This window comes from Chryseobacterium sp. FW101-FHT12H09 (assembly GCF_058790395.1).
In genome coordinates this window covers 57,672-115,342 of the sequence record NZ_JBYTCP010000003.1, presented here as the reverse complement: position 1 = coordinate 115,342, position 57,671 = coordinate 57,672, and the positions used below count along the sequence as shown (strand labels likewise).

57 protein-coding genes (1 of these 57 only partly in view) are annotated in these 57,671 nt (G+C 35.5%); 20 read left to right on the top strand and 37 right to left on the bottom strand.

Annotation, left to right across the window (positions count from 1 at the left end):
• From AC3WRL_RS11225 to AC3WRL_RS11205, 5 genes are all read right to left on the bottom strand, one after another.
• A protein-coding gene (locus tag AC3WRL_RS11225) for a DMT family transporter (RefSeq protein WP_261512346.1) crosses the window boundary here: on the bottom strand, positions 1–446 show its 5' portion. It extends 421 nt beyond the left edge of the window; only the first 446 of its 867 coding nucleotides appear in the window; it begins with the start codon at positions 444–446; its stop codon lies off the left edge, out of view.
• A gap of 204 nt (positions 447–650) precedes the next feature.
• Entirely contained in the window at positions 651–1,046 is a 396-nt protein-coding gene (locus tag AC3WRL_RS11220) for a VOC family protein (protein WP_214824639.1), read from the bottom strand.
• Between the two features lie 215 nt (positions 1,047–1,261).
• Entirely contained in the window at positions 1,262–1,678 is a 417-nt protein-coding gene (locus AC3WRL_RS11215) for an EamA family transporter (protein WP_261513170.1), read from the bottom strand.
• A gap of 23 nt (positions 1,679–1,701) precedes the next feature.
• On the bottom strand, positions 1,702–2,280 hold the full coding sequence (locus tag AC3WRL_RS11210; protein ID WP_214824641.1) for an HD domain-containing protein: 579 nt from the start codon (positions 2,278–2,280) through the stop codon (positions 1,702–1,704).
• Between the two features lie 231 nt (positions 2,281–2,511).
• Positions 2,512–3,117, bottom strand: coding sequence for a dual specificity protein phosphatase family protein (locus AC3WRL_RS11205; RefSeq protein ID WP_492330318.1), 606 nt, complete (start codon positions 3,115–3,117; stop codon positions 2,512–2,514).
• 203 nt (positions 3,118–3,320) lie between these two features.
• On the opposite strand from AC3WRL_RS11205, the gene AC3WRL_RS11200 reads away from it, so the two are divergent.
• On the top strand, positions 3,321–3,791 hold the full coding sequence (locus AC3WRL_RS11200) for a DoxX family protein (RefSeq protein WP_492330317.1): 471 nt from the start codon (positions 3,321–3,323) through the stop codon (positions 3,789–3,791).
• 13 nt (positions 3,792–3,804) lie between these two features.
• On the opposite strand, the gene AC3WRL_RS11195 is transcribed toward AC3WRL_RS11200, so the two are convergent.
• Together AC3WRL_RS11195 and AC3WRL_RS11190 are read right to left on the bottom strand one after the other, a co-directional pair.
• Positions 3,805–4,521, bottom strand: a complete 717-nt coding sequence (locus tag AC3WRL_RS11195) for a hypothetical protein (protein WP_492330316.1) — start codon at positions 4,519–4,521, stop codon at positions 3,805–3,807.
• Positions 4,522–4,691: 170 nt separating this feature from the next.
• On the bottom strand, positions 4,692–5,183 hold the full coding sequence (locus AC3WRL_RS11190; RefSeq protein WP_492330315.1) for a cupin domain-containing protein: 492 nt from the start codon (positions 5,181–5,183) through the stop codon (positions 4,692–4,694).
• A gap of 181 nt (positions 5,184–5,364) precedes the next feature.
• Here AC3WRL_RS11190 and AC3WRL_RS11185 point away from each other — a divergent pair, with 181 nt between their 5' ends.
• Positions 5,365–6,162, top strand: coding sequence for a T9SS type A sorting domain-containing protein (locus AC3WRL_RS11185; protein ID WP_214824653.1), 798 nt, complete (start codon positions 5,365–5,367; stop codon positions 6,160–6,162).
• Positions 6,163–6,399: 237 nt separating this feature from the next.
• Here the strand turns inward: AC3WRL_RS11185 and AC3WRL_RS11180 are convergent, their stop codons facing one another.
• Entirely contained in the window at positions 6,400–7,161 is a 762-nt protein-coding gene (locus AC3WRL_RS11180; RefSeq protein ID WP_492330314.1) for a response regulator transcription factor, read from the bottom strand.
• Positions 7,162–7,304: 143 nt separating this feature from the next.
• On the opposite strand from AC3WRL_RS11180, the gene AC3WRL_RS11175 reads away from it, so the two are divergent.
• Positions 7,305–7,997: a DUF3667 domain-containing protein gene (locus AC3WRL_RS11175; protein WP_492330313.1), complete on the top strand. Its 693-nt coding sequence runs from the start codon at positions 7,305–7,307 to the stop codon at positions 7,995–7,997.
• Between the two features lie 355 nt (positions 7,998–8,352).
• Here AC3WRL_RS11175 and AC3WRL_RS11170 read toward each other — a convergent pair whose 3' ends face one another.
• Positions 8,353–8,619, bottom strand: coding sequence for a bacteriocin-like protein (locus AC3WRL_RS11170; protein WP_214824657.1), 267 nt, complete (start codon positions 8,617–8,619; stop codon positions 8,353–8,355).
• A 308-nt stretch (positions 8,620–8,927) separates the two neighbouring features.
• Between AC3WRL_RS11170 and AC3WRL_RS11165 the strand changes: the two genes are divergently transcribed.
• The 4 genes from AC3WRL_RS11165 to AC3WRL_RS11150 all read left to right on the top strand — a co-directional run bounded on the left by AC3WRL_RS11165 (position 8,928) and on the right by AC3WRL_RS11150 (position 11,856).
• The gene (locus tag AC3WRL_RS11165) at positions 8,928–9,497 is read left to right on the top strand and encodes a TetR/AcrR family transcriptional regulator (protein WP_492330312.1); all 570 of its coding nucleotides are present in this window, start codon (positions 8,928–8,930) and stop codon (positions 9,495–9,497) included.
• Positions 9,498–9,502: 5 nt separating this feature from the next.
• A complete protein-coding gene (locus tag AC3WRL_RS11160; RefSeq protein ID WP_492330311.1) occupies positions 9,503–10,411 on the top strand; it encodes an alpha/beta fold hydrolase in 909 nt (302 codons plus the stop codon).
• A gap of 157 nt (positions 10,412–10,568) precedes the next feature.
• Positions 10,569–11,120: a TetR/AcrR family transcriptional regulator gene (locus AC3WRL_RS11155; protein ID WP_492330310.1), complete on the top strand. Its 552-nt coding sequence runs from the start codon at positions 10,569–10,571 to the stop codon at positions 11,118–11,120.
• 4 nt (positions 11,121–11,124) lie between these two features.
• Positions 11,125–11,856: an alpha/beta hydrolase gene (locus AC3WRL_RS11150; RefSeq protein ID WP_261512330.1), complete on the top strand. Its 732-nt coding sequence runs from the start codon at positions 11,125–11,127 to the stop codon at positions 11,854–11,856.
• A gap of 83 nt (positions 11,857–11,939) precedes the next feature.
• On the opposite strand, the gene AC3WRL_RS11145 is transcribed toward AC3WRL_RS11150, so the two are convergent.
• From AC3WRL_RS11145 to AC3WRL_RS11125, 5 genes are all read right to left on the bottom strand, one after another.
• Positions 11,940–12,473: a GNAT family N-acetyltransferase gene (locus tag AC3WRL_RS11145; RefSeq protein ID WP_492330309.1), complete on the bottom strand. Its 534-nt coding sequence runs from the start codon at positions 12,471–12,473 to the stop codon at positions 11,940–11,942.
• Between the two features lie 65 nt (positions 12,474–12,538).
• Positions 12,539–13,288: a transporter substrate-binding domain-containing protein gene (locus AC3WRL_RS11140; protein ID WP_492330308.1), complete on the bottom strand. Its 750-nt coding sequence runs from the start codon at positions 13,286–13,288 to the stop codon at positions 12,539–12,541.
• 183 nt (positions 13,289–13,471) lie between these two features.
• On the bottom strand, positions 13,472–14,896 hold the full coding sequence (locus tag AC3WRL_RS11135) for an aminotransferase-like domain-containing protein (RefSeq protein ID WP_492330307.1): 1,425 nt from the start codon (positions 14,894–14,896) through the stop codon (positions 13,472–13,474).
• A 154-nt stretch (positions 14,897–15,050) separates the two neighbouring features.
• Positions 15,051–15,716: a metal-dependent hydrolase gene (locus AC3WRL_RS11130; protein ID WP_492330306.1), complete on the bottom strand. Its 666-nt coding sequence runs from the start codon at positions 15,714–15,716 to the stop codon at positions 15,051–15,053.
• Between the two features lie 239 nt (positions 15,717–15,955).
• Positions 15,956–17,281, bottom strand: coding sequence for a phosphatidylserine decarboxylase family protein (locus tag AC3WRL_RS11125; protein ID WP_492330305.1), 1,326 nt, complete (start codon positions 17,279–17,281; stop codon positions 15,956–15,958).
• Positions 17,282–17,543: 262 nt separating this feature from the next.
• On the opposite strand from AC3WRL_RS11125, the gene AC3WRL_RS11120 reads away from it, so the two are divergent.
• Positions 17,544–18,017, top strand: coding sequence for a hypothetical protein (locus AC3WRL_RS11120; protein WP_492330304.1), 474 nt, complete (start codon positions 17,544–17,546; stop codon positions 18,015–18,017).
• 28 nt (positions 18,018–18,045) lie between these two features.
• Here AC3WRL_RS11120 and AC3WRL_RS11115 read toward each other — a convergent pair whose 3' ends face one another.
• A complete protein-coding gene (locus AC3WRL_RS11115) occupies positions 18,046–18,408 on the bottom strand; it encodes a winged helix-turn-helix transcriptional regulator (RefSeq protein WP_261512325.1) in 363 nt (120 codons plus the stop codon).
• A gap of 109 nt (positions 18,409–18,517) precedes the next feature.
• On the opposite strand from AC3WRL_RS11115, the gene AC3WRL_RS11110 reads away from it, so the two are divergent.
• Entirely contained in the window at positions 18,518–19,690 is a 1,173-nt protein-coding gene (locus AC3WRL_RS11110) for an MFS transporter (protein WP_492330303.1), read from the top strand.
• 58 nt (positions 19,691–19,748) lie between these two features.
• Here the strand turns inward: AC3WRL_RS11110 and AC3WRL_RS11105 are convergent, their stop codons facing one another.
• Complete coding sequence (locus tag AC3WRL_RS11105) at positions 19,749–19,883, bottom strand: bacteriocin-like protein (protein ID WP_261512322.1); 135 nt, start codon at positions 19,881–19,883, stop codon at positions 19,749–19,751.
• An 89-nt stretch (positions 19,884–19,972) separates the two neighbouring features.
• A complete protein-coding gene (locus AC3WRL_RS11100; protein ID WP_261512321.1) occupies positions 19,973–20,473 on the bottom strand; it encodes a hypothetical protein in 501 nt (166 codons plus the stop codon).
• A 256-nt stretch (positions 20,474–20,729) separates the two neighbouring features.
• Here AC3WRL_RS11100 and AC3WRL_RS11095 point away from each other — a divergent pair, with 256 nt between their 5' ends.
• Positions 20,730–21,659, top strand: coding sequence for an NAD-dependent epimerase/dehydratase family protein (locus AC3WRL_RS11095; protein ID WP_492330302.1), 930 nt, complete (start codon positions 20,730–20,732; stop codon positions 21,657–21,659).
• A gap of 45 nt (positions 21,660–21,704) precedes the next feature.
• On the top strand, positions 21,705–22,613 hold the full coding sequence (locus AC3WRL_RS11090) for a helix-turn-helix domain-containing protein (RefSeq protein ID WP_492330301.1): 909 nt from the start codon (positions 21,705–21,707) through the stop codon (positions 22,611–22,613).
• 20 nt (positions 22,614–22,633) lie between these two features.
• On the opposite strand, the gene AC3WRL_RS11085 is transcribed toward AC3WRL_RS11090, so the two are convergent.
• Positions 22,634–23,419 carry a hypothetical protein gene (locus tag AC3WRL_RS11085; RefSeq protein WP_492330300.1) on the bottom strand — a complete coding sequence of 262 codons (786 nt, stop codon included), beginning with the start codon at positions 23,417–23,419 and terminating at the stop codon, positions 22,634–22,636.
• Between the two features lie 751 nt (positions 23,420–24,170).
• On the opposite strand from AC3WRL_RS11085, the gene AC3WRL_RS11080 reads away from it, so the two are divergent.
• Positions 24,171–24,668, top strand: coding sequence for a DoxX family protein (locus AC3WRL_RS11080; protein WP_492330299.1), 498 nt, complete (start codon positions 24,171–24,173; stop codon positions 24,666–24,668).
• Between the two features lie 82 nt (positions 24,669–24,750).
• A complete protein-coding gene (locus tag AC3WRL_RS11075; RefSeq protein WP_492330298.1) occupies positions 24,751–25,539 on the top strand; it encodes a PhzF family phenazine biosynthesis protein in 789 nt (262 codons plus the stop codon).
• Positions 25,540–25,595: 56 nt separating this feature from the next.
• Here AC3WRL_RS11075 and AC3WRL_RS11070 read toward each other — a convergent pair whose 3' ends face one another.
• The 11 genes from AC3WRL_RS11070 to AC3WRL_RS11020 form a co-directional block, all read right to left on the bottom strand.
• Entirely contained in the window at positions 25,596–27,113 is a 1,518-nt protein-coding gene (locus AC3WRL_RS11070; protein ID WP_492330297.1) for a TSUP family transporter, read from the bottom strand.
• The gene (locus AC3WRL_RS11065; RefSeq protein WP_492330296.1) at positions 27,110–29,995 is read right to left on the bottom strand and encodes a TonB-dependent receptor; all 2,886 of its coding nucleotides are present in this window, start codon (positions 29,993–29,995) and stop codon (positions 27,110–27,112) included. Before AC3WRL_RS11065 ends, AC3WRL_RS11070 begins: the two co-directional genes overlap by 4 nt.
• Positions 29,996–30,367: 372 nt before the next feature.
• Positions 30,368–32,041: an NADPH-dependent assimilatory sulfite reductase hemoprotein subunit gene (locus tag AC3WRL_RS11060; protein ID WP_492330295.1), complete on the bottom strand. Its 1,674-nt coding sequence runs from the start codon at positions 32,039–32,041 to the stop codon at positions 30,368–30,370.
• A 30-nt stretch (positions 32,042–32,071) separates the two neighbouring features.
• Complete coding sequence (locus AC3WRL_RS11055; protein ID WP_492330294.1) at positions 32,072–33,781, bottom strand: diflavin oxidoreductase; 1,710 nt, start codon at positions 33,779–33,781, stop codon at positions 32,072–32,074.
• Positions 33,771–34,616, bottom strand: a complete 846-nt coding sequence (gene cobA / locus AC3WRL_RS11050; protein WP_214824694.1) for a uroporphyrinogen-III C-methyltransferase — start codon at positions 34,614–34,616, stop codon at positions 33,771–33,773. The genes AC3WRL_RS11055 and cobA overlap by 11 nt, the downstream gene beginning before the upstream one ends.
• A gap of 25 nt (positions 34,617–34,641) precedes the next feature.
• Complete coding sequence (gene cysK, locus AC3WRL_RS11045; RefSeq protein ID WP_492330293.1) at positions 34,642–35,553, bottom strand: cysteine synthase A; 912 nt, start codon at positions 35,551–35,553, stop codon at positions 34,642–34,644.
• 25 nt (positions 35,554–35,578) lie between these two features.
• Complete coding sequence (epsC, locus tag AC3WRL_RS11040; protein WP_492330292.1) at positions 35,579–36,409, bottom strand: serine O-acetyltransferase EpsC; 831 nt, start codon at positions 36,407–36,409, stop codon at positions 35,579–35,581.
• A gap of 3 nt (positions 36,410–36,412) precedes the next feature.
• On the bottom strand, positions 36,413–37,651 hold the full coding sequence (locus tag AC3WRL_RS11035; RefSeq protein ID WP_214824702.1) for a sulfate adenylyltransferase subunit 1: 1,239 nt from the start codon (positions 37,649–37,651) through the stop codon (positions 36,413–36,415).
• Between the two features lie 117 nt (positions 37,652–37,768).
• The gene (cysD, locus tag AC3WRL_RS11030) at positions 37,769–38,677 is read right to left on the bottom strand and encodes a sulfate adenylyltransferase subunit CysD (protein WP_492330291.1); all 909 of its coding nucleotides are present in this window, start codon (positions 38,675–38,677) and stop codon (positions 37,769–37,771) included.
• Between the two features lie 8 nt (positions 38,678–38,685).
• On the bottom strand, positions 38,686–39,399 hold the full coding sequence (locus AC3WRL_RS11025) for a phosphoadenylyl-sulfate reductase (protein ID WP_492330290.1): 714 nt from the start codon (positions 39,397–39,399) through the stop codon (positions 38,686–38,688).
• A gap of 79 nt (positions 39,400–39,478) precedes the next feature.
• Positions 39,479–39,895 (bottom strand): RrF2 family transcriptional regulator, encoded by a 417-nt coding sequence (locus AC3WRL_RS11020; protein ID WP_492330289.1) that lies wholly within the window; start codon positions 39,893–39,895, stop codon positions 39,479–39,481.
• Between the two features lie 366 nt (positions 39,896–40,261).
• Here AC3WRL_RS11020 and AC3WRL_RS11015 point away from each other — a divergent pair, with 366 nt between their 5' ends.
• On the top strand, positions 40,262–41,611 hold the full coding sequence (locus AC3WRL_RS11015) for a hypothetical protein (RefSeq protein WP_492330288.1): 1,350 nt from the start codon (positions 40,262–40,264) through the stop codon (positions 41,609–41,611).
• 503 nt (positions 41,612–42,114) lie between these two features.
• Here the strand turns inward: AC3WRL_RS11015 and AC3WRL_RS11010 are convergent.
• The 7 genes from AC3WRL_RS11010 to AC3WRL_RS10980 form a co-directional block, all read right to left on the bottom strand.
• Positions 42,115–42,609 (bottom strand): GNAT family N-acetyltransferase, encoded by a 495-nt coding sequence (locus tag AC3WRL_RS11010; protein ID WP_261512300.1) that lies wholly within the window; start codon positions 42,607–42,609, stop codon positions 42,115–42,117.
• Positions 42,610–42,864: 255 nt separating this feature from the next.
• The gene (locus AC3WRL_RS11005) at positions 42,865–43,848 is read right to left on the bottom strand and encodes a CE1 family esterase (RefSeq protein WP_492330287.1); all 984 of its coding nucleotides are present in this window, start codon (positions 43,846–43,848) and stop codon (positions 42,865–42,867) included.
• A gap of 34 nt (positions 43,849–43,882) precedes the next feature.
• Complete coding sequence (locus AC3WRL_RS11000; protein WP_492330286.1) at positions 43,883–45,148, bottom strand: NAD(P)/FAD-dependent oxidoreductase; 1,266 nt, start codon at positions 45,146–45,148, stop codon at positions 43,883–43,885.
• An 8-nt stretch (positions 45,149–45,156) separates the two neighbouring features.
• Positions 45,157–46,155, bottom strand: coding sequence for a 4-hydroxyproline epimerase (locus tag AC3WRL_RS10995; protein WP_492330285.1), 999 nt, complete (start codon positions 46,153–46,155; stop codon positions 45,157–45,159).
• Between the two features lie 5 nt (positions 46,156–46,160).
• Complete coding sequence (locus tag AC3WRL_RS10990) at positions 46,161–47,642, bottom strand: aldehyde dehydrogenase (NADP(+)) (RefSeq protein WP_492330284.1); 1,482 nt, start codon at positions 47,640–47,642, stop codon at positions 46,161–46,163.
• 17 nt (positions 47,643–47,659) lie between these two features.
• Positions 47,660–48,565, bottom strand: coding sequence for a dihydrodipicolinate synthase family protein (locus AC3WRL_RS10985; protein ID WP_492330283.1), 906 nt, complete (start codon positions 48,563–48,565; stop codon positions 47,660–47,662).
• A gap of 93 nt (positions 48,566–48,658) precedes the next feature.
• The gene (locus AC3WRL_RS10980) at positions 48,659–49,537 is read right to left on the bottom strand and encodes an AraC family transcriptional regulator (protein WP_492330282.1); all 879 of its coding nucleotides are present in this window, start codon (positions 49,535–49,537) and stop codon (positions 48,659–48,661) included.
• Between the two features lie 187 nt (positions 49,538–49,724).
• Between AC3WRL_RS10980 and AC3WRL_RS10975 the strand changes: the two genes are divergently transcribed.
• From AC3WRL_RS10975 to pdxR, 6 genes are all read left to right on the top strand, one after another.
• A complete protein-coding gene (locus AC3WRL_RS10975) occupies positions 49,725–51,119 on the top strand; it encodes an aminopeptidase P family protein (protein WP_492330281.1) in 1,395 nt (464 codons plus the stop codon).
• A 13-nt stretch (positions 51,120–51,132) separates the two neighbouring features.
• Positions 51,133–53,304 (top strand): S9 family peptidase, encoded by a 2,172-nt coding sequence (locus AC3WRL_RS10970; protein WP_492330280.1) that lies wholly within the window; start codon positions 51,133–51,135, stop codon positions 53,302–53,304.
• Positions 53,305–53,687: 383 nt separating this feature from the next.
• On the top strand, positions 53,688–54,134 hold the full coding sequence (locus AC3WRL_RS10965; RefSeq protein WP_261512288.1) for a DoxX family membrane protein: 447 nt from the start codon (positions 53,688–53,690) through the stop codon (positions 54,132–54,134).
• 21 nt (positions 54,135–54,155) lie between these two features.
• Positions 54,156–54,797, top strand: coding sequence for an FMN-dependent NADH-azoreductase (locus AC3WRL_RS10960; RefSeq protein WP_492330279.1), 642 nt, complete (start codon positions 54,156–54,158; stop codon positions 54,795–54,797).
• Between the two features lie 165 nt (positions 54,798–54,962).
• Positions 54,963–55,397: a carboxymuconolactone decarboxylase family protein gene (locus tag AC3WRL_RS10955; protein WP_492330278.1), complete on the top strand. Its 435-nt coding sequence runs from the start codon at positions 54,963–54,965 to the stop codon at positions 55,395–55,397.
• Between the two features lie 132 nt (positions 55,398–55,529).
• Positions 55,530–56,993 (top strand): MocR-like pyridoxine biosynthesis transcription factor PdxR, encoded by a 1,464-nt coding sequence (gene pdxR, locus AC3WRL_RS10950; protein ID WP_492330277.1) that lies wholly within the window; start codon positions 55,530–55,532, stop codon positions 56,991–56,993.
• Between the two features lie 39 nt (positions 56,994–57,032).
• Here pdxR and AC3WRL_RS10945 read toward each other — a convergent pair whose 3' ends face one another.
• Positions 57,033–57,638 (bottom strand): hypothetical protein, encoded by a 606-nt coding sequence (locus AC3WRL_RS10945; protein WP_492330276.1) that lies wholly within the window; start codon positions 57,636–57,638, stop codon positions 57,033–57,035.
• Positions 57,639–57,671 lie beyond the last annotated feature (33 nt).

Below are 57,671 nucleotides of genomic sequence, written 5' to 3'. Positions count from 1 at the left end.
GAAACAACCCCTAGACCAATTCCCAATTGATAAGATGCATCAAAATGAAAGATCAGACTGATTCCTAAAAGTGTAAAAGTACTGAGTAGCAATTCGGAAACTTTGAATTTCTCCCGATCGATCAATGGTTTAAATATAGCCGTGAAGAAACTTGTCAGGCAATAACAAACCACACCAATTGAAATATTGGAATACTTAATACTGGCATAGAAAAATAACCAGTGTAAAGTAATCAACAGTCCAACTTTGGCTATATTGACTTTTTCCCGATTTGAAATCGTATAACGGATTCTCAGCGATTTTAAAATCAGGAATAAAATAATGGAAGAAAACAGTAACCGGTACCAAACCAGCAGACCTTCATTCAGAGATATGAGTTTTCCGAATATACCTGTAAACCCAGCCAGTATGACGGCCAGATGTAATAATACATATGATTTTTTCATGAGACAATTTGCCTGTCTGTGAAGACAAAGATTTTTAATTAATATTTAATAGAATCTGAAGCATTAGAAAACAACCGATAATATATTATCAGCGTCAATACTTCAGGTATACTTTAGAAATATTAAAATCCTGGAGGAGGCAAACAGCTTGAATGGTTCATATTGAATTATATTAAAACAAATATAGGAAATATCCTTTTATTTCTACATATGAAATACGTTATAGGTATGGCCATCCGGATCAGCAAATACGAATCCATAATAATTATCTCCAAAGCTTTCAGGTTTTGAAACAATAGTACCGCCAGCTTTTTCAACTTCTTTGGCCCAGTCATTTACCTGATCTATAGTTTCTGCAGATAGAGTAAAAACGATCTCATGTACTTTTTGGGTATCACAGAATTCTAAAGGCTTTAGATTGGATTCCAAAATATTCTTCAGGAAAAAATGGATGACAAAATCATTTTCACCGAAAAAAAAACTTACCAGCTGATCAGAGGTGTGTGGACCATTAGGTTTAAATCCTAAGTCAGAATAAAATTTGTGTGTTCGTTCCAGATTGGCTACGGCCAGATTTGACCAGATCATTTTAGGCTTCATAATATTTTATTTTTTGGTTAGGATAAAGGTAGCCCGTTTATTAAAAACTAAGATTGCCATAGGACAAGATTTTAATGGCTGAGAATCGGATGTAGAGAAATTGTAAGGAAAATGTGAGCGATAAAGCTCTCCTTTCGGGCTCATTAAAAAATCCTATAATTTATATTATGTTAAATTGTATTTGTGTTTACTTTTTATAATTGCTTCTGGCCTGCCTATTTCAATGCAAATAAAATAGTTCCACTAATTATCAACACAGCTCCAATTGTGGTCTTTATTGTCAGCGTTTCTTTGAAGAACAACACGGAAAGAATTATGGCAAGAGCAACGCTTAATTTATCTACAGCTGCCACTTGTGATATTTTTCCGATTTGCAATGCTTTAAAATAAAACATCCAAGACAGTCCTGTTGCTATTCCAGACAGAACTAAAAATATAATATTTACTTTTGATAATGAACCAATATTTTTACCCTCACCATTTATAAACACAATACTCCAAACCATGATAAGAATGATCACAGTTCTTATACCAGTTGCAAGATTAGAGTTAATATTGGACACTCCCATTTTTGCAAAAATGGCTGTAAATGCAGCGAATAAAGCTGATAATAAAGCATAATAGAACCACATATATCTATATATTAAATTCAATTTTAATTATTTATTAACTGAACATTCACTTCCTTGAACTTTGAAAGTATTTTTTGACCATAATCAGTGTAAAATTGATGTGCCCTCAGAAAACTGAAATTCTTTGCCATCCATTCTTCATCGGTATAAATTAAACCAAGGTATTTTTCAAATTCTTGCCTTATTGCTTTTTCATACTTTGGATAATTGGGTCGCGTTAAATGGTACATATCGGCATCACACATTACTTTTTCAATTAATGAGGAAGGTTGAGCAGGATATTTTGTTGATTCTATACAGCTTAAAACAATGTCAATCATTTTTTTTCCGCACCCGAAATTTTCTAAAAAATTCTTTGCTATTTTTTTACTTTCTTCTTCATGACCGGTATATACATTGGCATATCCACAATCATGAAACCATGCTGCAACCTGTAAAACAATTAATTCTTCCTCAGAAAGGTTACTTTGTATGCCAATTTCGCATGCTGCACCTACAACATCATAGGTATGGCCAATACTGTGAAAAGAAAGATTCTCTGAAAGATTTTCGGAAAGAAATAATATAACATAGCTACTTACCGCTTCTACTAAATTATCCATGATCATTTTTAATTAAAATTTATACCTATAGCCAATCCTACAACTTAAGTTTCGTAATAATATTGTCCTGGTTGATATGCAATAATCGGTAACGATTTAGAAGAAATTTCGAATTTTTAAGGAAGTTCTGGAGGAAAATGATATATTTTATTAAAAACAGAAATAAAACATAAAACAAAAATCACCCTGTTATAGGGCGATTTTTTGAATCATATTCTATTAAAAACTGAATTATTTATAAACCTGCTTATCCTCTGATTTTCTTTTTTTGTAATTCATAAGGTAAATTCCTTTATCAGAGCTTTTTGAGAAATTATTACTAAATTCCCAAACAAAACGCGCATTTGCTCTGGCATCTTCGTTGGTGAAGTTTTCGTATTCAATTCTATAAAGTGAACTAAACAACCGTGAACGTCCTACCCCATGATGGCAATGAATTAAAACCGGATAATTTTTGGGATCATCCATAATTGTTAGAAACTTTTTTACAGTACTATCCTGAGGAATTTGATCTGTAGGCAGATTAAAATAATGAACACCTGAAATTTTGTCTACGGCATTTTCTTCTGCATTCACCTGCTTTTTTGTTTCAGGATTTAGTTCTGTTTGTTCTACACCATCCCGTAAGTCGATAATGGTTTTTATGTGATGATCCTTTAGAACACCAGGTAATTTATTGGGGGGTATAACCCCTGAGTTATAGACTTTATTTTCTGAAATCGTTACTAAATTATACCGTACTTTTTTCTGATAAAGAGAACAAATTAAAAATAAGAATCCTATTATTACTAATGGAATTATTATTCTTTTTATTGTGGTTTTAAAATTTAAATTCATTAGGATTAAATTTTGAATATTGTAAAGCTATAATTTATTTTAAAAATACTCATTTTCTCATCATAAAAAGGTGGAACATTTAGAAAAGCAAAAAAAGGGCGCCACTACCCTTTTTTTGCATTATCAAAAAACTCTCCATTGATAATGTTCTGGAAAGAAAAATAAAGATCGATTTTAATGTAAATTAGCATAAACTACCACAAATGGAAATATTATCTGATATACTTCAAACGGAGAATGATTATGTATATCTTATTCTTAGACTTGCTGCCGGGATTATTATTTTTCCTTATGGAATGCAAAAGCTATTGGGTTGGTTTGACGATATGGGCGGCGGTGTAGGAATTAAAGAGACTTTTTTAAAGATGAGAGCTAAAAAAATTCCGGGCTTTATTACCTGGATGGTTATTATAGGGCAATCTTTGGGAAGTATTGCTTTGATACTAGGCTGTCTTGGGAGAGTTGCTGCTTTAGGCAATTTTGTTATTTTTTTAGGAGCCTTGTTTGTACATCTGCCTGAGGGATGGACCTTGAACTGGCTCAAAAACAAAAAGGGCGAGGGTATAGAATATTTCGTATTACTGCTGGCAATTTTACTGATTATTATCCTTAAAGGAAGTGGTACTTTATCTGTGGATTATTGGTTGATCTCTTCTAAGATTATATTAAGATAAAGTTGTACTCCAATTATTGTAACTCATCAAATTCCAGATATATTATTTCAGGATTATTAAAGCTGATATTTTTATACTCTTTAGTACCACTGCATTTCTCTTTTAAAGATTGAGTTTTTTTTGCTTTACTGGAAACAATTGCTATTTCACCATTTTGTAATGTAGCCGCAACGTTCTTATTTTTTATATCAATTTTTGAAAGTTCATCAAAATCCGGACGATTTAAAATCTGATGGGCTAGAAATTGTTCTTTTTGATCTCCAAATAAAATATAATCACATGGGTTTCCTTCACTTTTATCTTTGTTTAGCTTATGAAAATACAATACTTTGGTTATTTCTACTTGCGCATCCTTTATGATAAGTTCTCCGCCGCGCTCAAAATGACCTCTGTAAATGTTAGCTTTAAAAGTGGTGATATCATTGAGGATGCCTGGAAGCACAAATTTTTCAGGTTCCAGTGTATACATATTATTTTCCGGATGTACTACTCTATCTTTTTGATAGTTTAAGGTAGATGTCTCATCTATTTTTATTTTTAGAATAACCTGATAATCATGAGGTGAATGAAAAAGAGGAAGATGGGAAGCATATTGAGTATCGCTCCCGAGTAAAACCATACCATGAATTCCGGGATGATCTTTTGTATCATGTGTTTGAGAAAAAGTAAGTATTGAACAAGTGAATATTATGGCTAAAATAACACGGGATACAATGGAAGAACGCTTCATTTTTATTATTGATAATTAATCTTGCAAAGTTACGTTGGAAACTACTATCAATACCTCTTGAAATAATATTTTTTACTTAAAAATAATTCATTGGAAATTTCTTTTTGGTTTTTTTATTTAAGAATCATCATCCTTCTCTTTTATTTTCGAATTATTTAAAAGAAATAGAGCTATCCCAGAAAATCAAAAGGATATGTTTTCTGACCATATTTTTGATCTATCTCTTTTAAGAATTCTTTTCGCTCTTCAGTTAATTCCGGAACGGGTAAAATCTGACCTGGTAATACGGAAGTACCTATCTCTCCAAATAAATTCTCCAATCCTGCCGGGACAACAGTACAGAGTAACCGGGCATATTTTTCAGAAGTATTTTTAAAACAATGTATAGAACCACCAAAAGGAATATTAACAAAACCGTCTTTACTTACAATTTGCTTTCCTGCTTCAGTTTTAAACTCTACTTCCCCTTCCAGGACATGAAACATTTCTTGGGTATTTGGATGTGAATGTGGCGGCGGACCTCCTCCCGGAGGCACAACCATTTCTATAACAGCGTAATTGCCACCAGTTTGTTCGCCAGAGATTATAATTCTATAATTGCCACCCGCAACAGCTAATAGTTTCCCTTCGTTTTTGTTGATAATACTGATATTTGAATCCATATCACTTTCTTTTATTGAACTCTTAAATTACGTTTACCAAACAAATATAAACAGATATTAGATAATCTCTCACATTTACTAGTTGCCCTTTTGTTAAGTGGTTAGTAACCTTCAATTTTACAATAAAGATCAACAAAAACAGATCTATTATTAAGAACTAACAATTTAAAAATTAAGTAAAATGAAAAAATTTATCCTCTTACTGTCTTTTGTATTGGTGTGCCAAAACCAATTAACTGCCCAAAAAATAATTACTGATCCAGGTACTACTGCTCCTGCGCCAACCTATAACATTACGGTTACCAGACAAGATGATTTTGCTCCAACTACGCCGGGTTATGCACCCACTACTATTAACCTTGAGATAAAAAAAGGGTCTAATTCTCAAATTAAAGCATTTGGCCCAGGCGCTCTTCCTGGAATTTACACTTTTCCTATTTCTATTTCTCTTCCTGGTTTCCCCCCTCCAGTAACTTATGTTAAAGTAACTTCTAATGATCCGGTGTATCCATCATTATTTAGTGCTTATTATCCACTTTCAACTGCTGTAGGAAGTCATACAACAATTTCAGATCCCAATATGATCGTATACGACCCATACCCGGGTCAATATGGATATGGAGTTGATCTTTATTGTACAGCTCCGAATCAATATACAATGAGGGTTACTAAATTCTTATGTTATATATGTGTTCGTCCTCCTGTTTCAAAAACTGCAAATCCTCAAAACAATGTATCTCTGGTACCCAACCCAAGTATGGGATTCTCTGAGCTTTACTATACCGCTGCTGATAAAGAAACCATTTCAATTAATGTAGCTGATATGAATGGTAAAATAATAAGAGCATATACTACCGATATAGAAGCTGGATTAAACAAACTGCCGATCGATATCCAAAATCAATTGGGAGGAACTTATATTGTTCAATGGAAATCAAACGCCGGAACAAGTGGAACTTTAAAACTGATGAAAAAATAATAATCATAACTGATATCCTATTCCATATTCCAAACTCCCGCAATTTTTGTGGGAGTTTTTTGATGCCTTTATTCAGTTTCCTTATCCTATTAGATGATTGATCATGACTAAGACTATTAAAAATAAGATCAAATGAAAATCTGTGCCTTCAGAATAGATGATACTCAGTACAAAACAGGATTTCTAAGATCATAAAACGATGAAACCAAAGTAGAGCTTTCCTGCTTTGTTTTTCATTTAAATAATCTTATGATTGGTAGCAAAAGCAAGTGCTTCTGTAAAGTTTTTAACTCCAAAAGTGTCAAAAATTTTTCTCCTGTAATATTTGACGGTATCCGGTGAAACAAATATTCTTTCTGCAATCTGATTGATCGTTAATCCCTGAGCATATAACCGAAGTATCTTCAGTTCTTTTTCTTTGAGTGTTGGTTTGTTTTCTGCGATCCAAATTTTTTTGGATAGGTCCAATTTCCATAACTGATCTGAACCCTGCTTATTGATGGTGATATTTCCAGCCTTTTGATTATGAGAAATAGATACTATACATAATGATTTCCATAAAGAACCATTTCCGCTGAGGAAAAGAGGGGTTAATTTGTGGTTGATAAGAACAGGCTTATCATACTTACCTTTTAAATGAAAATCATAAGAAATGCTGTATAATTTTCTGTCAGCATCTTTAGGCAGCTTATCATAAAAATCAAATCCAAGTGTATTGATCATGCTCAGTAGCTCAAGATCTTCTTTAGGTACATTGTTGAAATAAAATTCATAACCCATCTCAAATACTTCTTCCGAAGAATAGCCGCATAAAAACAAAGGATTGTTTGAAACATATTCAAACTTCATTTCCTTATAATCGATTACATAAACACTTTGATAAGTAATTTTCGCAAAAGACTTTACGACCTCCAGATAATCGCCAAACTGAAGTTTATCTTCATCAGATATTGTTTTTATCCTATTTCGATTAAGCAATGAATTTTTTTCATTTTCCATTGGATAAAAATAATAAAAACTAAACAAAGGTGTAAAGTTGGTTTAAAATGATTTATCGTTTTTTGCGGTAGGATTTAGTTCCGGCCATATGATAAAAAATCATTTACAAAAGATAGTACCGTTTAATAAACACCATTCGAATTATGAGTGAAGAATTCTGTTCAAACTGCAAACAAACTGTAAAACCAAAAAGAATTGATGGCCGGTATATCTTGCATGAAATCGAACATGTTTTACATTTTGAAAGAGGTATTTTATATACCATACGGGAATTATTAGTAAGACCCGGACAAAATATAAAGAATTTTATTAATGAAAATAGAAGCAGACTTGTAAAACCCGTGATCTTCATTATTGTAGCATCGCTGATTTATACTTTGATCAGTCATTTTTTCCATATTGAAGAAGCGTATATTAAGTATGATGATGCAACAAAAGGAATAGAAGTCAATGTGATTAACGATTGGATTCAAAGCCATTATGGATATGCAAATATTATAATGGGAGTCTTTATTGCTTTTTGGTTGAAAGTATTTTTTAGAAAATATGATTATAATTTTTTTGAAATATTAATCCTATTATGTTTTATACTTGGAATGGAAATGTTGATATTTTCTGTTTCTGCACTTTTTGAAGGATTAACTAATTTTCCATTAATGAAGGCTGCCGCAGCTATTGTCTTTATCTATTTTTCGTGGGCCGTTGGTCAATTTTTCGATAAAACAAAGGCTATGAGTTATGTAAAGGCCCTTGTTTCTTATATATTGGGAATGACCACATTTGGTATTGTAGTCATTATTTTAGGAATTTTAATGAACCTGACTTTAAAGCACTAAAATTTGGAAAGAGCTTTTTTACGATAAGATGCAGTATTTTAAAATATGGATGCCTGATCCTCTTTAGCACTTTTTTCCTGAATAATATTATTGTTCAGCGACGGAATGCAAATCCATAAAAAAACCGCTCTGAAAAGAGCGGAATAACTAACTAATAAATACTTGATTATATTAACAAGTAGATTCAAATAAAAGTAATTTGAGCTACTCCATTAACTGCAGATTGTATGTTGCACAATGATTGCTTACAAGAGCCCCCAATATCATGTACTATAGGGGTTCTATTTTTTTATTGCTGATTTTCTACAAAAAAAACCGCTCTAAAAAGAGCGGTATACTTTTAATACTTGTTTTTTTAGCAAGTAGTAGCTCCACAATTAAGTAATCTGATGTGGATTACATTATTGATTTCACACTGTACTTGGCATAATCCATTTCCTAAGTTACCTACTACGTTACCAACGATACCTCCAACACCGCTAGCAACACCGCCAACGATACCTCCAACAGTTCCAGCAACAGCTCCAACAACTCCTCCAATTAGACCTCCGATTGGATCAAGTAATCCTTCTCCTGAAATAGATTTCAACTCGTCTCTGTTTAATTTTTTAAAATTTTTCATGATATAAAATTTTTATGTGGTTAATACATCACTAAGATATGAAAAATTACAATACCCTTCTATTTTTTTGGAAAAAATAATTAAATATTCTTATAACTTAATATTTCATTAATATAAGTGGTATTTGATGAGGATATCACTTTTGTGATTTTTCCTTTATAAAATGCCTTTAGACAAATATCCAGGCTCATTTTTGTGAAATGTAGTGTTCCTTATTCTCCCTTAAAGAAAGTTTTTTCAATTTTAAGAATTTGTAAAAAAACCTAATAAATGTCACATAAGTGTGTCATTTGTCATATATTTGTGTTATGAAAAGTACAGAAGACAAAATTATAGAAGCAGCAGTACATGTATTAAATGGTAATGATGCTGCTACAATTGATGATATCGCTAATCATATTGGAATAAACCGACGAACAATTCACAGGTATTTTAAAGATAAAAATCTTCTTATCGAACAGTGTAAGCAAAAAATGATGACAACATGTAATGCAACAATGATAGCTGCTTACCAGAGCAGTAATGAACCGATTGTTCAAATGGAAAATATGTTCTATGCAGCTCTTAGTATTGGTAATGAATACTCATTTGTAAAAAAACGTTTTGACCGCAGTGGCTATTCTGAAGTAGTAAGTAATGAAGAAGGGTTATACGACGATGTTAAAGCAAAATGGTTTAGAATTGTAGAAAAGCTTCAGGAAGACAGGATGGTTGATAATAAATTTACAGTTGCATGGATCTACAATCTTTTTGGAGGTATCATTGATATTGCCATCGCTGCATTGCGTAATGAAGAGATAGCGGGTAATGATCTGAAAAAGTTTGCCTGGTCTTCTTTTAAAGGCAGTATAGGATTGAAACAATCAATAAATAATTAAGCAATATGGACTCAAAATTGGCAAATCAACATTTGGAAAATTATCAGGATAACGAACTTGTAAAATTGATAATCGGATTTACCAGCCATATCGAACACTTGGAGGATGGTATTAAATTACATTATGTTACTGGTGGAAAAGGTTCACCTCTTGTACTCATTGCAGGTTGGCCGCAGACCTGGTGGAGCTTCCATAAAATAATGCCGGCATTGGCAGAGAAACACCATGTGATTGTTGTAGATATCAGAGGAATGGGAAGTTCCGATAAGCCTGAAGATGGATATACAAAGAAAAATATGGCTGCTGATATATTGGCATTGACTAAAAAGATTGGATATGAAAAGATAAGTATTGCCGGGCATGATATTGGGGCGGGTGTTGCCATTAGTTTTGCTGGGCATTTTCCAGAAAATACCGAGAAACTTATTGTTTTAGATACCCCTCATCCTGATGAAAATATGTATAAACTTCCTATGTTGCCGGTGGGGGCGCCGATATTTCCTTGGTGGGTAGCTTTCAATCAGGTTAAGGATCTGCCCGAAAAACTGGTGGAAGGGCGCTTTCATATGATCCAGGATTGGATCTTTGATCATCTTTTGCAAAACAAGGCTTCAATTAGTGATTTTGACCGTAAAGTATATGCAAATGCTTATGCTGATACGGATTCTATAAAAGCTTCAAATGCCTGGTATCAAGCATTTACCCAGGATATTCAGGATATAGAAACAATGGCGGCTATTCAGGCGCCAACAATTGGTATTGTGAGTAGTGACAGTTTTGAAATGCTTAAGTTCTCTTTATCACAATACATCAATAATTTAGAAATGAAGGAAATTAAAAGAACCGGGCATTTTTTGATGGAAGAGCAGCCTGAAGAGGTCACACAATTAATCTTAAGCTTTATGGGTAAATAACCTTTTATTTATTATTCTATCGGACAAAAAGTTCAACTTTTTACAAGTTATTAAATTTATTATTTGATAATCAGTATTTTAAATAAAAATTAGACAGATCTGTCTAATTTTTAAATTAAAATATTACCTTTGTTTCATGGATACAAAGAATCGCATTATGGAAACAGCTGATAAGCTCTTCTATTTTCAGGGTTATCAGTCGACGGGGATTAATCAGATCATTGCAGAGGCGAATGTCGCTAAAGGAAGTTTATACAATCATTTCCCTTCAAAAAGAGAGCTCGGTCATGCTTATGTAAAACAATCCAGCGAAGAATGGTTCAAAGGGATTGAAGAAGAACTAGAGGCTTATTCTGATCCTACTCAAAAGCTTCTTGCTATTTTTTCATTTTCAGAAAAGTATGCTCAGATCAATCATTTTAACGGGTGCCGTTTAATTAATATTTTAACGGAAGTTACTGATCAGGATGATCAAATTACGACAATGGCAGTGGCTCATAAACAAAAATTCCGGGAATTTTTATATCAACTCACAACGAAGATATTTACCAATTCAGCTCAGGCACTTGAAATATCCGACACCATTTACCTACTCTATGAGGCTGCAACTGTTGAAAGCAAGATCTTTAAGAACAAATGGCCCATTGAACTGGCTCGAAAAAATGCGACACAGATCTTAGCACAAAATCAAATACCAAATAATAAATAGCTAAATGGATATTAAAAAACAAACCGAACTTATTTTTGAACCCATTCTTTTGCCTCAGGATTACAAATTTGAATTGCCTGAAAATGTTGAAGAGATTTTTATTAATGTTGCCTCAGAAGTTAACTTAAATGGTCTTTATCATAAGACGACAAAAAGTCCGTTACTCTTGCTCTATTTTCAGGGAAATGCGAAAAACATGCAGAATTTTCTTGATAACCATTCTATGATATTAGATTGGGGATACAATGTTTTGGTTACTGACTATCGTGGTTTTGGAAAATCAACAGGAATGATTGACGGGGAACAAAATATGTATAATGATGCCGAACAGATCTATGATTATGCACTACAATTAGGATATCGTCCCGAAGATATAATCCTTTACGGCTATTCTATGGGAACCTCAATGGCCGCCTATCTGGCAACTAAAAAAGATGCTAAGGCTCTCATTCTTGAAAGTCCCTACTCTTCTATTGCGGAAATTGATATTTTTGGAAATCAGGCACCTGCCTATCAACTCAATACTGCAGCTAGAGCTGATGAAATTACTATTCCTACTTTACTGATTCATGGTGAGCAGGATGATGTTTTACCTCCTGACCATTCAGAGCGAATATTTGCTAATCTTCAAACTCAGGAAAAAGAAATGACTGTAATTTCTAAAGGAGGACATGGTGATCTAAAAAGCAGAAGTGAGTATAAGGAAAGCTTCAATAGGTTTATTTCTAATTTATAAGGAGAAAATAGATATTCTATTTCAATATGAAAATCTCTCATATTATTTCCTTGGAATATGAGAGATTTTTATTAGAAAGAAGTTTATGTATTAATGCTCTTGTCTTTTAAGTCAATTTCAAATAGACAGCAATTGGGTTCCCTTTGATAATGTAACGGAAGATTTGCAGTGTCTGTCAGTATTTCTATTCCTAAGAAATTAAACCCCGCTGAGGTATAGTGTTGAATAAGCTTGGTATTGTTTCCTAATGTATCAAGACGTATAAATTGTTTTCCTGATTGTTTTGCGTATTCTTTTGACCACTCTACAATATCATCAATATATCGGTGTCCCCGAAATGATGGATGAGTAGAAATGCGATGAACATAAATTGAATCATTTTTATCCCTTTCACCCCAAATTTCCGGATCCTCAAACGCGATAACCCAGATGCACGCGATGTTGCTGTGATCATCAACTATTTTCCATTGTCGTTTCTCTTCTATTTCTTTTTCAATAAAAGTTTTTTCGAAAAAAGGCCATATGACCATTTGTCTTTGGGCCTGTAAATTCCGTGCAGCTTCATAAAGCGACATTATCTCATTGACATCACTCATTACGCAGTTTTTAATTTCCATAGTATTGTATTTTATACGTCACAAATATCAGGCTCATTTGAAGGCTGAAAAATCTGAATCTTGCTTTATTTATCACCTACCACACTGTCGATCTCGGTTTGTGTGATTCCGTATTTTGCTACCCGCAAACGATGGTCAGTTGATCCTATATATTTGCGGAGCTGCGAGTTTACAGCTTGTAAAAGGTCTTGGTTATTTTTACTGAAAGAGAAAGCACCGACTGATGCGCCGCTATCTTTAGTTATCTGATGTGGGACTGCTTCCAGCTCTCGATGTGCATCGGCAATAGCACGATTACCAATTGCTGTAGCCGCAAATGCGTCGATCTTCCCTGCTAATAAAGCTGCGATTGCATCTGGCTGACTGTTAAACATGACAATCTGCTTATCAGGTATACCAGCAAATTTTGCAGCATCATATTGTATTTGTCCTGGAATTACTCCTAGCAGAGCATCATTGTTCCTTACCACAGCTTCATAGCTGGTTAATGTTTTTGGATTGCCATTATGTACAACGAATCCATCGCCAAGCGACCAAACCGGAAGGCTGAAAGCTACTTTCTCAGCACGTTCAGCTGTAGCGAAAATGGGTACGTTCATATCCCATCGACCTGCCTTTACACCAGGTAAAAGTTCTTCGAACGTAGTGAGATGATATTCGATGGAAGAAACACCTATCGCTCGAAGTACAACTTCGGCCAACTCGATGTCTGCACCTTTTACAAGATGCTCTTCAGTCCAATAGAAAGGAGGTTCTTCAATATAGGCGACTCTGATTTTATTCCATCTATCAGGCGTTGAAATTTTTGTTTCCATTTTACTTGCTGTTATATGATTCATACCTATCTACCCTATTTATAAAGATGATTTTGTAATGATTATCAATGCTAATAGTGTAGTATTAATTTGTAATACAAAGCTATAACTATAAATAAACTTATAACAGATACAGATATTGGAAATTTAAGTGTAACAGATTTATAAATAAAACCAAACTAACTAAACCTCAGGGATAGCAGAAAATAGATTCCCTAACTTAATCAGGGCTTTTTCTACTTTATTCTCCCATAAACTGCAATAGCTGACACGAATATAGTTTCGGTATTCTCCTTTTGATGAAAATACCTCTCCGGGAACATAAGATACATCGTTATTAAATGCCGTATCTAAAAAATAGGTCGTATTGATATGATCAGGGAGCTCGATCCAAATCATAACGCCGCCGTTAGGTCTGGTTATTTTGGTGTTTTCAGGAAAATATTGTTGAATAAGATCAATGGTTCGGTTCAGATTTTTATGCAACTCAAGTCTGAATTTTTGAAGATGACGTTCAAAAAGCCCGGACTGTAATAATTGTAAAATTACTCTTTGATCGAAACTGGAAGTTGAATGGTTATTGATGTATTTAATTCTGGCTACCTGATCGGTAAATCTTCCAGCAGCACACCATCCAACCCGAAAGCCTGGAATTAATGTTTTTGTAAATGAATTACAATACAATACCCATCCATGGGTATCATAGGTCTTGATGGTATCTGGCCTGCTTCCTTTAAAAAATAGTTCACCATAAATATCATCTTCTATTATTGGTATTTGGGAAGAATTAGCCCATTCAGCAAGTTCTTTTTTTGTTTCAGTATTGATGCTGGCTCCATCAGGATTGTTAAAGTTACTGACAAAAATACATGCCTTAACCTGCATTTTTCCGCAGATTTCTTTCACATTTTCAATAGATATCCCCTCTTCAGGATGTGAAGGTACTGTAGATACTTTGAGGTTTAAACATTCCAATACCTGCATAATACCATGAAAACAAGGATCCTGGACTAAAACAGTATCTCCCGGTTGTGTTATTGCTTTAAGACAGCAAAAAATAGCTTCCGTCGCCCCATTAGTGACAATTAACTCATCAGTATGAATTACTCCTTTCCAGATCAAAGATCTTTTGGCTATTTCATCCCGTAACTTCTGATTGCCTTTTCTACCTTCTAATGTCAGGTAGCTTCCACTGATATCTCTTGAAGTTTGCTGTATTGCCCTTTTGATACTATTGAAAGGTAATAATCTATTATCTGGAAGGGCTTTAGCAAAAGATACAAAATTTTTACTGTCATTTTTAAAAGGCAGTTTTTGTAAGAGTTGATCGATCTTAACAGTGTTTTGTTCCAATGAAACAGGCAATACGTTAGGAAGGGGTAACTTTTTATGCATGTTGTCATTGACAAAATATCCCGATTTTTCTCTGGAAGTTATTAATCCTTTATCCATTAGATAATTGAATGACTGTAGTATTGTACCAATACTTAAGCCTTTCTTTTGATGTAAATTCCTTAATGAAGGCAATTTATCTCCTGGCTTATAGGTTTTATCTTCTATCATTTGCGCAATTTTATTGGCAAAACTAATGTAAACAGGTTCTTTCATGCACTATCTGTTATAGGATAATTTATAAAAATAAAATCTGTTAAAGGTATAGAATCTTTACAATATAAATCGGATTAAAGAATTAATACTATTTGAGCCATTTTAAAATAAGCAATCTTCATTAATTATAAAGACTTGTATAGCTCTTCATAAATTAAATATTGTTTTTAATCTCCCGGTTTTTATCTACCCAATAGGCTAACGAGATAATAATTACTGATGCAATAATTGAAGATATAAATAATGTCATTATTGAATCAGGGGGTGTCGGGCCAAAAGTATTGGCTAGGTTGATCATTAAAAGTAAAGCAATCAATATCCATAATCCCCACTTTCCAATTTTATTTTTGGCTTTAGTAATTGCAGCATAAACAGATGTACCAATTAAGAATATTGCAGTCTCAGTAAATAGCGTAATCATGACATGATTCCAAAGACCAAAACCCACTTTATAATCATTAAAAGGTGTCAATGGCAAATCCGCAACATGAACAATTAAGTCAAGAAACCAGTGACTTAGCACACAGATACCCACGACGATTGCACCTTGTCTGTCTCTTTTAACAAGCCAGTAAATAAATCCTACGATGACACCCCATATTATATTCATGAGTAAACTATGTGTATAAGGGTATAATAAAAATTCAAAAGCATTTGTCTTCGTATAGCCAGGTATAATAGCCACCTTTTCAATGTTGAAAATGAGGAGAAAGGGCCAAAGGATATCTACAAATTGAGTAGCAATAAAGAGAATTCCTAGTGAAACTTGTGGTGCAGCCTTTTTAGCTGCAAATGAAAGTCCAAAGTGTCCTATAAACATGATGTATTTTATTAACAAAAGTAGTTTGGAATGAGGGGTTTTCCTCTTGACAAAAATCAAAAAAAACATTTTTCTTAATTCTAGTAAAATTGAGTTTTTTACGCCACTTTAAACAACCGTTTATTAAAAAACATTACGGTAAAATTTGGAAAGATTATTTAGGAAAGTTACGATACGAAAAATAAAAAGAGTTACATTGAAATCACATAACTCTTTCTTTAGTTTTATTTTAAAATAAATTAACCTTTTACTACCCCAATCCTTGATTTTACTGGAATATTATAGGTATTTAAACTTGGTGTTTGCCCATGGAAATCAAAATCGATATTCACTCCTGGTCTGAAAATTAAACAATGGGTAGATCCACCAAAATGGAAGGTCCCTGTTGGATCTCCTTTTTTGATATGATCTCCTACTCTTACGGTGATCTCACAACTGGAAACTTCTGCCATACCGATAGCTACAAAGCACATCAATCCAATTTTTGGATTGTCTGACTGTATAAAGATCAATGCACGCGCCGCCAATTCGGCAATATAGCCTTGAGAATCATTAGGACCTGCAGGATCGTAACCTTCTACAGGAGCTTCAGCATAATACGTACCCGGCACATTCTGAATGGCAATTACTCTTCCATCAACGGGACTGTTCCATCTGTGGTATGTTTTGGCACAAAGGAATGCCTGATATACGGTACTGTTGTCTCCAAATTGTTGTGATAGCGGATGATTGTTCATAATATCCACTAGTGAATAGGGCTGTCCTTTCATCCAGAACTTATCTCTCATCATCGCGTTGGTTACACAATTATAGGGAGCCGATTCACAGGCACTTACAATAACGGAAGGATCTTTGTCCGCATTGCTTACTTCCCTTACACCGGGATTAAACTCACGGGTGAAGAAATCATCCCAGCTTTTATAACCAAAATAAGGCTGAGTGGGCTGACATTGATAGTTATATATAAAATTGGATAATGCATCCTGTGGATCATTGCCCTGCCCTCTCAACGGATCCATAGCGGCAATTGCTTCCAGAGCCTCCGGTGAAAACCAGCCAACCGGATTGGTGTAATCTGGTTGTGGCTGATGTATCGGACCGTTGGCAAGAACATATTTTGAAGCTTCAGATTGAAGAAATAATTTCCATTCGTTCAGGATCACATTTAGTTTTTCGTTAACCACCGTATTGGTGAATGCTAAATATCCGCCACTGGTTCCCATTGCCCAATCTAAAATAGCATTGATGGGAAAGCCAACCAGTCCTATTGTATTCTCTATCGTGCTGTAGCATGGTGCTTCCTGTAGAATCTGATTCATGACGAGAAGCATGGTGTCAAAGTTTTTTACAGGTTCGTTGTAACCCTGCGGAATTTCATCATACATACTGGTGAAGCTCATATACAAAATTGGATCATTGTATATGGTATCTCTAAGATCAGCAATAGCCGGATTTATGGCAAGTTTAGAATGTTTGGCCTGATTGACCTTCTTTTCTATCCAGCTATTTAGAAAATTCCTGTCGGAAGGAAGCCATTTTCCAACCCTGTACTTTACATGATTCATAATATTCAGTTTTTTCGCTCCCTACTCATTTGGCTTTTCGGAATTGCGGCCCGTTTTGTAATGGTTTCTGGTCTCCATGGTTATTAAGATTTAGTATCCTAAATTTACGACGGGAAATAAAGAGAAACAAGAGTATTTCTACTTAAAGGGAAATACGTATAACTACTGACTGTATTTTGTAAGAAAGCTTAATGTGGGAATGAGCTGGAACATGGCCTGTAATAGAAAGGTTTAGTATATTTACCAAAACATTTGATCATCATTGACACCTACATCAACTTTTGAATTTGTAATGCCAGATAACCGACGTGCTGCACAATGTGCACTCAGCGTTCCTCTATTACTTCTGATAACGGTTATCGGAGGAAAAATAATAGATATTCATATCAATTGGCTGCTAGGTATCAGCATCATTGAATTTATTATATTATCTTTTATCTCTATCCGGTGGATGTGGAGAAAAGAACGTATTGTATTCTACCCGGATCATATGGAATCAGATCTCTATGGGAGAATTTATTTTAGAGATATTATAAAAATCGTTTCACCATGGTATTTCATGTATCGAGGCTTTAAACTCCGATTTACTGATAGTAGATCATGCCATTGGGCAATTAGTAATCCACGGCCTTCCCAACCCCTGAGTAACACACAGGAGGAGGTTGATGCTTTTAATAATTTTAAAGAAATGTTAGAGAAAAAGATTGACAATTTTCATAACAAAAAACTCGATTAAAGAATAACAACAATACCAATTGTTTTAATTACTCCTTCTTTTTTGGTGGATATTCGATACCTTCATCAATGATCAATTCATAACCGTATTTCATAATAGTTTCTATGACAGGAATTGCTTTTTCTCCCTTTTCTGTTAAGCTATACTCTACTTTTGGTGGGACGACCGGAAAAACTTTTCGGTTAACCAATCCTTTACTTTCCAACTCTCTGAGCTGACTGGTAAGCATTTTATCAGTAATGTGTGGAATGTCTTTTTTTAGTTCATTAAATCGTAACGCTTTCTCCTGCAAACGCCACAAAATAGGCATTTTCCAGGTTCCTCCTATATGGCTTAATGCAAACTCTATAGGGGTATAGTATAGTCTTTTATCGTGGAAAAACTCAGGCATAAAATGAAATTAATTTTGCTTACACTTTCTAAAAGGTTAGTATATCACTTATTAGTAAGTATATGATTTATTGATAGTGCTTTTTGCAAATTTGCAAAAAATATTTTAAATGAAATCAAAAAGAACACTTTACATTTTGGCGTTAGGCATCTTTGGTATTGGTACCACTGAATTTGGTGTGATTGGTATATTGCCGCAATTGGCAACTGCATTTGATGTAAGTATTGAGAAAGCAGGTTGGTTATTGAGTGGCTTTGCATTAGCAGTTGCTGTTTCCGGACCATTTATGATGATGCTTTTATCTTCTTTTAAAAGAAAAAATTTAATGGCATTTGTTTTAGGGATCTTTGCTCTCTCCAACTTACTTTCTATCATTGCCCCCAATTTTGGATTTCTGCTTGCTGCAAGAATTTTACCTGGATTTTTTCATCCTGTTTACTGGTCTATTGCTTTATCTTCCGCAGCTAATTTAGTTTCCGAAAAAGAAGCTCCCAGGGCTGTAAGTATCGTCTTTGGTGGCTTTACCATTGCAAGTATTCTGGGTATCCCTATTGCTACATTAATGGCAGATGTATTTAATTGGCAATCATCTTTTATCCTTTATGCTGTTATAAATGTTATTTCATTTGCTGGAATATTGCTCTTTTTACCGAACATTCCAATTCCGGATAAAAAAGCAGCAGGTACAAATAGTAGTATTTTTAAGAAGATGGTTTTATGGATTAACTTGTTGGTAGCTTGTTTTATCATTGCGGCAATGTATGCTACTTATGGATATATGGCTGATTACCTGGGAAAAGTAAATAGAATGAATGGTAAGGAAATAAGTATTCTCTTATTTATTTTTGGAGTTGCCGGAATTTTTGGCAATCAGTTGGCGGGTAAATTTTTATCTAAAAGCATCTATATCACTACACTTTTATTTATCCTGTCTTTAGGTGTTGTGCATCTTTTACTTTATAATTTAGGGACAGAATTTATATCGGTTGCCATCATGATAGCGATCTGGGGCCTGGTGCATTCTGGTGGTTTTCTCATCAGCAATATTAATGTAACTTCTTCAGCACCTGAATCGCGTGAATTTATTAACAGTATTTTTACTTCTTGTGGAAATATTGCTGTTACATTAGGGACAAGTATTGGAGGTTTTTGGATTGCCCATTTTGGTATTCATCAAATTATTTGGTCAAGTATGTTGTGTTTAGCTGTTTCGTTTTTAATTCTTCTTCTTAAAAAGACAGAAATAGTGAGCTCAGACATTATTAAGAAAACCCCTGCTTAGCTAGGGGTTTTTGAAATTTATACAATCTTTTTATGGATTGCTATGATGGTCCTCTGGCTTATAAACAACAAGTTTGTTCATTAGGAATACAGCCTCCTGAAGGTGTACACCAGTAATGATTTTTTGGGCATACCGAAGCTGCACCTTTGATTGTTTTTAAATCCTCTTTTGAAATTTTTTTGAAATTTTTCATTTTAAATAATTTAGTGGTTTGTTATGTAAATATGATGAATATTTTCCTAACTAACTGTTAATCATTTGAAAAAAAAAATAAGAATTGTATTATTTGATACCAATAACCTTCAAAGCGGTAGAACTTAAATATATTTCATCGAAAACTGTAAGAGACTCAATGTCTTCAAATGTCTGAAATTTCAAATCGATCTTGTTAAATGAGAGTTCAATAGAATCATCATAGGATGCCACAATTCTCACCACTGAATACCCATTATAAGCTACTTTAAAACCTTCAAAAAAACAGTTTTGTTCTGCCTTTTGGTAGATGCGGTTTTCTTCAAATCCGGGACCTCCGAAGTTATCATTTTCTTTTTGGGTATTATGTTCAAGAGATTTCCAGCTTAAATAATTTTTAGGTTCTTTCAAAATGTTTCCATCTGGATCTACAGGAACAAACATTCCAAGAGTTAAGGGATGTTTCAGCAGGTTTGCATAGTTATTCACCAGATTTAATGTCTGAAGATCGGCATATCCTTCGTTTGAATAATATTCAAGAACGAAAGTGGTCATTGGAATAAGCTTATGGGAGGCATGAGGTGTCACCATCAATAATTTTGTGTTGTGAATGAATGTTATATTTTGGCAAATATACAAGTTTAGTATAAATACACATTCTTCATAGTGTTCAAGAATACAGTTTAAGACAGTGTTTTGCAGTATTTTTTCTTAGAATAAATAAGATTAGTAAATGAGTAATAATTATTCATAACAGAGATATGGTTACGAACTCAAGTAATTGAGATACCATTTATTTAAGGTTATGCCCGAATTTTGCATTAGAAAAAAGTATAAACACAATATCATGCAGACTATATTAGGTGCCAATGGCCAGATTGGTGAAGAACTGGCAAGAGAACTGAAACGAAACTTTACTTCTGATATTAGAATCGTGAGCAGAAACGCAAAGAAAGTGAATCCTACAGATACAATATTCTCTGCAGATCTATCTGTTAGAGAAAATGCTATTGAAGCTGTAAAAGGGAGTGAAATTGCCTATTTTACTTTAGGACTGCCTATGAATTCTGATCTATGGGAAAAACGATTTCCTCTCATTACCAAAAATGTAATCGAAGCTTGTAAAATCAATGGAAGTAAATTGGTGTTTTTTGACAATACCTATATGTACCCGCAAAACGACAAGGTTCTCACTGAGAACACCCGCTTTTCGCCAATTGGAAGGAAAGGCAGAGTGAGAGAAGAAATGGCAGATATGCTTTTAAAAGAAATGAAAGCAGGAGAAATAGAAATAGTAATCTGTCGAGCTCCTGAGTTTTATGGTCCTGGTAAGACACAAAGTATTACAAACGCTTTTATTTTTGATGCAATAAAAGAAAGTAAAAAGCTCAAAGTACCATTGAGAGATGATAAGTTAAGAAGTCTGATATGGACTCCAGATGCAAGCAGGGCCACTGCTCTAATTGGAAATACTCCTGATGCATTCGGACAGACCTGGCATCTTCCGGTAGATGATCATAAATTAACTTACAAGGAGTTTATTGCTTTAGCTTCTGAAATTTATGGGCAGGAATTTAAATATTTTACAATTCCTAAATTTGCTTTTAAGCTTAGTGCTTTATTCAATGAAAACGCAAAAGAGCTGCAGGAATTGCTGCCAAGATATGGATATGACAATCTTTTTGATGATTCAAAATTCAGAAATAGATTTCCTGATTTTGAGGTAACAACCTATAGAAAGGGAATAGAGCAAATAAAGAAAGAACAGCAGGCTTAATATAATAGTCAATTTAAGATGTATCATTATTTAATAATATAAAAAATGAAAACACCGGAAAAAATAAATTCAATTACCGCATTGCACAGCTATTTGAACCTTAAAAGGCCTTCAAATCCACTGATCAGTGTTTTTGATTTTAATGAAGTTTCTGTGCATCATGAAACTCTTCTTAATACTGTAAGTACGGATTTCTATGTTATTGCGATTAAAAATGAATGTGCAGGAAAGTTTAGGTATGGGCAGCATTACTATGACTTTGAAGATGGGATTATGTATTTTATTGCACCGAATCAGGTTGTACAGTTTGAAAATATCCTGTTGTCTGAGGTAAAAGGCAGTGTGATTGTTATTCACCCCGATTTTTTACAGGGATATCCATTAGCTTCTGCTATCAAAGATTATGGTTACTTTTCGTATTCTGCTAATGAGGCTTTGCATCTTTCTGAAAAAGAAGAAAAGTTAGTTACGGATATCATAGATAATATACGAAGAGAAACAGAAAATAATCTGGATATTTTTACCCAGGATTTATTGATATCTAATATTGATCTGCTTTTAAAATACTCAGACCGTTTTTATAACCGTCAATTTTTAACAAGAAAAAAAGTAAACAATGATCTTTTAAACCACCTGGAAACTTTACTTGACGAACAGTTTAAAAATGATAATTTAATGATCAATGGTATACCTTCCGTGCAATTTATCGCAAAAAAACTTCACATGAGCCCAAACTATCTAAGTGATACATTGCGAATTCATACCGGACAAACAACACAGCAGCATATACAGTACAGATTAATAGAAAAGGCTAAGGAATTACTGTCAACAACTTCTATGTCAGTTTCTGAAATTGGTTATCATTTGGGCTTTGAATATCCGCAATCATTCCACCGATTATTCAAGAACAGAACATCTGTTTCTCCGCTTGAATTCAGACAAATGTTTAATTGAATAGTAAAAGGGGATTAATCTTATTTTGCGTCTTTCTCTATACCTTCCTGAAATTCGATCAGTGCTTTTGTGGTTCCAGATTTCAGGCTTCCGTTTTTCTCACCTTCGTCCCAGGTTTTAAAAGCTTTATCTTTTAATCCCAATGTGTAGTAATAGCTTCCTAAAACCGTGTATCCTTCGGGTTCACCGAGGTCTATTATTTTCTTTGATAATGCAATTAATTCCGGATGAGGTTTTATTTTTTTTGAAGCAATCTTTGCAGGATCACTTAATAGGCCAGGTGTATATTCCATCATTTTCAGCCCGAAAAGGTTCATACAGGCTTTGGCTAAACCTTTGTTACAAAGTTCTTCATTTACTCCAGCAGTTTTACCGGAAAGCAAGGCTTCAAAATCGAGATCAGATTTTGAAGAGCTTTTTGTTTTATCATAGTATTCGGCCAAAAGCTGTGCTTTTTTTTGAGCATCTACGGGATTTTTTCTGTTATTGATTTCCGAACTGTCCTTTTTGGGAATCCAAATACCCTTTTCTACCCAGTTTGAAACTCCTGTAAGTTTCCCTTTTTTAATTTTAAAAATAAATATGCTTTTATCAGGATAGATGATCAGGCTATCATTTCGTGTAAAATAATCACCATAATCCATATCGGATATTAGAACTTTCCCATTGCCATCGAAGTTAAAACTGTTGTAAAATGTTTTATCATTTATTGCTTTGTAATAACCCTGAAGGAAATTATCAGCATCCTGTGCTGAGATGATATAGCTGAATAGGAGTAGTAATAGGAATAATAATCTCTTTTTCATAATTTGTCAAATTCTTTTAATACCTTATGTTTTCTTTGCTACAAAACTATTGAATAGAAATGATTATCCGCCTGATAAATATCAAATTCTTAGACTAATTATGAAAGTAACTCCCATAAATATTTTATTATATTTGTTACCGTTTTTAGGGAAGTTTATGATGAAAGAAATTGGTTTATGGCATTATGTAAGGGTATTTAATATATTTTTAATGCTAACCCATTTGTTCATTTTTAAAACAGATTACAGTCATTTATCTTTAAAGGCGTTAAATACTTATCATAGGTTTAAAGCAAATTCTCATAAAAAATGCAGTAAGATCTATCTTCAGGAAAACAATAGAACTCCAATAAAATGCAATAACAATTATTGCTACAGTTTTTCATCATTCTTTGTGGCTTCTTTTTCATCTTTTAGATGCCATAAAAGTATTGACCAGGATTTAGAAAATAGGTTCTTTTTATATGACGACCCACCCTATTCTTCTTTTTTTAATTCAATCTGGATTCCGCCCAAAATAAGTATTTAATTTTCAGATCGTTATTCGACATAAACTAATACCTTAATTTCTAATAAGGTATCAGATAATTTATATCCCAGATATGAACGGATAAACCAAATCTGAATCTTTACGAAAATGGAATACAATTATTCCAATACTCAAATTATTATCTAATTTTAAACTAACATGACGGAACTTCTTTCATGAATCTTGTCAATGTTATTTAATTAAAATAAATTAAAAAATATAATGAAAACAACAATATCAAACTTCGAAAAAAACAGCAAAAATATTTATATCATCTGCAGAATATTAATCGGATTATTTTTCTTTATAGCAGGTTTCAATAAATTATTCCATCCCATATTTCAAGGGTATATGTTTAATACCATTAGCAATATAGGATTTCCTTTTCCACAATTTACGGCTAATTTTACGGCATTTTGTGAGTGTATATTTGGACTGTTTTTGATGATAGGTTTATGGACCAGACTTAGCTCTGTTTTCCTGATCATCATTATACTTGTCGCGTTATTTACCCATGATCTGGCTACAATTCCCAAAGAGCTTATTCCTGTTAAACCAGAAACCGGAGTATACGAAATGGATCCTTTTACATGGTTGAGTTATTTTCTTTACCTACCACAAACCTTGTATTTACTGTTTTTAGCACTTTTCCTATCACATGGATGTGTTGGACTTGGAATTGATAGCTTCAGAAAAAACAAATATTTAGTTAATCGTTGAAAAACCCTTTTATAATCTCAGTTTAGTAATGAAGACGAAAAGAAATTTTTACTTTTACTGAATACAATTTATATCCGTAATTATGAAATTAGAATTATATCAAATCGATGCCTTTACAGATGAACTTTTTAGAGGAAATCCGGCATGCGTTGTTCCTTTGAAAGAATGGCTTCCTGATGAAACACTTCTAAAGATTGCCATGGAAAATGCAGTAGCTGAAACAGCCTTTTTTATCGACAACGGTTCAACAATACATCTGAGATGGTTTACTCCAGAAATTGAAATGGATCTTTGTGGGCATGCAACATTAGCAACGGCTCACTGTTTGATTTCGATTCTAAACTATAACAGGGATGAAATTATCTTTGAAACAAAAAGTGGTGAATTGAAAGTTATTTTTCAGGATGGACTGTATGAGCTTAATTTTCCTTCCAGAATGCCGGTACCATCTGTTTTCCCGGATATTATTTCTAAATCATTAAATATTCAGCCGAAAGAAGTATTCAAGTCAAGAGATTATGTTTTGGTCTATGATAAAGAAGAGGATATAAAAGACATCAAAATTGACAGGCAGACTTTTGATCTTATTAATTTAGATCCTGGTGGTGTAGTTATCACAGCGAAAGGAAATGACAGCGATTTCGTTTCAAGATATTTTACCTCACAATCCAGTATCCTGGAAGATCCTGTAACAGGCTCCGCACACTGCTCATTAATTCCTTTCTGGTCGAAGAGATTGGGAAAGAAAGATCTTTTTGCCATACAACTTTCCGAAAGGCTTGGGAAATTATATTGTGAAGATCAAGGTGAGCGGGTAATCATTGCAGGAAAAGCAAAAACCTATTCCGCAGGACATCTGTGGATAGAATAAAATTTTTTAAACCAGAGGCATTTTATGGAAAGCTCCCCAAAGGGAGCTTTTCTTATTTATAATAAAGATTTTACAATGGTGATAAGGCTCATTACAATAACCACCATACCTACAACCACAAACATTTTTTTAGTCGGTAACTTTGTGGTAAGCATGGCTGAAAAAGGAGCTGTAAAAACGCCACCCAGCAAAAGTCCCAATACGATATTCCAATGATGAATTCCAATGGTAAAAATAAAGGTGATCGCACTGGTGATGGTGAGCAAAAATTTAGCTACTGTTGAGCTTCCCACAACATAACGGGGATTCCTTCCTTCTTTAATTAAAGTTCCCGTAACCAAAGGACCCCATCCGCCACCAGCAAAAGAATCGATGAAGCCGCCAACCAGTCCTAAAATTCTAAGGTTTGTTTTCTTTTTAGCTTTAACAAGACCTGTTTTCTTTTCCTTGAAAGCATTTTTTAAAATATTTAGTCCCAAGTATAAGGTGTAACAAGCGATAATGGGTTTTACAATATGAGCATAATACTCGCCATAATGAGACAATGTTAGTGCACCAATAACTGAACCTACAATAGCCAGTGGGAATAATACCAACACCATTTTTTTATTAACGTTCCCTAATTTATAGTGGCTGAAACTTCCAGCCGCAGTTGTAAATGATTCCGCGGAGTGAATACTGGCACTCACAACCGGAGGTGGAACATTAAGAAGTAATAAGATGGTCGTACAGATTACACCATATCCCATTCCCATAGATCCGGCAACGATCTCTGCCAGAAACCCGGCAAGCAGCATCCAGTAAAAAATATGACCATCTTTACTCAGGAAAACCTGAATATCACCAGACAAGTCAAACTGGTAAATAGTAAATCCTAATACCCAAAATAGAAGTAAAACTCCTATAATAGCCAGATAAATAGTAGCTTTCCTCTGAGCTATTTTGGTAATATTGATCAGTTTTTCAATTTCGAGGTCAGGTTTTACAGGGCTGTCTTTTCCATCATGAAGATATTGGGTTGTCACTCTGTTCAGCTCTTTAACTTTATAATTGAAATCCCCTTTTAACTGATTACGTATACTCTGCATATTATCCAGTACATGATCCATTTCATCAGGGATTACTTCTGTGAAAGTTTCACGCAATCTCTTGGCAATGGTTGGTGATTTTCCATTGGTTGAAATAGCGATTTTAAGACTACCCTTTTTTACAATCGAACCTAGGTAAAAGTCGCACAGATCAGGCTTGTCAGCCACATTAACGAGCACATTATGTTGATAGGCGTGATTTTTAATTTGTCCAGCTGTTACAATATCATTGACTGCTATAACGGCCAAATCAATATCCTTAAAATCATATATGTTATAAGATCTTTCGTATAGCGTTACATTCGGAAATTGAGACTGTAAAGATTTAATCTCTGGAATAATTTCCGTGGCCACCAATTTAATGAAGGTGTTAGGAGAATTTCCGAGTATTGATTCTAACTTTTCGAGAGCAACCTTACCACCACCAATAATTAATAATGATAGTTTTTCAAGTTTTAGAAATATGGGATATAGGGAGTTGCTCATTTTGATGACAATTTTAAATCATAAGTAAAGGCGAGATAGTATAACCCACCGATTTCCGGACCTGCTGCATATTGAAAATAACGTCTGTTAAGAAGATTGGTAGCTCCGATTTTCACATTGGCATTAATCTCCGGAAGTTTCCAGGTGGCCTGAGCATCAACGGTATAATAAGCCGGGATATTTCCTGAAGCTAACGGGCTCTCCCATAAAAATTGATTCTGCCATCTGGCTACGATCGTAACCCCAATATTCTTGATAATTTCCCTATTTCCTACACTTAGATTTACCATCCATTTCGGCGTATTGAAAGAGGTAATAAACAGGTCCAAATTAGTATTGGAAGCCAGATCATTATAAGAAACGTTCGCATTAATGTTGTAATTTTTTACAATATTATAACGGATACCCAAAGAAGTTCCATAGCTTTTATAGGTGTTGTTGCTATTGGTATACACCCTGTATCGATCCTGTTTGCTGCGATCAATCATATCAAGAACTGCATTTTCACTGCCTACTTTACCATTTTTAGGAACAGCCACTTCAACTTGGCCAAGGAATCCTTCATAGATGTTATAGTAGAAATCCCAATCTAAAACCAACTTATTATTAAAGCAAACTGATTTATAACCCACTTCAAATGAATTGATCTTTTCAGGCTGTAGCTTTTGCAGGTTGGCAACCATTAAAAGGTTTTTGTTATCCAAAGCCGCTTGATTTGGCGTTTTTCCTCCATCTACATCCGCATTCACAGCAGACGTAAATTTGTCGATTGAGGCCAATGTGTATGAATTGTCCAGATAACCTAATCCTTCATTCACTTTAGATAATCCTCCAACCCTTCTTACATTTCCGTTATTGACGAATGAAAGAGCTTCAAACAGTGAAGGAAAACGATATCCGTTTTGAAAAGATGCCCTGAAGTTATGCTGATTGACAGGAGAATAGACAATACTAATTCTTGGATTTAGTTTTGCCTCAAATTCAGGATTCCTGTCAACACGTAAAGCGGCATTAAGCTTTAATTTATCATCAAAGAAAAGCTTGGTTACCTGTGCGAAAACACCATATTTTTGATAGATAACATCTTTACCAAATGTACCATTGGATAAAGGAATATTTCTCTCCTTAACCGGTCTGTCAAAATCAACAAAATTATTTCCATCCGGAGTTATGCTGTATAATCGATAATCTACACCGGCTAGTACATTGAATATTTTCACAAATCTGCTGAGGTCATAGGTGAGCTCTCCCTGATAGAACCGGGATTTCTGTTCGAGCTTGGCACCTCCCGTTGCCGGAGCTCCAACAACCCCTCCATTGGCAGAATCCCAGTTATTGATCCCAATAATAGTATTTTTTAGCTGGTCAAAAGCATAAGTTCCCGGGACTACTCTATTTTTGTCTGCTTCTCTTCGGGCAAGAATAAAAGCATCATTAAGGTTTATACCAGAGTTAATATTATTTTGCAGTGCCGACTGAAATATGTTTTTCCAATTGGTATTGGAAAGATTGGTCAGATCCAGATTATCAGCCAGTGGTTTTAAATTATAAGAGTCTCCGGTATTTTCTATAGATACATAAGCTCTGAAGGTAAGTTCTTTGCCCGTTAGTTCAACTTTATGATTTTGGACCGTTGCATTTTGTAACCTGATCTTATTCCCTCTTTGGAAAGTTCCGTCCAGTAATCCATATCGATAGACATATGATGCTCTCCACTGATCGCCCAAACGATAATATAATCCGGCATCAAATTTTATATTTTTTACTTCGGGACTTACCAGATCCTTCTCCAAATAACCCGTTCTTGAAACATTAAATGTCGTAGGTTTTCCATTATAGTCTACTTTTACGGCGACCCGATTATTTCTTTCATCTCCATATTTGTTCCAAAGATCTTCTGCAGGATTATTAGTCAATGGAAAATTAGGATTAGCGGTAATTAATGGACTGGCATTCTGATCGGTCTGATTATTAGAGATCCAGTCAATTCCACTAAAATAAGAAGCATTGACTTTTACAGCCAGATTTTTATTTAAAACTTTTGCAAACCGTATCGCACTTTCTCCCAAAGAACTTATCTTATGGTTAACATTATCCACATGATTGACCCCACCTCTGAAGTAAACACTTAATCCTTCAGAAGTAAAAGGATCTTTGGTTTGAAGGCTTGCCAATCCATTAATGGCATTCATTCCATAAAGTGCAGACGCAGCCCCTGGAGTAACTTCCATAGACTGGATGTCCAGCTCTGTTGGTCCTATTGCATTTCCCAAGGGGACTCCCAAAGTAGCCGACTGTACATCAACTCCATCCACCAATTGCATAAAACGGAAATTATTAGGCGAATTAAAACCACGTGAATTAGGGATTTTTAGAGTCAGACTGGAAGTTAAAAGCTGTAAACCTTTTACATTTTCCAGTGTTTCATAAAATGACGCAGCCGGACTCTCACGGATGGCTCTGATATCAATCTTTTCAATAGCTATAGGTGATCGCAATACTTTTTCAGGAACCCTTGAGGCTGAAATAACCACTTCGTCTATGATTGCATTCTGAGGGTTGAGCTCGATGGCTATTTTATTTGAAAGAGAAAGGATTTCAACCGTCTGACTGGTAAAGCCTTCTTTATTGATGATAATTCTGAATGGTATTTTAACCCTTGTTCTTATTTTAAAATTTCCCTGCTGATCGGTTAATGAGGTGTCTTGTGTATTTTCAACCTGAACCTTTACTGCGGTAATACCTTTTTGAGTATCTGTATTTTTGATAATTCCACTTAATTCTATAAGCTGCTGTTGTGCTTCTGCCAGGTTAAAAAATAAGAGTGTAAATACTAGAATGCCCGTTTTTTGCAGAAAATATATCTGCCTTTTATGTTTCATTTTTTATCTGTTTTTAGGTTACTATGAATGAACTTATTTAAACTTTTTTTGATAAGGGAGATTGTTGGAGGATGAATTTTGAACTACAAAAGTTATTATACTTGGGAGATTTTACGTTAAAAGCTTTACGTACAGTAAGTGTATGTAAGTAATTAAAATAAAAGTTTTTAGGAGTTTTGTAGTTTAAATCAGTTTAAATAGTTTTAATGTTATTATTGATTAAAAATCAACAACACATACACATTCGCATACCTAAAAGATGATGATCGAATTTCTTAGTTTTTTTATGTTGGTCAATAAGATGGGTCATATTTTCAATTTTAGTTTTTATGAGAGCATAATGATGATGTGTTTGAATTTTTAGGAGCTTCATTAATTTAAGTTTTGTAAGTATCGATATGAAAAATCTCCAAATGTTTCTTCAGCAAGTTTCTCCTTTACATAAATTCCAAAAAGTTCATCCAGCGTTTCCAGGATCTCTTCTTCACCAATATTTTCCTTGAATTTGGTGTTGAGACGCATTCCTAGTCTGTCCCCACCAATATGAAGATTGTATTTTCCATAGGCTGTTCCCACAAATCCGATTTCTGCATTAGGAGATCTTCCACAGCCATTGGGACATCCCGTCATTCTTATTGTAATATCTTCCTGTAAAAGGCCATATTTTTCGAGCACCGGTTCTATTTTAGTCACTAAAGAAGGCAGATAACGCTGTGCTTCAGCCAATGCTAATGAACAAGTATTTAATGCCACACAGGCAACTGAATTTTTACGGAGAGCACTGGCACCTTCAGTAGAGTCTGAAATTCCAAATTCTTTCAGAAGGCGTTCAATTTCAGGTTTGTCTACCGCTTCAATATCGGAGAGTATAAGATTCTGATTACAGGTAAAACGATAATTTACTTTGCCTGCTTCTGCAATTTTTAATAACCCAGATTTTAAAGGATATTTTTCGATGTCTAAAACTCTTCCATGTTCAACAAACACAGTATAGAACCATTTTCCTTCATGATTTTGTATCCAGCCGTAACGGTCTTTTCTTTGCTCAAACCTGAATGTTCTGGCAGGTTCAAAAGCAAAACCTGTTCTTTTCTCAACTTCAGCCCTATATCCATCAATTCCCAGTTTATCGATCGTATATTTTAATCTTGAAAGTTTTCTATCATTTCTGTTTCCAAAGTCTCGCTGTACCGTAATAATCTCATATACGGTTTTTAAAACTTTCTCTTCAGTATCTACAAACCCCAGTACAGAAGCCAGACGTGCATACGTAGCTTCATTTCCATGCGTTGCTCCCAATCCACCTCCGGCGGCAATATTATACCCTACGATTTGATTGTCCTCAATAATGGCAATCAATGCAATATCATTAATGAATACATCCACATCATTGTTGGGCGGGATGGCAATTCCGATTTTCAACTTCCGGGGAAGGTATCTGTCCTGATAGAGAGGATCTTCTTCCACTTTCCTATCGACAATTAATTCATCATCGATCCAGATGTCATAATAGGACTTTGTCTTTGGAAGACACATTTCACTTATTTTGCCTGCCAGTTCATAAGCCTCGTGATGTAATGGTGACTCTGAGGGATTTGCCGTACAGGTGACATTTCTGTTCACATCACCACAGGCCGCAATAGAATCGAGATGTTGCAAATTGAAATTTTGTATGGTTGGTTTTAAGTGGGATTTTAAAATTCCATGCAACTGAATGGTTTGCCTTGTGGTTATTTTTATGGTTCCCGTGGAGTGGTCCTCGGCAATCTTATTCAACCCAATCCATTGTTCGGAATTTAAAAAGCCACCAGGAAGCCTTAGCCTGATCATATAAGAATAAAGCCATTCCAGTTTTTTGCCTACACGTTCTTCTCTTCTATCTCTATCGTCCTGTTGATACATTCCGTGAAACTTGATCAGGGTTTGATCATCTTCTCTTATAGATCCTGTAAAGTCATCTGCGAGACTTTCTTTTAAAGTTCCTCTGAGTCCATTGCTGCCGGTTTTAATCCTTTCTACCGGCGAAAGGTTATCTTTATTGCTCATAATTGCTTTCTTTTAATTTTACGACGTGATTCAATAAACATCTTTAGCATATCTGCCATTGAGTTCCATTTCTTCGAGATAAATCAGAGCCTCTTCTTTACTGCGTTTTCCCTGATTCTGAATAATATTCAAAAGGGTGTCTTCAACATCCCCGCTCATCGGTTCTTTAGTACCACATACATAAACAGATGCTCCGCCTTCAAGCCAGTAGAATACTTCCTGAGCTTTTTGTTTCAGTTTATGTTGAACATATACTTTTTCGGCTGTATCTCTGGAGAATGCCATGTCTAGGTGGGTTAGTGTTCCTGTTTTCAGGAAATCAATCATTTCTGACTGATAAAGAAAGTCTGAGATGAAATTCCTGTCTCCAAAAAATAGCCAGTTTCTTCCTTCTGCCCCTACCGCATCGCGCTCCCAAAGGAATGATCTGAAAGGTGCAATGCCAGTTCCCGGCCCAATCATAATGATATCTTTATCTGTTTCAGGCAATCTGAAATGTCCAGCTTCCTGAATATAAAATTCAAGACTTTCTCCTTCCGTAAATCCACTGAGAAATCCACTGCATAGGCCATTTTGTTTCTGATCATCAAGTAAGAACTCTGACTTGGCAACGGTGATATGAATCTCATTTTCACCATGAGCTTCCAAAGAAGAAGAAATAGAATACAGACGGGGTGACTGACCCGTTAAGATCGGAATGACCTGCTCAAATTCGCCAGCATTTTTCACCGGATAGATCCGAAGCAGGTCGATAAGACCCAAGCGGACTTCCGGAATTGAGTGGCCTGTGATCTTTGCGTATTGAGCAACGACGGTTTTAAGTAAATAACTTATATTAAGATGTTTGTACAGAAGTTCCTCTACATTGGCGGTGACTTTTGATGTCTCAATCTGTTTTTTAGGATCAATTCCTGTCAGTTCAATAATTTCTTCTACTACAGATTTCGAATTGATTGGTAAAATACCCAAAGCTGCCCCTGGATGATAAATCAGTGCTTCTTCGGTTTCAATTTCTATATGATAGGTTTCTTTTTCAGAAGTAATATCATTCAGATTGATGATTGTTGAAACCTTTCCATGGTATTTTTTTCTGCCTGTTGAAGTTTTTGGTGCCGAAGTATTTTTTATACTATTCTGAGTGGTTTTATTTACCGTTTCAAAGATATGTTCTATCCAGTTACCAGCTTCTTCTTCATAATCAATATCACATTTTTTCAATGGGATTATACGTTGAGCTCCTAATGTTTCAAAGCGGTAATCTATATCTTCTCCTGTTTTACAAAACAAAGGATAACTGCTGTCTCCCAATGCCAAAACCCCAAACTTGAGATGAGTGAGATCGATTTCATTCTCATGAATATGATCGTAGAATTTTTTAGCCAGAACCGGGGGATCACCCTCGCCCTGTGTACTGATAATAACAAAGAAAAACTCTTCTTTACCCAGGTCTTTAGGTTTGTACTGAGAAAGATCAGCAAGTTTAACCTGAACTCCTTTTTTCTTAATAATTCCTGCAAGGCCCGTTGCCAGCTTCTTGCCGTTTCCGGTTTCAGTACCGTAGGCCAATGTAATTTTCTTTACTGTGATCTGATCTGCATGAATCAGTTGCTGAGGAGGCTGAACCGATGTTAAAGGAGCGGCCACAAGACCGGCCAGGTAGCCACTTGCCCAGATGGTTTCATCTCTGGAAAAATCACCTGATATCTGTTTTAGTATATTAAATTTTGTTTCAGACAGCATATTCGAAAAAGTTTTGAGTTTTTGGTATTAAGCTTCCATTCACGACTGATTTAAAATAAAGGCCTTCTTTTTCTGTATTTTTCAGCCACGAAAATTCCTCATGCAGGTTAACGATCTTACCTATGACCACGAGTGAAGGTGAAGCAAAGGTTTTGTTCGAAAAGTTTGCTTCAAAATCATCGAAAGAAGAAGTGTATACCTTTTGATAAGGGGTTGTAGCCTGTTCAATGATTGCAATTTTTTTCTCTTTTGAAATATCCAGGTGTATAAACTTCTCAACAAGATCAGTAAGGTTGCCTTTAGACATATAAAAAACAAGGGTGTCGTTCGTGGCAGCAAGTTCTTTCCAATACTCAGCGGTAAGAATTTCCGACTTGTAATAGGTTAAAAATCGAACAGATGTAGCATATCCTCTCGCTGTTAGAGGCATGCCTGCATACGCGGCAGCACCTAAAGCAGCAGTAATCCCCGGAATAATTTCGTATGGAATATGATTTTCCTTCAAAGTTTGTAATTCATCCAGAATATTAGAAAATATGGATACATCTCCCCCTTTTAGCCTTACAACCGTTTTATTTTGACGTGCATAGTCTACTATTAAAGTATTAATGCGAGATTGAGGTGTTGATGCATTTTTACTGCATTCTTTACCTACATAGATCACTTCTGTAGATGTATTTACATACGTCTCTAAGATCTCAGGGCTTACCAAACGATCGCATAAGATAACATCTGCTTTAGCAATTGCTTTTACTGCCTTTACTGTGATCAGATCGGGGTTGCCGGGTCCTGCACCGATAAGGTAAACCTTAGGTGTTTTTAAATGTGTATTCATTGAAAATCTGTGTTAGTTGAAGAAGTTAGAAGAGCCCTTCAATGGACAGATACCTTTCACCAGTATCATAATTGAGGGTTAGAATTTTAGAACCAGTCTTTATTTCCGGTAGATGTTTAGCAATGGCAGCTAAAGCAGCTCCGGTAGATATTCCAACAAAGAGGCCCTCTTTTTTTGCGGCATCCAGCGTATATTTAAAAGCTTCTTCCTTGCCCACAGTAATGACACCATCGAGAACAGTAATATCCAATATGGATGGAATAAATCCAGCTCCTAAACCTTGTAAAGGATGTGGTGCAGGACTTCCGCCACTTAATACAGGAGATAAGTCAGGTTCAACAGCGATCACTTTGATATTGGGATATTTTTGTTTTAAAACCTTTGCAATTCCTGTGATGTGACCACCTGTTCCTACGCCAGTAATAATATAATCCAAGCCTTCAGGGAAATCTTTTAAGATCTCCTGTGCTGTAGTTTCAGCATGGATTTTGACATTGGCAGGATTATCAAACTGTTTTGGAATCCATGAATTGGGTGTTTCCTGTGCTAATTCATTGGCCTTTTCGATGGCGCCCTTCATTCCTTTCTCTCTCGGGGTCAACACAAATTCAGCTCCGTAAGCTTCCATAATTTTACGGCGTTCTATACTCATGCTTTCGGGCATTACCAGAGTAAGCTTATATCCTTTTACGGCAGCAACCAATGAAAGTCCTATTCCCGTGTTTCCACTTGTGGGCTCTATGATGGTGCTGTCTTTATTCAATAATCCTTTTGCTTCAGCATCTTCTATCATGGCTAAAGCGATCCTGTCTTTGATGCTTCCACCCGGATTTACCCTTTCCAATTTGATCCAGACCTCATGGTCTGAATTAAAAAGCTTGTTAATTTTTACGACTGGCGTATTTCCAATCGTTTCTAGTGCGTTCTGAAATTTCATACCAATACAATTTTTATTTTCTATTTTAAATGACGAAGTTGAGTGACTCCGGCAACATGTTATTATCCTTTATTCTTATTTCACTTTTATTATAAACCAAGGAGTTGGAAGGAACATCTTGCGTTATCCATACATTACCGCCGATGATACTTTCTTTGCCTATGGTTGTATTTCCTCCTAAAATGGTCGCTCCTGAATAAATAATGACGTGGTCTTGGATATTAGGATGCCTTTTTTTGTTGGCTTTTTCTTTGGAAACATTCAAGGCTCCAAGGGTTACGCCCTGATAAAGTTTAACGTGATTTCCAATGACAGCGGTCTCTCCAATGACGATCCCGGTTCCATGATCGATGAAAAAATACGCTCCGATCACCGCTCCCGGATGGATGTCGATTCCTGTTTTGCTATGTGCATATTCTGAAATGACACGAGGCAATATTTTTAATTCCTGATTCCAAAACTGATGGGAAATACGATAAACATAGGTTGCAAAATATCCCGGGTACGCAAGAAGTATTTCTTCCAGAGAATCTGCTGCAGGATCAAATTCCAAAATAGATTGAGCGTCCTGAATCAGTTGATCATAGATTTCAGGCAAAGTCTCAAAAAAACGGTCTGTTTGTACTTCAGTAATTTCTTCATCATCAGTTATGCTGTTGATCAGACAAAAAAGGCTGCCATACAGTTTGGCGAAATTTTCTTCCAACTGATCTGCTATATCTTCTTTCTCAGAAATAAAAAGTACTTCGTACAAATGCTTAACAAAATTTTTAGCCTTTGATTTATCAAAAGAAATGTGACTATTACTTTGTTTGTTATTACGGATTTTGTCAATTAAGTTATTGTATACTGCCATTTTTTATTGAATTATACATGCTGCAACAGTTGAATTGGAGGTTTCATCCACCAAAATTGCAGATCCTGTTCTTTTATTATCTATAAAACTATCGTAAACCAGAGGCTGTGCTGTTCTTAGGGTAACTTTAACGATTTCATTCAGTTTGATCTCACCTTCAGCTTTTTCCTGTATAAGTGTATTGACATTGATCTTATAATCTACTGCCTTTACTACTGTTTTTACTAACCTGCTGTTTTGCTGTAGCAAATATTTATTGCCTGGTTGTAATGATTTTACATCAAGCCAGCATAAAAGAACTTCAAGATCTTTTTCGATAATGGGAAGCTGTTCTCCTGTAGCAAATAGATCGCCTCTACTGATATCCAGATCTTCTGTTATATGAATTACGGCAGGCTGTCCTTCAAATACTTCATTGCTTTCAATTCCATTGATCTCAATTTTAGCAATTTCACTGGTTGAACCTGCCGGAAGAATATGGATCTTATCTCCTTTCCTGAATTGACCACTTAATATCTGTCCTGCATAACCTCTGTAATCATGTAATTCTTCTGTTTGAGGTCGGATCACATATTGAACCTGAAAACGGCTTCCGCTATTTAATTCGTCATGAAGGGTCACCTGTTCCAGATATTCCAAAAGAGATTCTCCTTCATACCAGTCTGTTCTGGATGATACCGAAACAATATTATCTCCTTTAAGTGCTGAAATGGGAAAATAGCTTACATCATTTAATCCAAGGCTATTGGCAATTTTTGTGTAATCTGCTTTTATGGTTTCAAACACTTCCTGTGAATAATCGACCATATCCATTTTATTGATGGCTACAGCTACTTTTTTCAATTTAAGCAATGAAGCTATAATTGAATGCCTTCTTGTTTGTTCGATCACTCCTTTTCGGGCATCAATAAGAATGACCATCAGGTCAGAATTAGAAGCTCCAGTAATCATATTACGGGTATATTGTACATGGCCGGGAGCGTCAGCGATAATAAATTTCCTTTTGGCGGTTGAAAAGTATCTGTAAGCAACATCAATGGTAATTCCCTGCTCTCTTTCAGCACGTAAACCGTCGGTTAATAGAGCTAGGTCTACCCCATCTTCGTTTTTATTTTTAGAATGTTTCTCAAGTACTTCCAGCTGATCCTGTAAAATACTTTTACTATCGTAAAGCAGTCTTCCGATAAGGGTACTTTTACCATCATCTACACTTCCTGCTGTTATAAATCTTAAAATATCCATCTTTTTTGAGTTATGAGTTATGAATGATGAGTTATAATTCATAAGTAATAAGTAATGGTTGATGAGTAATATGATCAACTTCTATTTTATTACTCATTGCTCATTATTCATTGCTTATTAAAAATAGCCTCCTTTTTTCCGGTCTTCCATTGCGGCTTCTGTTACCCGGTCATCTATTCGGGTTTCTCCACGTTCGGAAATTCTGGTGGCAACGATTTCTTCTATCACTGCGTCTATTGTCGATGCGTGAGATTCAACTGCTGCAGTACATGTCATATCTCCCACGGTACGATAACGTATCTTTTTTGTGGTAATAAAATCGTGGTTTTCCAAAGAAGCATATTCAGAATTGGCAATCCATTGTCCATTGAAATCAACTACTTCCCTATCGTGCGAAAAGTATATGGAAGGCAGCGCAATTTTTTCTCTGCGGATGTAATTCCAGACATCAAGTTCTGTCCAGTTACTGATAGGGAAAACCCTTACATTCTCTCCTTTCTGAGTTTTTCCATTAAAAATATTCCAGAGCTCCGGACGCTGAAGCTTAGGATCCCATTGTCCAAATTCATCGCGGACAGAAAAAATCCTTTCCTTAGCACGGGCTTTTTCTTCATCTCTGCGGGCACCTCCAATACAGGAGTCAAATTCAAATTCTTCTATCGTATCAAGCAGCGTATAGGTCTGCAGCCAGTTTCTGCTGGGGAACTTACCTTTAGGTTCTGTTAAACCTTTTTCCTTGATCGTATCCTCAACTTTACGAACCACAAGATTGACATCCAGTTCGCTGACCAGCTGATCTCTGAAGCTTAAAACTTCAGGGAAATTATGTCCTGTATCCACATGAACAAATGTGAAAGGAATTTTTCCGTGGCGGAATGCTTTTGAAGCTAGATGAGCCAGTACAATACTGTCTTTTCCACCGCTGAATAACAAGGCAGGACGTTCAAATTGTCCTGCTACTTCCCGTAAGATGTAAATCGATTCGGATTCCAACTGATCCAGGTAATTTAAATGATATATTGACATGTTTATTTTTATTTATGAATATGTAATCCGCATTCTTTTTTATTCGCATCTTCCCACCACCATCGGCCCGCTCTGAAATCTTCTCCTTCTTTTATTGCTCTGGTACAGGGCTCGCATCCAATACTGACAAATCCTTTTTTATGTAAATAATTATAAGGTAAATGATATGCCTGAACATATTCTAAAACCTGTTCTGAAGTCCAGTGAAGCAATGGATGAAATTTGATGATCTGATTATCTTCATCCCATTCTAATTGTGGCATATTTTGTCTGTTGGTAGAATGCTCTGATCTTAAACCAGTGATCCAAACTTTGTATCCTTGCAATGCTTTTTTCAGAGGATGAACTTTGCGGATCGTGCAGCATGCCTTCCTCTGCTCCACAGATTGATAGAAAGAATTGGGTCCGTTCTGAGAAACGAACTCTCTTATTTCTTCTGTGTCAGGATAATAGGCTTTGATTTCTTTTTTAAAAAATGCTCTGCTGGCTGTCCAGGTTTCATAAGTCTGTTCAAAAAGTCTTCCTGTATCCAGTGTGAAAATGTCCACATCTAGGTTTTTGATCAAATGAGTTACAATTTGATCTTCATAACTAAAGCTGGTGGAAAAAGTGACCTTACGCGGAAATCTCTCTACAAGTACTTGTAGAAAATCGGTATTAATAGCCTTGTCAGAGGCTTTTTTAAGCAGTTCTTCGAATTCTGTTTTCAGATTATTTTCCATTTGGGATTGAAATTATTCCTGCAAATATATATAATCCTATTAATCCTACCAAATTAGTAGTATTTAAAATTAAAAAAAACTAACTTTTTTTCATAAACGAAGTCAGAGTGGCCTCCATCATGCTTTTCCTTGTTTTTTCCCTTACAATAATAAACTCTTTTCTAAGGTAGCAGGTTTCTTCATCTACGCAATCATCACAAGGTTCATAAAAGTTTAAGGAAACACATGGAGCCAATGCTATAGGACCGTCAAAAATCCGGTAAATATCAGCTAAAGAGACATCATCAGGAGATTTTAGCAAATAGTAACCACCTGCTTTCCCTTGTTTACTATTAACAAGTTTTACCCTCTTTAACTCTAAAAGAATTTGCTCTAAAAATTTTCTTGGAATATGTTCATCTTGTGCAATAATAGATGTAGACAAAAAGCCTTGATTGTAATTTCTTGCTAATCTGACCATTGCTTTTAAAGCATATTTGCAACGTTTGGACATCATAATAGACGCAAGTTATAACATTTTCTTTTATTATTGAAATGTTTTTCAGATTGGGCGTGTTCTTGTTGTATAGGAAGAATACTTAAGTCTTTTTGAAAATCTTTGATTTTCTGTTTATGTGTTCTTTATTGTGCAGTAGATTTTACACTTTCTTACGTTTTGTAAAGTGTCTCAAAAAACTTTTGCGACTTTTGCGTTTTAAAAACATGATACCCTTAAAAGTTTATTGCCTTCGTTTAACTGTTTTTCGATAAACTTAACCTGGTCGTTGCATTTTTTAATTTTAAAAAGATGTATTTTTCATAATGGAATAAAGATTTATAAAACTGTGTTATAGAAGGATTTGAATTTAAAATCAAACTATATATGAAACAAAAATTTAGCTTTTTAAGCACTTTAATACTGCTTATTATTTTATTCAGCTGCAAACAATCCATCCAAAATATTAATCCATCCAAAGGTATTTCCACAACGAAAAAGATCACCTATACTCAATCTTTGTTTCCTAGCTATAATGCAAATTATACTCCCCCATCGGGAATGAAAACGTTTGAGCTTAGCCAGGATTATCCAAAAACATTGGTTGTAGAAAATTATCCATGGCAAAGTATCGACTTCAAAAAAGAACCCGAGCTCTACATGCAAACGGTTTTGAATTATTGTTTGGAAGGTAACCGAGAGGTTGATTTTAGAGGTCAGGAAAATAAAATAAGAAAGTGGTACCATGCCCCATGGCTTGATGATGATGGAAAGTACCTGAATAAGGAATATATAGGAAATGGACGTGAATATATTCACGGCCTGACAAGGGAGTTTGCCACACCAAAATATAAAATACACGATCAACAGGACATCGAATTGGAAAATTGGGCAGTAGGAATGTATAACGCTCCGGGAGGCTATACAATAGGCCAAGTTTGGCCTGCTCCCAACCAGAATCCGGCTCCTGGAAAATCAAACTTTCCGGAAGGAACAGTAAGCTTTAAATTGTTGTTTACGGACGGGACTCTCAGTAAAGTCCCTTTTCTAAAAAATACCCTGGAATGGAAAGCTAATATTTATTCATACAATCCTAATGCAGAGTGTACAGATAAAACAAGAACTGATCGAACTGTTAGACTGCTTCAGATCGATATTGCAATTAAAGATAAGAGAGCATTAAAAACAGGTTGGGTATACGGGACATTTATGTATGATGGGTCAGGTAAAGGGAAAACGGTTTGGGATAGAATGGTTCCTGTTGGTTTAAGTTGGGGAAACGACTCAGGGATAACAAAAGATATACATCGTGATGGTGCATTTATTAATGAGGAACTTAAAGAGTCTTTTATTAATGCTTCATTAATACATTCTGAGAAAAAAGACAAAACAGACAAAACAGCAGCTTATCTCAAATATCATGGATTGGGAGGAAGGTTAAACGGGCCTATTGATAATTCAATATCATCATGTATTTCGTGTCATGGGAATGCATCAGTGAGTAGCAAAGGCGTAACTCTGCCTTTAGGTGATTTTAAAGCAAGTACAACAAGACTTAATTATTCTCCTGAATCGTTCAAACAGTTTTTTATGGATGTTCCATCGGGTGCCAATGTCATAAAATTCAAAGAAGAAGAATATACAACGACAGATTATTCGTTGCAAATTTCTACAGGTATTAGAAATTATTATGTGAATAAGAGAGCTTTGGCTAACCGTTTAAAACAAGGGAATTAATAACATTTTAGGTTAAGATAAGTTTCGAACTTTGTTATAGCGAGTCATTGGTTAATCGCAAAGGTTTCTTTAGGATGCTGTTTTTAAGGCGCAAGAAAATCAAAGATTTTCGGCAGGGTTTATACTGAGGGCTCGATTCGTCCCTTCGAGTAGGTTTTGGAAAACCGTATCGAGAAGTTGTTTCTATTTAAATAACACTTAAGTTATTTTAAGTGAAAAGCCTTGCGAATAATAAGTACACTTTAGTTTTTTGAAAATCTTTGATTTTCTTCTTCTGTGATCTTTAAAACGTTATTCATTTAGCTTAGGAAAACTTAAGTGTTCTAAAGTGTTTAAAATAAAGGCTTTTGTGACTTTTGTGGTTAAAAAAAAGATTTTTTATCTCGCAGATTTAGCGGATTAAGCAGATATTTTTAAATTTTTATCGAAGATAAAAATCCTTGCGCCTTAAAAACGTTATGATTTTAAAGATTTTAGCGTCTTTGCGATTAACCATTTCTCATTTAATCTTTCTGAAATATAAAGTAAGCTACCACCTCGTTTTCCCGTACTAAATTCTCTATTCGGATAAATCCATTCTTTGTAAGAACTTTTTGAGATCCTATATTATCAAGATCAGTAACAGCAACAATATCCCTATTGTCATTTAGTGAAACACAATAGTCAACAAGTGCTTTGCATATTTTAGTGGCTACGCCCTTTCCCCAATACTTTTCATTGGCAACATATCCAATTTCTGTTTGTTCAGGATTGTCCACAAAAACTCTTGCGACACACATTCCCACAAAGTCATTATCTTCAGTATTAAAGATACCCCATCTGCTGAATGGTCCTTCATGATAATCTGACAATGATTTTTGAAACGTTTTTATATATTCTTCGTTACTTTTATAGGGAAGAAATTGAGTAACATTTGGGTTTTCAAAGAGTGATAAGAACAAAGTTAATTCCTGAGCTGTAAATTCACGTATGGTGATCGAATCGTCTTTATATTGCATAAGGATAATGAAGTTTTTTAAGCCCATAAAAATACATCAAAATACCGAGAATTAAGTGATGAAAATGTGAGAATAACTATTAAAAAAAGGGCTTAAGATCATTGCTGATCATTAAGCCCAAACATCATCCAAAACTCAAAATTATTTTTATATTCGATATAGTAGTAACCACCCCGTCAAATCTTTGATTTGCCACCCCTCCGAGGGAGGGGAATTTTGTTTTGTTATGCTATAATAGTTGGGGTGGTTAATGGGTTAGAAACTTTTGAACCAGTCGGTTACAGCTTTGAAGTAATAATCCGGTGGTTGGTGACCTAAGAGAGAGTTACCTCCTCCTGAATACTGCCCACTTGCATAAAGCGTAAGTTTTACATCTGCTGTACCGCCGCTATAGGTCTTTGTCGTATCATTACCACTGCCAATTGATGTAGATGTTGGATTGTTGCTTGTTCCGTTTTTCAGTCTCCAGAAATCTGCTTGCTCTTTTCCGAAGAGTCCATTAGGACTGGTGTTACCAAAATGATCGTCACCAAGGCCAAAGAAAATCCACACAGTTGTGTTTCCATGATAATTAGAATTAGCAACATAATTACCATTACTATTTTTAAACCAGAATGGTCTGTTAGATGCAACCGGAGCAATAGCCTTAAATACTCCATTTAAGAAATAAGCAGTAACATTAGTCATATCTCCACCCCAAGAGTGTCCGGTAGCAAAAATACGGTTTTGATCAATCGAGTAGGTTGATTTGATAAGATTCAAAAGTTCCTTGGTAAACTGGATATCTTCCGATCCCTGATAAGGTAAAGCATAATCTCCCATAGCCCAACCTTTATCACCATCCCAAGTGTATTCCTGATCAGGATAAACAAATATGGTATTATCCATTAATTTTTCAAGACCGGGGGTGCTGGAGTTCCATCCTTGTCCCATCCATTGTTGCATTTCATGTCCTGTTGTATCTGTTCCTGCGAAAACAAAGACAAGGCGATACTTCTTCTCACTATCATAATTTTCAGGTACAGATAGGTAGTAACTTCTTGTTCCTCCCGCACTGGAAGAGAAATCGTGCTGTTTCTGTCCGCTGGTGTAAGAGGTTACAGCAGCAGTTTTACCTGCTGTAGGTGATTCATCTCTGGCTGGTGTAATGTCTCTGCTTTCGCAAGCATAGAAGAATACAAAGCTGATTAAACAAACTAACTTCAATAGATAGCCTGTAAGTACATTTTTTGTTTTCATATATTAAAAAATTTGGTGTGCCTATTGTATCAGATCAGCTAAATCTTTGAGGATTAAATAAGCTGATATCTGCAGTTGGCTTTTGGCCATCCGCAATTTCAGAAACTGTTCTTCCAAAAACAGGTCCCAGACTTAATCCCATCATTCCACCACCACCTGCAATAATTAAATTTTCAAGTTTTGATGCCTTTCCCAAATAAGGAAGCCCATCAGGAGCACAAGGTCTGTAGCCAAACCAAATATCAGATTCCTTAGGTGTTTCGATCTGAAATTCGGGCATATATTTCGGAATAGACTGTACAATCCCTTCTACCCGATTCATATTAATTTTACTACGATGGGGTGCCAATTCCATAGTCCCTCCAAATCGGATATGCCTACCCATAGGAGTCACAGCTACTCTTGCTTCCAGTAAAAGAGCGGCTCGCTCTATCCTATTGTCTGGATTTTCCGGTTTATGCATAAATGAATACCCTTTGCCGGGCATCAAATGAATTTTTATACCCACTTTTTCTGCCAGTTCAGGAAGAAACGAACCTCCCGTCATCACAAATTGATCAGCTGTGAATTTTTCACCGTTAGCAATAACGGCTCTAATTCTTTTTCCATGGGTCTCAAATCCTGTAATTCTATGTTGAGTATGGAAAACAACACCATTATTTTTAAGATAAGTAATCAGTTGTTTCATCAGTTTCACCGGATTCATATGGCCATCACATTTATAATTGATGCCACCAATAATATCCAGTTTAACATTCGGTTCCAGTTCCTCGATCCCTTTTTGGTCAAGGATATCAACAGATAAACCCAATTTAACCGCTGTATGAGCAAGCTCTATCTCTTCTTCAGCTACTTTTTCTGTTTTATATAGCATTAGAAGGCCTTTCTGAGTAAGCTCAAAATCAAATTCTTCTTTTTGGGCAATTTGGTTATAAAGCTGGCTGCTGGCTAAATTAAGGTCTCTGATTGCAGAAGCAGAGCGATCAACATGTTTCTGATTAGAATGTTTTAAAAATTTGATTCCCCAGGATATTAATTGTGGACTTAATGAGGGCTTTACATAAAATGGACTTTTACTGTCAAACATCCAGCGTATTCCCTGAGCAACGACTCCAGGTGCTGCCAACGGGGTAAAATGACTAGGAACAATCATTCCCGCATTGCCGTATGAACAATTATTGGTGAGATCATTTTGTTCCAGGATTTCTACCTGCCAGCCTTTCTCTAAGAGGTAATATGCAGAGCTGAGTCCTGCTATTCCGGCACCAATAACCAGTGCTTTTCCTTTATTTTGTGTCATTTGTTTGCTTACATAACCTGAAATCCTAACCAATAAGGATCTTCATCGTCGATAATAATATGGTTATACCCTGTAATTCTTGCCCAACCTTCAACCGAAGGGATAATAGCTGATTTTCCATCAACGGTTTCCGTTCCCTCTATCCGTCCGATAAACTGAGAACCGATATAGCTTTCGTGGATGAATTCTTCCCCTTCTTTTAATTTCCCCTTAGCATACCATTGAGCCATTCTTGCTGAGGTTCCTGTACCACAAGGTGAACGGTCCAAAGCATTTTCACCAACTAAAACAGCATTTCTTCCGCTCGCTTTAGGATCTGTAGGTGTACCGGTCCACTGGATATGACTTAATCCAAAAATATTTTCATCTTCTGGATGGGTAAAGATGTATTTCTCATTGAGGAGTTTTCTGATTATTTTTCCATAATGAATGAGTTGACTTGCTGTAAAATCGGAAATATCTCCAAAATTTTCCTGAGGATCAATAATGCCGTAAAAGTTTCCACCATAAGCTACATCTACTTTTATGGATCCTAAGTCCGGACAGTCTACTTCCAGATCTTCTGCGTAAAGAAAAGATTTTACATTCGTTAATTTTACAGACTTTACTTTCTCTCCTTCCTGAGCATAATCGATCAAGATCAGTCCTGCTGGGGTTTCAAGTCTTAATTTTCCGGGAATTTTTGGAACGACCAAACCCTCTTCTATAGCAATTGTTACGGTTCCTATCGTTCCATGTCCACACATAGGAAGACATCCACTGGTTTCAATATATAAAACGCCGATATCATTAGCTTCATCAATTGGAGGATAAAGGATACTTCCACTCATCATATCGTGCCCCCTCGGCTCAAACATCAATCCTTTACGAATCCAGTCATATTCTTTCATGAAATGAAGTCGGCGTTCCATCATTGAATTTCCTTTCAGAATGGGTCCACCACCTGCTACGAGACGTACCGGGCAACCACAGGTATGGGAATCTATGCAAAAAAAAGTTCTGTTCATCTTGGTTATAATTTTAATGATCCTGAATGAATTTCACCATCAACAATTCTGCTGATCTGCAATGAATTTACATTCTTTAATTCTTCCGGTAAAAATTCCTCCGGCCAATTCTGAAAAGAAATAGGACGGACAAATCGTTTGACAGCATCCGGTCCTACCGATGTAAAACGCGCATCGGTAGTTGATGGAAAAGGTCCTCCGTGCTGCATGGCGTAAACGACTTCGACACCGGTCGGCATCCCATTGAATAAAAGCCGGCCGCATTTATCTTTCAAAATATTAATCAATTTAATATTTTGACGTACATCTTCCTCTGTAGCTGTTATGGTTATGGTGAGCTGTCCTTTCAAATGTTGAGCAATCTGTAGTATTTCCTCCGGTGTTTCACAAGCTACAATAATACCGAACGGGCCGAAAACTTCTTCACTTAAAATATTATTTTTAATAAAATTCTTTCCCGTAGTTTCTACAACAATAGCTCGTCCCTGCCATTCGTTTGCTTCTGCATTTACTTCTGTAATTACATCCACTTCCGATTGTGTAGAAGCAATACGCTTCAGTTTTTCAAAGTTTTCAAAGATACCTTTATGAAGCATATTGACAGGAGCAATACCCGGAATTTCATTTTTTAATGCCATTATAAATCTATTCAGGCTTTCTCCTTTTAATGCAATAAAAACACCTGGATTAGTGCAAAACTGTCCAACGCCTAATGTTAAGGAAGATGCATATTCTTTTGCCAGATCTTCTGCTCTGTTTTTCAGTAAATGCTCAAAAGCAAACACAGGATTGATACTGCCCATTTCTGCAAATACGGGAATAGGTTCCTCACGTTGATTCGCTAAATCGAACAAGGCTTTTCCGCCATTAAATGAACCCGTAAATGCTACCGCTTTTATGTCTTTGTGCTTCGTTAAGTAAGCACCAATATCATTAGATGTTCCGGTAATATGACTAAATACACCTTCCGGCCATCCGAGTTCCTTTACAGTAGCTGTTATAGCATCAGCCATTATTTGTGAGGTCTTGGTATGAGCTGGATGAACTTTTACAAGTACAGGATTTCCCGCACCCATGGCACTCGCTGTATCTCCTCCTGCTGTAGAAAATGCAAACGGGAAGTTACTGGCTCCGAAAACAACAACAGGACCTATTCCTATATTGTATTTTCTCAGATCCCCTTTTTGTTTTTCAGGTTGGGAAAGATCAATCCTTGCTTCTGTATAAATTCCTGTTGATACTGCTTTTGCATAACTTCTCCACTGCCCTATTGTTCTTGCCTTTTCACCGGTTAGTCTTGCTAAAGGTAACGACGTTTCTTCATGAGCTGTCATCAGGAGTTCTTCTCCTAAAGCTTCAATTTTATCCGCTACAGTATTCATAAACACTGCACGTTCTTTTATTGTCGTATTCTTCAGAAATTGATAAGCATCCGTTGCCATCTGAATCCTCTGATCAATAATTTCTTTTGATGTTTCTTCAATCATAGTTTTTATTTCTGATGTTAATCTAATGCCGGGCGATTGGCTATACCATTCGAAATGATCTGATTAATCTGTTCGGCTTCGGCACCATACAGCTCCAGTCTTGGAGCTCTGACATAGGGGTTACTTATTCCTTCTGCGGTTGCTGCAAGTTTAATGTATTGAATCAGTTTAGGATGAATATCCAGCTCTAATAAAGGCATGAACCATCTGTAAATGGCAATGGCCTTATCATAATTTCCAGCTTTAGCATGATTATACATGGCCATTGTTTCGTTGGGGAATGCATCTACCAAACCTGCAACAAGGCCGTCAGCTCCAAGCATTAAAGTTTCAAGGCAAATGGTATCGACTCCACCAAGGATTTTAATTCTTTTACCAAAGCGGTTGATCATTCTGGTCACGTTTGCTAAATCTCTTGTAGACTCTTTCACCGCCTGAATAGTAGGATAAGCTATAAGCTCTTCAAACATATCAAGCGTTACATAAATCCCATAATCAACGGGATTGTTGTAAATAAGGATAGGAAGATCTGTTGCCATTGCAACTGCTTTAAAATATTCTACGACCTCACGGCTGTCTGCCTTATATCTCATAGGTGGAAGCAACATTAATCCGTCTGCACCTATTTCTTTTGCTTTTTTTGCGAAATTTGTTGCGTTTTTCGTTGTATTTTCAGAAAGGTTGAGAATAACAGGAATTCTTCCGGCGGTAATATCCTTTGCATATTTTAAAAGTTCAAACTTTTCTTCTGTTTCTAATACGCTTGCTTCTCCTAATGTTCCCCCAAGGATAATCCCATGGACACCAGCTTTAATCTGAGCTTCAGTATTTTTAGCGAACATTTCAAAATCTATATCACCTTCTTTTGTGAAAGGTGTTAATACGGCTGGATAAATACCTTCCCAGTTAAGTTTTGTACTCATATTAAATTATGTTTATTCAAAACTACCGGAATTTTAAATCCATAAATGTTAATATTTTAATGGATAATGACCATATTTTAACACGTTACGAATTTAGTCCATAATTGTTTCTTTATATCGCTTCAGATATTCTTTAGGTGAGTATTTCATAATCATCCGGAAAACACGATTAAAATTAGTCAGACTATTGAATCCGCTATTGAAAGCAACAGACGAGATATTGTACATGTTTGAAGATGTTAAGAGCTTACATGCACGTTGTACGCGTAAATCATTAAGATATTCAATATAAGTAATGCCAGTACGTTTTTTAAAAGATCTGCAAAAAGCTTGTGGCGTCATACAGGCTTCTTTTGCAACATTGTCAAGTGTCAGCTTATTTTCGGCAAAATTTTTCTTGATATAGTTTTGTGCATTTATAATCCGTTTATCATTATCAGAAATATGACTGGGTAAATTTTTTCCTGTAGATAAGGGAATATGTAAATGTCTGTTTTGCATCAGATGGCTTAAGATCTTTACAAAGTTTATGATTTGATCAATACCCATTAATTTTTGTAATTCTTTGATTTCATTGCCTATTTCGGCTTTTAATTCATGTGATACTTGAAATCCAAATTCCGAATGAGTTATGAAATTTTTAAGCTCTTCAAATTCGGGTAGATCAAAAACCCCGGCAATCTTTTTATAAGGATCAAAGAAAATGGATACCGAATGAACTTTATGCTTTTCATCTTTATTAAAGTCTGCTTTAAAGACGTGTGACTGATTAGATCCTAGGTAGAAAATATCACCAGCTTCAAAATTAAAAAGGCTTTGTTCGATGGCCAATGTTCCGTGACCTTTTACAATCCACATGATCTGAGTTTCATCATGACGATGAAAATAAGGATAAAAATTAGTCATTATATCTTCCTGAATACGAATGCTTTTACTGGTATTGGCAGGAACTGAAAACTGGAGACTTTTCATATAATATTAATACTTTATGTTAGTGGAGAATATAATATGTTAAAATATTACCGAATTTAAGCAAAATATAAACATTGAATATCATATTAAAATCCCAACTTTATATATTGTTTATTTTTTATAAACAAACCCATCATAAATAGTACAAAATTGTAACTTTAAACCTTTAAATAAAAGTATTTATCATATGTTTTCAGCACAAACTTATCAAGAAAGAAGAACCGCACTAAAAGCCAATATGGGCAGTGGAATTTTATTGTTTTTGGGAAATATAGAAAATCCTGTGAACTTTGAACACAATCCTTATTATTTCCGTCAGGACAGTACTTACTTATACTATTTCGGAATTCAGGAACCAAGGATTGCTGCAGTTATTGACATTGATGAAAATAAGACCATTATTTTCGGGGATGAATTAAGTATTGATGATATTGTGTGGATGGGAAGACAGGAAACACTGAAAGAGAAAAGTATAAAATCCGGTGTGCAGGAAACTTTACCCTATACAGAACTTTCTAAATATATTCAGAAAGCGCAGGCTTCTAACAGAAAGGTACATTATCTTCCTCCCTACCAGTCTTCCAATAAAATTTTATTGGGTGAACTTCTTGGAATTAAAATAGCAGAATTGCAGCCTTCTGTTGAAATGATCAAAGCAATCGTAAAACAACGTTCTGTAAAAGAAGCTCAGGAAATAGAACAGATAGAACAGGCTATCAATGTATCTAATGAAATGCACTTATTAGCAATGCGTATGGTAAAACCAGGTGTTAAAGAATATGAAATAGCAAATGCTATTCAATACCTTGCTGCAAATAAAGAATGTCAAATGTCTTATCCACCCATTGTTACTATAAATGGAGGAATACTTCATAATCATTATCGCCTCAATACTTTGAAAAGTGGAGATCTTTTCCTTAATGATTCCGGAGCTGAAACAGCAATGGGATATGCTGGTGATTTAACGCGTACATTCCCTGTAGATACTACTTTTTCTACCAAACAAAAAGAAATGTATGAAGTTGTTTTAAACGCTTTTGAGAATGCGCAACGTCTTTTGAAACCTGGAGTAAAATTTAAGGATATCCATTTAAAAGCTTCCCAATATCTGGTGGAAGGTCTTATTGACCTGGGATTAATGAAGGGAAACCCTGAAGAAGCCGTTAAAAATAATGCTCATACTTTATTTTTCCAATGTGGGCTGGGTCATATGATGGGCTTGGATGTTCATGATATGGAGGACCTGGGCGAACAGTATATAGGATATACCGAAGAAGAACCAAAGGATACCCAAACATTCGGGCTTAAATCTCTGCGTTTAGGGAAAGCGTTAGAACCGGGATTTGTTGTAACGGTTGAACCGGGTATTTATTTGATCCCGGAATTGATCGATATATGGCAGGCTGAAAATAAAAATGCAGACTTTATTAATTATGATAAAGTAAATGAATACCGAAATTTTGGAGGAGTACGCGTTGAAGATGACTTCCTGATCACCAATGACGGATACAGGCTTTTAGGAAATGGTCTGATTAAAACCGTTGCGGAAATTGAAAACTACAGAACAGAACATTTAGCTTAATTAAATACCTTATATGAAAGATATAAAAAAACTAATTTACATTGCATTATACTTCTTGTGTTTATCGCCAATTGCTGCACAAAAAACACAATGGACACCTGATGGTAACGCTTATTATTCTTTTACTAAAAATGGGATCGAAATCGTTGATTTACTGAATCCCGGAAAAAATCAGTCTTTTTTAGGTAACAGCGAATTAATTCCTTCCGGAAGTTCTGAAGCTTTAGAAGTACAGAGTTTTCAGGTATCTCCGGATGAGAAAAGTTTATTACTCTTTGCTAATACTAAGAAAGTCTGGCGGGATAATACACGCGGTGATTACTGGATTTTTAATAAAAACAGTAAAAGGCTTACACAGCTTGGAAAGGGATTACCAGAATCTTCTCTTATGTTTGCAAAGTTCTCTCCGGATGGTAAAAAGGTTGCCTATGTATCTAAACACAATATCTATATTGAAGATCTTTCAAACAATCAGTTAAGTAAAATTACCAATGACGGTACTGACAGAATCATTAATGGTACTTTCGACTGGGCTTATGAGGAAGAATTTGGTACTCAGGATGGTTTCAGATGGTCTCCGGATGGAAGTAAAATTGCTTACTGGAAATTAGATGCACGCAGCACTAAAAATTTCCTGATGATCAATAATACAGATAGTCTGTATTCGTTTACCGTTCCTGTAGAATATCCGAAAGTTGGAGAAAATCCCTCTGGTTGCAGTATTTGGTTGTACGATTTAGCCGCTAAATCTTCAAAGAAGGCCAATATTGCAGGCGATGAAGTACAAAACTATATCCCAAGAATGGAATGGGTATTGGATTCCAAATCCATTATCCTGCAACAGCTGAACAGAAAACAAAATCAAAGTAAGATTGTTGTTGCTGATGCCAATTCTGGAAGCAGTAAGACTATTTATACTGAAACAGATCCCGCATGGATTGATATCAAATCCCGTTGGAACGACAATGACCCTAGCGGATGGGACTGGATCAATAATGGTAAAGAATTTTTGTGGTTATCTGAAAAAGACGGCTGGAGACATATCTATAAAATAGACATGAACGGAAAAGAAACATTAATTACAAAAGATGCTTTTGATGTGATACAGCCAGAGTTTTTTGATGTTCCTAATAAGCTGATCTACTTTTTAGCGTCACCAAAAAATGCTACTCAGGAATATTTATACAAAGTGAGCATGAACGGAGGAAAGGCAGAAAGAATAACGCCTGAAGCTTATCCAGGCTCTAATAAATATGCAATATCACCCAATGGAAAACTGGCGATGTTTAATAATAGCAGCGTCAGCGGACATTCAGTTGGAGCCGTGATATCACTTCCCGATCATAAAGAATTGGTAGCCGCAAAAAACTCTGCAAAAGCAGATCCTTCAAAATCTAAAGCAGAGTTTTTCCAGATCACAACACAGGATGGGGTGACGATGGATGGATGGGTGGTAAAACCTAAAAACTTTGATCCGAATAAAAAATATCCGATTGTTTTCACGGTTTATGGAGAACCTGGAGCACAAACAGTAACAGATAGCTTCTATACAGGCTGGAATGGTTTATATATTGGTGATATGGCTCAGGACGGGTATTTATATGTTTCTCTTGAAAACCGTGGAACACCGGCACCGAGAGGACGTGAATGGAGAAAATCTGTTTACCGTAAAATAGGACAGCTTAATATTCGTGATCAGGCAATGGGAGCTAAAGCTTTATTTGCTAAATGGCCTTATGTAGATACTTCCAGAGTTGCCGTATGGGGCTGGAGTGGCGGAGGTTCTTCCACACTGAATCTTTTAGGACAGTATCCGGATATTTACCAAACGGGAATAGCAATTGCTCCGGTAGCGAATCAACTATTTTATGATAATATTTATCAGGAAAGATATATGGGACTTCCACAGGAAAACAGAGAAGATTTTGTGAATGGTTCTCCCCTCGCTTATGCTAAAAACCTGAAAGGAAATCTTTTATTGGTTCACGGAACAGGAGATGATAATGTACACTACCAAAATACAGAGGTATATGTCAATGAACTGGTAAAATACAATAAACAGTTCCAGCTGATGTCCTACCCTAACAGAACACACTCCATTAGTGAAGGAGAAGGAACATCACTGCACCTAGCAACATTGTTTACAAAATATTTAAAAGAACACTGCCCTCCCGGAGCAAAATAACAGATAAAAAAATCCCACAGTAATGTGGGATTTTTTATTTAAGACTATTTCTTATTTTAATTGTCTATTTTCTCTTAAACACCAGCGTCCAAATTCCACGGCTTGTATGTCCTCTGTGACTTTCAGATACCTGCATAATGATTTTCATTGTTGTTTTATCCAATTGCTTTACTTCAAATCTCTTCTCATAGCCAGCCTTTCATAACATCGTTATTTTAATAGAAAAGAAGATTAGCCTAATGTTCCAAATTTAGTGAGAATCTATTTAATTATGATGAAATTAGTACGGATGTCAAATCATCTGGGCCATACAATTTGATTAATCTGGGTGCATAAAGAGGTTCAGGGAGTTCATATTTTTGTGCCAATATAATACAATACTTATGAAAGATTCATTTAAAATCCCGCAGCTTCTTTTAAGATGTGCATTGGGAATTACATTTTTAACTCCTGTGTCTGACAGATTAGGACTTTTAGGTGCTCCCGGTACCGGAAATATTGAATGGGGAAACTGGGAAAATTTTATTAATTATACCACTACCCTAATGCCATTTTTAGACAGACCTATGGTGAATATTATGGGTGGTATTGCTACCGTATCGGAATTGCTTATTGGTATTCTTCTGATTATTGGTTTTAAAACAAAATACGCCGCACTTGGGGCTTCGTTGCTTACATTAACATTTATTCTATTTATGATCTTTTCTGTAGGAATACAAAAGCCAATCAATTTTGGAGTTTTTACAGCAACTACAGCAAGTTTCTTATTATCACGTATGCCGAATTACAACTGGAGTTTGGATAACCTGTTAAAGAAAAAGGAGAGCTAATTATTTCCAAATATGAATGTGATGAAAAAAATTCTTGTTATCAATGCAAGTGCCAATATAGAAACCTCATTCAGCAGAGATCTCAGCGATACTTTTATTAGACACCTGAAAAATGGAAGTCAAACTTACCCAATCAATTACAGGGATTTAGCAAAAACTGAAGTTTCACATATCAGTCAAAGGTGGATTGAAGCTGATTCAAAGAAGAGAGAGGAAAGAGATGATGAAGAGCTTGAGATTCTGAGATCCAGTGATATTTATATTCAGGAACTACAGGAAGCAGATATTATAGTGCTTGCAACACCAATGTACAATTGGTCTATTCCAAGTAGTTTAAAGGCATATCTTGATCAAATCCTACGTTTCAATGAAACTTTTACTACCAATCCAGAAAAGAATGACAAACGATACTTGGGTATGCTTAAGAATAAAACCCTTTTTCTCTTATTCTCCAGAGGAAGCCAGGGCTATGGAGAAGGAGAAAGAAATGAACATATGGATTTCCAGAGCAAATATTTAAAAATGGTTTTTGGCATCATGGGAATCGATCATATTCATGAATTCGCTATCAATGGAACCAAGCGGAAAAATGATGAGTTATCTGGCGAAATAGTAAAATTGGGCGACCAATTGGCCCATTTGATTCATAGTGAAATCAAATAGCAGATTTACAAAGTTCGCGTTCATTTGTATCATCTGGGCTGTATATTTTTTAAAATCTGGTCTATAAACACCATCCAAAAACACCTTACCTTTGACCTATGAAATTAATGCAACTTTCTATATTTGAGAGGTATTAGAATAATAATTATAAAATTAAATAATAAAATGGCAACACGTATTAAAATCGACCAAGTAGAACCAGCAGGTTACAGAGCAATCTTAGGTCTTGAAAAATTCATTGAAAGCACTCCATTAACGAAAACTCATAAAGATTTAATTAAGATCAGAGCTTCACAAATAAACGGTTGTGCATTTTGTATAGATATGCATACTAAGGAAGCACGCACAGCCGGTGAAACCGAGCAACGTATCTATGCACTTAATGCATGGCGTGATACTCAGTTTTTCACTAAGGAAGAACGTGCTATATTGGCTTTGACAGAAGAGGTGACTTTGATTGGTAACCATGTAAAAGACAAAACCTACCAAGGTGCGTTAGAAGCCTTAGGAGAAAGTTATCTGGCTCAGGCTATCCTTGCTATAATAACAATTAATGCATGGAACAGAATAGGCATTACAACACAGCTGATTCCGGCTTAAGTTCGTAATCTTAATCAGATCATTTATACAGATCATCGCTGCTCCTATGAAAAATATGGAGCAGTTTTTTTATATGATATTCTATCTGCTAAAGCTTTTTAAAGTTTTATTAATCCTAAAAATCAATCCAGCATGCTACCCTATAAATCACTGATACAACTTAACAGAGATTCGAGTGTCTCACTTTATGTTCAGCTATGTAACAGCTTTATCAACCTCATTACTAATGGTACACTTCAACCTACAGATGTATTACCCAGCACACGTGTGCTTTCCGAATTAATTGGGCTTAACCGGAATACAGTGAAATTAGCGTATGAAGAACTGATAAGCCAGGGTTGGGCTGAGTCTATAGAACGTAAAGGGGTATTTGTATTCTCTAAATTACCTGTTGTTTCAAAGAATAAAGGAAATGCTTCTACTGAAATTTCCAATAAACCAGGGGAATCATTTATTTGGACAAACCCTTTTCTGGGAAGAAAAGGAAGTGACAATTTCCAGCATTCCGTTTTAACGATCGATGATGGATTTCCTGATGTACGATTGACACCAATTGATCTTTTAATGCGGGAATATCGAAGCATTTCTAAAAAGTTTTATGGAAAAAGCTTCTTGAAATATGGATACCCAAAAGGCTCAGAACATCTTCGTAATGCTTTAAGCAGTTACCTTGCCAATACAAGGGGATTAACGGTTAATCCTGAGAATTTACTAATTACAAAGGGTAGTCAGATGGGTATTTATCTGTCCACTCAGCTTTTACTTAAACCCTCAGATCATATTGCTGTTGGAGTATCGAATTACCGTTCCGCAGATGAGATATTCAAATATGTAGGAGCTAATCTTTTAAGGATTCCTGTGGATCATTCCGGAATGGATATCGATTTTCTGGAAGAGGTTCTAAAGCATACGTTAATTAAAGCTGTTTATATTATTCCACACCATCATTTTCCAACCACTGTAACCATGAGCATGGAAAGAAGACTGAAATTGATGAGGCTTGCCAAAGAATACCGTTTTGCCATCATTGAAGACGATTATGATTTCGATTTTCATTACAATAATAAACCTTATATCCCTTTAGCCAGTATAGATCACAACAGGAATGTCATCTATATCGGATCCATTACAAAAACTTTTGCTCCAGCTCTCCGAATAGGCTTCATGGTTGCTGACCCTGTTTTTGTAGAAGCTGCATCGTCATTACGGCAGTTAATAGATAAACAGGGAGACTCATTATTGGAAGAAGCATTTGCGTCCTTATTTGAGAATGGAGAAATGGAAAGGCATTTCCGTAAGTCTCTGAAAATGTATAGACAGCGCAGGGATTTATTCTGTGAGATTCTTCAAACCAATTTCAATGATGCTATAACCTTTAAAATTCCTGAAGGAGGGCTTGCGGTCTGGTCCATATTCGATAAAGCTATACACCTACCCGATCTTTCACAAACGGCGGCAAAGAATGGATTAAAAATCGCTGATGGTTCGTTTTACAACAATGAAGTATTTATACCAAACGGTCTTAGACTGGGATTTGCATCACTTAATGAGCAGGAGATCGAACGATCCTTAGAGTTGCTACGAAACAGTATTTAATACACTAATTATGGATTGCCTAGCAAGTAAATTTTACGATTACATCTGAACACTGATGCCAACAATACTCCTGAATATTTTTTGTTCGTGATCATAAGCGGGCATCACCCAGATCGTAGTTTGAAGTTTAGGAATCGTATATCGTACATTAGGTCCAAGACCGTGATAGCGCCAATCCATAACACCCAAGCTGAATTTTTCGGAAAATTCATGAAACATATTAATCTTATAAAGATAATTTTCATGTCCGCTTCCCAACTCTCCAAGAATCAGGAATGTTGTTTTATTTTTCTTCAACCACACACTCGCTGAATACCGTGGTGAGCTCTGACCATGCTCGATTCCGGCAGTTGCTGAGAATCGAATTGAACTGGTAGGCGTATATGAAAGTCCAATTAAAGCCTGGCTCCACTGCTCACGAATCAGGCCGAAAAAGACAAGGGAAAATTGGTCATTGATCCTTTTGCTTCCATTGTAGTTGATGACAGGATTTACAGATCCATCCTGGTTAAATTTAGCATATAATTCAAGCTGAGCCTGAGCTAATGAAGGAATACTTATGATAAGAAAAGATGCTATTATTTTTACTAAAGACTTTGGCAGGATCAAAAGAAAAAAAGATGATATTTTATTTGGGAAGTTCATAAATATTGACTGATTTATAATGCAAAATTAGTC

What these genes read in the sequence shown, in the direction of transcription:
- AC3WRL_RS11220 (WP_214824639.1), bottom strand. Translation starts at nt 1,046, where the DNA reads ATGAAGCCTAAAATGATCTGGTCAAATCTGGCCGTAGCCAATCTGGAA.
- AC3WRL_RS11215 (WP_261513170.1), bottom strand. Translation starts at nt 1,678, where the DNA reads ATGTGGTTCTATTATGCTTTATTATCAGCTTTATTCGCTGCATTTACA.
- AC3WRL_RS11210 (WP_214824641.1), bottom strand. Translation starts at nt 2,280, where the DNA reads ATGGATAATTTAGTAGAAGCGGTAAGTAGCTATGTTATATTATTTCTT.
- AC3WRL_RS11205 (WP_492330318.1), bottom strand. Translation starts at nt 3,117, where the DNA reads ATGAATTTAAATTTTAAAACCACAATAAAAAGAATAATAATTCCATTA.
- AC3WRL_RS11200 (WP_492330317.1), top strand. Translation starts at nt 3,321, where the DNA reads ATGGAAATATTATCTGATATACTTCAAACGGAGAATGATTATGTATAT.
- AC3WRL_RS11195 (WP_492330316.1), bottom strand. Translation starts at nt 4,521, where the DNA reads ATGAAGCGTTCTTCCATTGTATCCCGTGTTATTTTAGCCATAATATTC.
- AC3WRL_RS11190 (WP_492330315.1), bottom strand. Translation starts at nt 5,183, where the DNA reads ATGGATTCAAATATCAGTATTATCAACAAAAACGAAGGGAAACTATTA.
- AC3WRL_RS11185 (WP_214824653.1), top strand. Translation starts at nt 5,365, where the DNA reads ATGAAAAAATTTATCCTCTTACTGTCTTTTGTATTGGTGTGCCAAAAC.
- AC3WRL_RS11180 (WP_492330314.1), bottom strand. Translation starts at nt 7,161, where the DNA reads ATGGAAAATGAAAAAAATTCATTGCTTAATCGAAATAGGATAAAAACA.
- AC3WRL_RS11175 (WP_492330313.1), top strand. Translation starts at nt 7,305, where the DNA reads ATGAGTGAAGAATTCTGTTCAAACTGCAAACAAACTGTAAAACCAAAA.
- AC3WRL_RS11170 (WP_214824657.1), bottom strand. Translation starts at nt 8,619, where the DNA reads ATGAAAAATTTTAAAAAATTAAACAGAGACGAGTTGAAATCTATTTCA.
- AC3WRL_RS11165 (WP_492330312.1), top strand. Translation starts at nt 8,928, where the DNA reads ATGAAAAGTACAGAAGACAAAATTATAGAAGCAGCAGTACATGTATTA.
- AC3WRL_RS11160 (WP_492330311.1), top strand. Translation starts at nt 9,503, where the DNA reads ATGGACTCAAAATTGGCAAATCAACATTTGGAAAATTATCAGGATAAC.
- AC3WRL_RS11155 (WP_492330310.1), top strand. Translation starts at nt 10,569, where the DNA reads ATGGAAACAGCTGATAAGCTCTTCTATTTTCAGGGTTATCAGTCGACG.
- AC3WRL_RS11150 (WP_261512330.1), top strand. Translation starts at nt 11,125, where the DNA reads ATGGATATTAAAAAACAAACCGAACTTATTTTTGAACCCATTCTTTTG.
- AC3WRL_RS11145 (WP_492330309.1), bottom strand. Translation starts at nt 12,473, where the DNA reads ATGGAAATTAAAAACTGCGTAATGAGTGATGTCAATGAGATAATGTCG.
- AC3WRL_RS11140 (WP_492330308.1), bottom strand. Translation starts at nt 13,288, where the DNA reads ATGGAAACAAAAATTTCAACGCCTGATAGATGGAATAAAATCAGAGTC.
- AC3WRL_RS11135 (WP_492330307.1), bottom strand. Translation starts at nt 14,896, where the DNA reads ATGAAAGAACCTGTTTACATTAGTTTTGCCAATAAAATTGCGCAAATG.
- AC3WRL_RS11130 (WP_492330306.1), bottom strand. Translation starts at nt 15,716, where the DNA reads ATGTTTATAGGACACTTTGGACTTTCATTTGCAGCTAAAAAGGCTGCA.
- AC3WRL_RS11125 (WP_492330305.1), bottom strand. Translation starts at nt 17,281, where the DNA reads ATGAATCATGTAAAGTACAGGGTTGGAAAATGGCTTCCTTCCGACAGG.
- AC3WRL_RS11115 (WP_261512325.1), bottom strand. Translation starts at nt 18,408, where the DNA reads ATGCCTGAGTTTTTCCACGATAAAAGACTATACTATACCCCTATAGAG.
- AC3WRL_RS11110 (WP_492330303.1), top strand. Translation starts at nt 18,518, where the DNA reads ATGAAATCAAAAAGAACACTTTACATTTTGGCGTTAGGCATCTTTGGT.
- AC3WRL_RS11105 (WP_261512322.1), bottom strand. Translation starts at nt 19,883, where the DNA reads ATGAAAAATTTCAAAAAAATTTCAAAAGAGGATTTAAAAACAATCAAA.
- AC3WRL_RS11100 (WP_261512321.1), bottom strand. Translation starts at nt 20,473, where the DNA reads ATGGTGACACCTCATGCCTCCCATAAGCTTATTCCAATGACCACTTTC.
- AC3WRL_RS11095 (WP_492330302.1), top strand. Translation starts at nt 20,730, where the DNA reads ATGCAGACTATATTAGGTGCCAATGGCCAGATTGGTGAAGAACTGGCA.
- AC3WRL_RS11090 (WP_492330301.1), top strand. Translation starts at nt 21,705, where the DNA reads ATGAAAACACCGGAAAAAATAAATTCAATTACCGCATTGCACAGCTAT.
- AC3WRL_RS11085 (WP_492330300.1), bottom strand. Translation starts at nt 23,419, where the DNA reads ATGAAAAAGAGATTATTATTCCTATTACTACTCCTATTCAGCTATATC.
- AC3WRL_RS11080 (WP_492330299.1), top strand. Translation starts at nt 24,171, where the DNA reads ATGAAAACAACAATATCAAACTTCGAAAAAAACAGCAAAAATATTTAT.
- AC3WRL_RS11075 (WP_492330298.1), top strand. Translation starts at nt 24,751, where the DNA reads ATGAAATTAGAATTATATCAAATCGATGCCTTTACAGATGAACTTTTT.
- AC3WRL_RS11070 (WP_492330297.1), bottom strand. Translation starts at nt 27,113, where the DNA reads ATGAGCAACTCCCTATATCCCATATTTCTAAAACTTGAAAAACTATCA.
- AC3WRL_RS11065 (WP_492330296.1), bottom strand. Translation starts at nt 29,995, where the DNA reads ATGAAACATAAAAGGCAGATATATTTTCTGCAAAAAACGGGCATTCTA.
- AC3WRL_RS11060 (WP_492330295.1), bottom strand. Translation starts at nt 32,041, where the DNA reads ATGAGCAATAAAGATAACCTTTCGCCGGTAGAAAGGATTAAAACCGGC.
- AC3WRL_RS11055 (WP_492330294.1), bottom strand. Translation starts at nt 33,781, where the DNA reads ATGCTGTCTGAAACAAAATTTAATATACTAAAACAGATATCAGGTGAT.
- cobA (WP_214824694.1), bottom strand. Translation starts at nt 34,616, where the DNA reads ATGAATACACATTTAAAAACACCTAAGGTTTACCTTATCGGTGCAGGA.
- cysK (WP_492330293.1), bottom strand. Translation starts at nt 35,553, where the DNA reads ATGAAATTTCAGAACGCACTAGAAACGATTGGAAATACGCCAGTCGTA.
- epsC (WP_492330292.1), bottom strand. Translation starts at nt 36,409, where the DNA reads ATGGCAGTATACAATAACTTAATTGACAAAATCCGTAATAACAAACAA.
- AC3WRL_RS11035 (WP_214824702.1), bottom strand. Translation starts at nt 37,651, where the DNA reads ATGGATATTTTAAGATTTATAACAGCAGGAAGTGTAGATGATGGTAAA.
- cysD (WP_492330291.1), bottom strand. Translation starts at nt 38,677, where the DNA reads ATGTCAATATATCATTTAAATTACCTGGATCAGTTGGAATCCGAATCG.
- AC3WRL_RS11025 (WP_492330290.1), bottom strand. Translation starts at nt 39,399, where the DNA reads ATGGAAAATAATCTGAAAACAGAATTCGAAGAACTGCTTAAAAAAGCC.
- AC3WRL_RS11020 (WP_492330289.1), bottom strand. Translation starts at nt 39,895, where the DNA reads ATGATGTCCAAACGTTGCAAATATGCTTTAAAAGCAATGGTCAGATTA.
- AC3WRL_RS11015 (WP_492330288.1), top strand. Translation starts at nt 40,262, where the DNA reads ATGAAACAAAAATTTAGCTTTTTAAGCACTTTAATACTGCTTATTATT.
- AC3WRL_RS11010 (WP_261512300.1), bottom strand. Translation starts at nt 42,609, where the DNA reads ATGCAATATAAAGACGATTCGATCACCATACGTGAATTTACAGCTCAG.
- AC3WRL_RS11005 (WP_492330287.1), bottom strand. Translation starts at nt 43,848, where the DNA reads ATGAAAACAAAAAATGTACTTACAGGCTATCTATTGAAGTTAGTTTGT.
- AC3WRL_RS11000 (WP_492330286.1), bottom strand. Translation starts at nt 45,148, where the DNA reads ATGACACAAAATAAAGGAAAAGCACTGGTTATTGGTGCCGGAATAGCA.
- AC3WRL_RS10995 (WP_492330285.1), bottom strand. Translation starts at nt 46,155, where the DNA reads ATGAACAGAACTTTTTTTTGCATAGATTCCCATACCTGTGGTTGCCCG.
- AC3WRL_RS10990 (WP_492330284.1), bottom strand. Translation starts at nt 47,642, where the DNA reads ATGATTGAAGAAACATCAAAAGAAATTATTGATCAGAGGATTCAGATG.
- AC3WRL_RS10985 (WP_492330283.1), bottom strand. Translation starts at nt 48,565, where the DNA reads ATGAGTACAAAACTTAACTGGGAAGGTATTTATCCAGCCGTATTAACA.
- AC3WRL_RS10980 (WP_492330282.1), bottom strand. Translation starts at nt 49,537, where the DNA reads ATGAAAAGTCTCCAGTTTTCAGTTCCTGCCAATACCAGTAAAAGCATT.
- AC3WRL_RS10975 (WP_492330281.1), top strand. Translation starts at nt 49,725, where the DNA reads ATGTTTTCAGCACAAACTTATCAAGAAAGAAGAACCGCACTAAAAGCC.
- AC3WRL_RS10970 (WP_492330280.1), top strand. Translation starts at nt 51,133, where the DNA reads ATGAAAGATATAAAAAAACTAATTTACATTGCATTATACTTCTTGTGT.
- AC3WRL_RS10965 (WP_261512288.1), top strand. Translation starts at nt 53,688, where the DNA reads ATGAAAGATTCATTTAAAATCCCGCAGCTTCTTTTAAGATGTGCATTG.
- AC3WRL_RS10960 (WP_492330279.1), top strand. Translation starts at nt 54,156, where the DNA reads ATGAAAAAAATTCTTGTTATCAATGCAAGTGCCAATATAGAAACCTCA.
- AC3WRL_RS10955 (WP_492330278.1), top strand. Translation starts at nt 54,963, where the DNA reads ATGGCAACACGTATTAAAATCGACCAAGTAGAACCAGCAGGTTACAGA.
- pdxR (WP_492330277.1), top strand. Translation starts at nt 55,530, where the DNA reads ATGCTACCCTATAAATCACTGATACAACTTAACAGAGATTCGAGTGTC.
- AC3WRL_RS10945 (WP_492330276.1), bottom strand. Translation starts at nt 57,638, where the DNA reads ATGAACTTCCCAAATAAAATATCATCTTTTTTTCTTTTGATCCTGCCA.